50 protein-coding genes and 1 rRNA gene (1 of these 51 only partly in view) are annotated in these 56643 nt (G+C 72.6%); 25 read left to right on the forward strand and 26 right to left on the reverse strand.

Going from position 1 to position 56643, the window contains the following annotated elements; all coding sequences use genetic code 11:
• Nucleotides 1–92: ribosomal RNA gene (gene rrf, locus ACZ5ID_RS07120) — 5S ribosomal RNA — on the forward strand; the annotation flags it as partial.
• Nucleotides 93–166: 74 nt separating this feature from the next.
• On the opposite strand, the gene ACZ5ID_RS07125 is transcribed toward rrf, so the two are convergent.
• Nucleotides 167–553 (reverse strand): VOC family protein, encoded by a 387-nt coding sequence (locus ACZ5ID_RS07125; RefSeq protein ID WP_468894249.1) that lies wholly within the window; start codon nt 551–553, stop codon nt 167–169.
• 75 nt (nt 554–628) lie between these two features.
• Here ACZ5ID_RS07125 and ACZ5ID_RS07130 point away from each other — a divergent pair, with 75 nt between their 5' ends.
• The 3 genes from ACZ5ID_RS07130 to ACZ5ID_RS07140 all read left to right on the forward strand — a co-directional run bounded on the left by ACZ5ID_RS07130 (nt 629) and on the right by ACZ5ID_RS07140 (nt 3604).
• Complete coding sequence (locus ACZ5ID_RS07130; RefSeq protein ID WP_468894251.1) at nt 629–1264, forward strand: nucleoside/nucleotide kinase family protein; 636 nt, start codon at nt 629–631, stop codon at nt 1262–1264.
• A gap of 83 nt (nt 1265–1347) precedes the next feature.
• The gene (locus ACZ5ID_RS07135) at nt 1348–2307 is read left to right on the forward strand and encodes a DUF1444 domain-containing protein (RefSeq protein ID WP_468894253.1); all 960 of its coding nucleotides are present in this window, start codon (nt 1348–1350) and stop codon (nt 2305–2307) included.
• A gap of 166 nt (nt 2308–2473) precedes the next feature.
• Entirely contained in the window at nt 2474–3604 is a 1131-nt protein-coding gene (locus ACZ5ID_RS07140; protein WP_468894255.1) for a M24 family metallopeptidase, read from the forward strand.
• 24 nt (nt 3605–3628) lie between these two features.
• Here the strand turns inward: ACZ5ID_RS07140 and treZ are convergent, their stop codons facing one another.
• The gene (treZ, locus tag ACZ5ID_RS07145; RefSeq protein WP_468894257.1) at nt 3629–5380 is read right to left on the reverse strand and encodes a malto-oligosyltrehalose trehalohydrolase; all 1752 of its coding nucleotides are present in this window, start codon (nt 5378–5380) and stop codon (nt 3629–3631) included.
• A 117-nt stretch (nt 5381–5497) separates the two neighbouring features.
• Here treZ and ACZ5ID_RS07150 point away from each other — a divergent pair, with 117 nt between their 5' ends.
• Nucleotides 5498–6847 (forward strand): GH1 family beta-glucosidase, encoded by a 1350-nt coding sequence (locus ACZ5ID_RS07150; RefSeq protein ID WP_468894259.1) that lies wholly within the window; start codon nt 5498–5500, stop codon nt 6845–6847.
• 15 nt (nt 6848–6862) lie between these two features.
• Here ACZ5ID_RS07150 and ACZ5ID_RS07155 read toward each other — a convergent pair whose 3' ends face one another.
• Complete coding sequence (locus ACZ5ID_RS07155; RefSeq protein ID WP_468894260.1) at nt 6863–7825, reverse strand: GNAT family N-acetyltransferase; 963 nt, start codon at nt 7823–7825, stop codon at nt 6863–6865.
• Nucleotides 7826–7984: 159 nt separating this feature from the next.
• On the opposite strand from ACZ5ID_RS07155, the gene ACZ5ID_RS07160 reads away from it, so the two are divergent.
• The 3 genes from ACZ5ID_RS07160 (at nt 7985) to ACZ5ID_RS07170 (ending at nt 10299) form a co-directional block, all read left to right on the forward strand.
• Nucleotides 7985–8539 carry an FHA domain-containing protein gene (locus ACZ5ID_RS07160; protein WP_406552631.1) on the forward strand — a complete coding sequence of 185 codons (555 nt, stop codon included), beginning with the start codon at nt 7985–7987 and terminating at the stop codon, nt 8537–8539.
• A 62-nt stretch (nt 8540–8601) separates the two neighbouring features.
• Complete coding sequence (locus ACZ5ID_RS07165) at nt 8602–9090, forward strand: GNAT family N-acetyltransferase (protein ID WP_468894262.1); 489 nt, start codon at nt 8602–8604, stop codon at nt 9088–9090.
• A gap of 219 nt (nt 9091–9309) precedes the next feature.
• A complete protein-coding gene (locus ACZ5ID_RS07170; RefSeq protein ID WP_468894264.1) occupies nt 9310–10299 on the forward strand; it encodes a cytochrome P450 in 990 nt (329 codons plus the stop codon).
• Here the strand turns inward: ACZ5ID_RS07170 and treY are convergent.
• Complete coding sequence (gene treY, locus ACZ5ID_RS07175; protein ID WP_468894266.1) at nt 10247–12679, reverse strand: malto-oligosyltrehalose synthase; 2433 nt, start codon at nt 12677–12679, stop codon at nt 10247–10249. The genes ACZ5ID_RS07170 and treY overlap by 53 nt on opposite strands.
• Before the next feature lie 211 nt (nt 12680–12890).
• Nucleotides 12891–15011 carry a glycogen debranching protein GlgX gene (gene glgX / locus ACZ5ID_RS07180; protein WP_468894268.1) on the reverse strand — a complete coding sequence of 707 codons (2121 nt, stop codon included), beginning with the start codon at nt 15009–15011 and terminating at the stop codon, nt 12891–12893.
• A 377-nt stretch (nt 15012–15388) separates the two neighbouring features.
• Between glgX and ACZ5ID_RS07185 the strand changes: the two genes are divergently transcribed.
• Both ACZ5ID_RS07185 and ACZ5ID_RS07190 read left to right on the forward strand, forming a co-directional pair.
• Entirely contained in the window at nt 15389–16624 is a 1236-nt protein-coding gene (locus tag ACZ5ID_RS07185) for an SAV2148 family HEPN domain-containing protein (RefSeq protein ID WP_468894270.1), read from the forward strand.
• An 87-nt stretch (nt 16625–16711) separates the two neighbouring features.
• Nucleotides 16712–17434 carry an exonuclease domain-containing protein gene (locus ACZ5ID_RS07190; protein ID WP_468894272.1) on the forward strand — a complete coding sequence of 241 codons (723 nt, stop codon included), beginning with the start codon at nt 16712–16714 and terminating at the stop codon, nt 17432–17434.
• Nucleotides 17435–17556: 122 nt separating this feature from the next.
• On the opposite strand, the gene ACZ5ID_RS07195 is transcribed toward ACZ5ID_RS07190, so the two are convergent.
• Nucleotides 17557–18489 carry a phosphotransferase enzyme family protein gene (locus ACZ5ID_RS07195; protein ID WP_468894273.1) on the reverse strand — a complete coding sequence of 311 codons (933 nt, stop codon included), beginning with the start codon at nt 18487–18489 and terminating at the stop codon, nt 17557–17559.
• A gap of 147 nt (nt 18490–18636) precedes the next feature.
• On the opposite strand from ACZ5ID_RS07195, the gene ACZ5ID_RS07200 reads away from it, so the two are divergent.
• The 3 genes from ACZ5ID_RS07200 to ACZ5ID_RS07210 are packed head-to-tail and all read left to right on the forward strand — an operon-like array spanning nt 18637 to nt 21697.
• Nucleotides 18637–19569, forward strand: a complete 933-nt coding sequence (locus tag ACZ5ID_RS07200) for a carbohydrate ABC transporter permease (RefSeq protein WP_468894274.1) — start codon at nt 18637–18639, stop codon at nt 19567–19569.
• Nucleotides 19566–20405, forward strand: coding sequence for a carbohydrate ABC transporter permease (locus ACZ5ID_RS07205; RefSeq protein ID WP_468894275.1), 840 nt, complete (start codon nt 19566–19568; stop codon nt 20403–20405). Before ACZ5ID_RS07200 ends, ACZ5ID_RS07205 begins: the two co-directional genes overlap by 4 nt.
• The gene (locus ACZ5ID_RS07210; protein ID WP_468894276.1) at nt 20405–21697 is read left to right on the forward strand and encodes an ABC transporter substrate-binding protein; all 1293 of its coding nucleotides are present in this window, start codon (nt 20405–20407) and stop codon (nt 21695–21697) included. Before ACZ5ID_RS07205 ends, ACZ5ID_RS07210 begins: the two co-directional genes overlap by 1 nt.
• Before the next feature lie 198 nt (nt 21698–21895).
• Here ACZ5ID_RS07210 and ACZ5ID_RS07215 read toward each other — a convergent pair whose 3' ends face one another.
• Entirely contained in the window at nt 21896–24157 is a 2262-nt protein-coding gene (locus ACZ5ID_RS07215) for an MMPL family transporter (protein ID WP_468894278.1), read from the reverse strand.
• Nucleotides 24158–24569: 412 nt separating this feature from the next.
• On the opposite strand from ACZ5ID_RS07215, the gene ACZ5ID_RS07220 reads away from it, so the two are divergent.
• The 4 genes from ACZ5ID_RS07220 (at nt 24570) to ACZ5ID_RS07235 (ending at nt 29909) form a co-directional block, all read left to right on the forward strand.
• Entirely contained in the window at nt 24570–25778 is a 1209-nt protein-coding gene (locus tag ACZ5ID_RS07220; protein WP_468894280.1) for a S8 family peptidase, read from the forward strand.
• A 76-nt stretch (nt 25779–25854) separates the two neighbouring features.
• Nucleotides 25855–26403, forward strand: coding sequence for a DUF1697 domain-containing protein (locus ACZ5ID_RS07225; RefSeq protein ID WP_468894282.1), 549 nt, complete (start codon nt 25855–25857; stop codon nt 26401–26403).
• A gap of 100 nt (nt 26404–26503) precedes the next feature.
• Nucleotides 26504–27130 (forward strand): mycothiol-dependent nitroreductase Rv2466c family protein, encoded by a 627-nt coding sequence (locus ACZ5ID_RS07230; protein ID WP_468894283.1) that lies wholly within the window; start codon nt 26504–26506, stop codon nt 27128–27130.
• A gap of 121 nt (nt 27131–27251) precedes the next feature.
• Nucleotides 27252–29909: a fibronectin type III domain-containing protein gene (locus ACZ5ID_RS07235; RefSeq protein ID WP_468894285.1), complete on the forward strand. Its 2658-nt coding sequence runs from the start codon at nt 27252–27254 to the stop codon at nt 29907–29909.
• A 12-nt stretch (nt 29910–29921) separates the two neighbouring features.
• On the opposite strand, the gene ACZ5ID_RS07240 is transcribed toward ACZ5ID_RS07235, so the two are convergent.
• On the reverse strand, nt 29922–31205 hold the full coding sequence (locus tag ACZ5ID_RS07240; protein WP_468894286.1) for an MFS transporter: 1284 nt from the start codon (nt 31203–31205) through the stop codon (nt 29922–29924).
• An 87-nt stretch (nt 31206–31292) separates the two neighbouring features.
• On the opposite strand from ACZ5ID_RS07240, the gene ACZ5ID_RS07245 reads away from it, so the two are divergent.
• Nucleotides 31293–32276: a helix-turn-helix domain-containing protein gene (locus ACZ5ID_RS07245; protein ID WP_468894287.1), complete on the forward strand. Its 984-nt coding sequence runs from the start codon at nt 31293–31295 to the stop codon at nt 32274–32276.
• A 7-nt stretch (nt 32277–32283) separates the two neighbouring features.
• On the opposite strand, the gene ACZ5ID_RS07250 is transcribed toward ACZ5ID_RS07245, so the two are convergent.
• From ACZ5ID_RS07250 to ACZ5ID_RS07315, 14 genes are all read right to left on the reverse strand, one after another.
• Nucleotides 32284–33051 carry a sirohydrochlorin chelatase gene (locus ACZ5ID_RS07250; protein WP_468894288.1) on the reverse strand — a complete coding sequence of 256 codons (768 nt, stop codon included), beginning with the start codon at nt 33049–33051 and terminating at the stop codon, nt 32284–32286.
• Between the two features lie 6 nt (nt 33052–33057).
• The gene (locus ACZ5ID_RS07255) at nt 33058–33987 is read right to left on the reverse strand and encodes an ABC transporter permease (protein WP_468894289.1); all 930 of its coding nucleotides are present in this window, start codon (nt 33985–33987) and stop codon (nt 33058–33060) included.
• The gene (locus ACZ5ID_RS07260; protein WP_468894290.1) at nt 33974–34762 is read right to left on the reverse strand and encodes an ABC transporter ATP-binding protein; all 789 of its coding nucleotides are present in this window, start codon (nt 34760–34762) and stop codon (nt 33974–33976) included. Before ACZ5ID_RS07260 ends, ACZ5ID_RS07255 begins: the two co-directional genes overlap by 14 nt.
• 36 nt (nt 34763–34798) lie before the next feature.
• Complete coding sequence (locus ACZ5ID_RS07265; RefSeq protein WP_468894291.1) at nt 34799–35911, reverse strand: aliphatic sulfonate ABC transporter substrate-binding protein; 1113 nt, start codon at nt 35909–35911, stop codon at nt 34799–34801.
• A gap of 240 nt (nt 35912–36151) precedes the next feature.
• Entirely contained in the window at nt 36152–37492 is a 1341-nt protein-coding gene (locus ACZ5ID_RS07270; protein ID WP_468894292.1) for a sulfate adenylyltransferase subunit 1, read from the reverse strand.
• Entirely contained in the window at nt 37493–38431 is a 939-nt protein-coding gene (gene cysD, locus ACZ5ID_RS07275) for a sulfate adenylyltransferase subunit CysD (protein ID WP_468894293.1), read from the reverse strand. It abuts the gene before it with no gap.
• Nucleotides 38428–38997, reverse strand: coding sequence for an adenylyl-sulfate kinase (gene cysC, locus ACZ5ID_RS07280; RefSeq protein WP_468894294.1), 570 nt, complete (start codon nt 38995–38997; stop codon nt 38428–38430). Before cysC ends, cysD begins: the two co-directional genes overlap by 4 nt.
• On the reverse strand, nt 38997–39704 hold the full coding sequence (locus tag ACZ5ID_RS07285; protein WP_468894295.1) for a phosphoadenylyl-sulfate reductase: 708 nt from the start codon (nt 39702–39704) through the stop codon (nt 38997–38999). The genes cysC and ACZ5ID_RS07285 overlap by 1 nt, the downstream gene beginning before the upstream one ends.
• Nucleotides 39701–39880 carry a hypothetical protein gene (locus ACZ5ID_RS07290; RefSeq protein ID WP_358833622.1) on the reverse strand — a complete coding sequence of 60 codons (180 nt, stop codon included), beginning with the start codon at nt 39878–39880 and terminating at the stop codon, nt 39701–39703. The genes ACZ5ID_RS07285 and ACZ5ID_RS07290 overlap by 4 nt, the downstream gene beginning before the upstream one ends.
• A complete protein-coding gene (locus tag ACZ5ID_RS07295; protein WP_468894296.1) occupies nt 39877–41574 on the reverse strand; it encodes a nitrite/sulfite reductase in 1698 nt (565 codons plus the stop codon). Before ACZ5ID_RS07295 ends, ACZ5ID_RS07290 begins: the two co-directional genes overlap by 4 nt.
• A gap of 115 nt (nt 41575–41689) precedes the next feature.
• Entirely contained in the window at nt 41690–41773 is an 84-nt protein-coding gene (locus tag ACZ5ID_RS07300) for a putative leader peptide (RefSeq protein ID WP_351804716.1), read from the reverse strand.
• Between the two features lie 92 nt (nt 41774–41865).
• Nucleotides 41866–42444: a GNAT family N-acetyltransferase gene (locus tag ACZ5ID_RS07305; protein WP_468894297.1), complete on the reverse strand. Its 579-nt coding sequence runs from the start codon at nt 42442–42444 to the stop codon at nt 41866–41868.
• A gap of 73 nt (nt 42445–42517) precedes the next feature.
• Nucleotides 42518–43768, reverse strand: coding sequence for a GAF domain-containing protein (locus ACZ5ID_RS07310; protein ID WP_468895062.1), 1251 nt, complete (start codon nt 43766–43768; stop codon nt 42518–42520).
• A gap of 365 nt (nt 43769–44133) precedes the next feature.
• The gene (locus ACZ5ID_RS07315) at nt 44134–45789 is read right to left on the reverse strand and encodes an acyl-CoA dehydrogenase family protein (protein ID WP_468894299.1); all 1656 of its coding nucleotides are present in this window, start codon (nt 45787–45789) and stop codon (nt 44134–44136) included.
• Nucleotides 45790–45806: 17 nt separating this feature from the next.
• On the opposite strand from ACZ5ID_RS07315, the gene ACZ5ID_RS07320 reads away from it, so the two are divergent.
• Nucleotides 45807–46991, forward strand: coding sequence for a YihY/virulence factor BrkB family protein (locus ACZ5ID_RS07320; protein WP_468894301.1), 1185 nt, complete (start codon nt 45807–45809; stop codon nt 46989–46991).
• Between the two features lie 32 nt (nt 46992–47023).
• Complete coding sequence (locus ACZ5ID_RS07325; protein ID WP_468894303.1) at nt 47024–47746, forward strand: DUF6597 domain-containing transcriptional factor; 723 nt, start codon at nt 47024–47026, stop codon at nt 47744–47746.
• Here ACZ5ID_RS07325 and ACZ5ID_RS07330 read toward each other — a convergent pair.
• On the reverse strand, nt 47686–48078 hold the full coding sequence (locus tag ACZ5ID_RS07330) for a VOC family protein (RefSeq protein WP_468894305.1): 393 nt from the start codon (nt 48076–48078) through the stop codon (nt 47686–47688). The genes ACZ5ID_RS07325 and ACZ5ID_RS07330 overlap by 61 nt on opposite strands.
• A gap of 108 nt (nt 48079–48186) precedes the next feature.
• Between ACZ5ID_RS07330 and ACZ5ID_RS07335 the strand changes: the two genes are divergently transcribed.
• The 4 genes from ACZ5ID_RS07335 to ACZ5ID_RS07350 all read left to right on the forward strand — a co-directional run bounded on the left by ACZ5ID_RS07335 (nt 48187) and on the right by ACZ5ID_RS07350 (nt 53849).
• Nucleotides 48187–49722, forward strand: a complete 1536-nt coding sequence (locus ACZ5ID_RS07335; protein ID WP_468894307.1) for a hypothetical protein — start codon at nt 48187–48189, stop codon at nt 49720–49722.
• 257 nt (nt 49723–49979) lie between these two features.
• Nucleotides 49980–51059, forward strand: a complete 1080-nt coding sequence (rsgA, locus tag ACZ5ID_RS07340; protein ID WP_468895064.1) for a ribosome small subunit-dependent GTPase A — start codon at nt 49980–49982, stop codon at nt 51057–51059.
• Between the two features lie 197 nt (nt 51060–51256).
• Nucleotides 51257–52693, forward strand: coding sequence for an AlkA N-terminal domain-containing protein (locus ACZ5ID_RS07345; protein ID WP_468894309.1), 1437 nt, complete (start codon nt 51257–51259; stop codon nt 52691–52693).
• 58 nt (nt 52694–52751) lie between these two features.
• A complete protein-coding gene (locus tag ACZ5ID_RS07350) occupies nt 52752–53849 on the forward strand; it encodes a calcium:cation antiporter (RefSeq protein WP_468894310.1) in 1098 nt (365 codons plus the stop codon).
• Between the two features lie 58 nt (nt 53850–53907).
• Here the strand turns inward: ACZ5ID_RS07350 and ACZ5ID_RS07355 are convergent, their stop codons facing one another.
• From ACZ5ID_RS07355 to ACZ5ID_RS07365, 3 genes are all read right to left on the reverse strand, one after another.
• A complete protein-coding gene (locus ACZ5ID_RS07355; protein ID WP_468894312.1) occupies nt 53908–54279 on the reverse strand; it encodes a PPOX class F420-dependent oxidoreductase in 372 nt (123 codons plus the stop codon).
• An 86-nt stretch (nt 54280–54365) separates the two neighbouring features.
• Nucleotides 54366–54824: a DUF456 domain-containing protein gene (locus ACZ5ID_RS07360; protein ID WP_468895066.1), complete on the reverse strand. Its 459-nt coding sequence runs from the start codon at nt 54822–54824 to the stop codon at nt 54366–54368.
• 104 nt (nt 54825–54928) lie between these two features.
• A complete protein-coding gene (locus ACZ5ID_RS07365) occupies nt 54929–55903 on the reverse strand; it encodes a helix-turn-helix domain-containing protein (RefSeq protein WP_468894314.1) in 975 nt (324 codons plus the stop codon).
• A 429-nt stretch (nt 55904–56332) separates the two neighbouring features.
• Between ACZ5ID_RS07365 and ACZ5ID_RS07370 the strand changes: the two genes are divergently transcribed.
• Nucleotides 56333–56643, forward strand: partial view of a protein phosphatase 2C domain-containing protein gene (locus tag ACZ5ID_RS07370; RefSeq protein ID WP_468894315.1) — the 5' end (the start) only. 1372 nt of this gene lie beyond the right edge of the window; 311 of the gene's 1683 nt are visible here — the first part of the coding sequence; its start codon is at nt 56333–56335; its stop codon lies beyond the right edge, outside the window.

A 56643-nucleotide genomic window follows, 5' to 3' on the forward strand; every position in this document is an offset into this window, starting at 1 on the left:
CGCCCGGTTACATTCCGAACCCGGAAGCTAAGCCTTTCAGCGCCGATGGTACTGCAGGGGGGACCCTGTGGGAGAGTAGGACGCCGCCGAACAATTTTTGGGAAAAGCCCCGTACCGGTCTCCGGTACGGGGCTTTTCTGCGTTCCGGCGCAGACGCCGACCACGGTCACGCCGGCTGAAGCAGATCCCACCGGTTGCCGTAGAGGTCCTCGAACACCGCGACCGACCCGTACACCTCGTGGCGCGGCTCCTCCAGGAAGCGGACGCCGGCCGCGGTCATCCGGGCGTGGTCGGCGGTGAAGTCCTCGGTGTGCAGGAAGAAGCCGACCCGGCCGCCCGTCTGGGCGCCTACGCTCGCACGCTCGGTGTCGTTCTTGGCGCGGGCCAGCAGCAGCGATGCGGTGCCGGTACCGCGTGGGCGCATCACGACCCAGCGGGAGCCGTCCCCGCGGTCGGTGTCCTCGACGAGTTCGAAGCCGAGGGCGTCCGTGTAGAAGGCGATGGCCTCGTCGTAGTCGCGGACGACGAGCGTGATCAGGGCAATATGGGACATGCGACCAGGTTATACGTATGACTGGTGGCGTGCCAAGGCGCCGGAGACGGACCGCCGCCGCGAGAGAATGCCGGGATGGAGATCGCTGCGTTTGACCGTCTCGTCGATCGCGCTCGGCTGCTCGCCCTCCCCGGCCACCGGCGCGTCCTCGGCATCGCCGGCGCGCCCGGATCCGGAAAGTCGACCCTGGCGGCGCGCCTGGTCGAGCGGTTCGGCGGGGACGCCGTACTGGTCCCGATGGATGGTTTCCATCTCGCGCAGGCCGAACTCGTCCGCCTCGGCTGCGCCGATCGCAAGGGCGCCCCGGACACCTTCGACGCCGCCGGATACGCCGCCCTGCTGACCCGTCTGCGGGCTCCCGAGCCGGGCAGCGTGGTGTACGCGCCCGCCTTCGACCGTTCGCTGGAGGAGCCGGTCGCCGGGAGCATCCCGGTCCGCCCCGAGGTACCGCTCGTCGTCACCGAAGGCAACTACCTCCTGCACGACCGGGACGGGTGGGCGCCGGTCAGGGCTCTGCTCGACGAGGTCTGGTTCCTGGAGATCGACAGCGACGAGCGGGTGCGCCGACTCGTCGAGCGGCACGTGCGGTACGGGAAGGACCGCGCGTACGCCGAACGGTGGGTCAGGGAGTCCGACGAGGTCAACGCGCGCGTGGTGGCGGGTGGCCGGGAGCGTGCGGATCTTGTCGTCAGCCGGCGGGGTGCTGGGTAGGCTCGGCCTTCCCCGGGCGTGGGAACGGCGTAGGGATCTACCGCGGGGCTACCGTATGACCCGTGTGACGGAAGGCAGCTGACGTGGGGATATTCCGACGGGGGCCGAAGCGGGACCGGAGCGACACGCCCCGGGACGCGGAGTTCGGCTATTTCTCGGCCGAAGAGGGCTCGCGGTTCCGTGCCCGGGTGCGTGAGGCGTTCGCCGAGCACGGGCTCGAAGTGACCGTCTACGCGGACTCCGTGGAGGACAGCGGTGGCCGGCGGTTCGGCCTCGCCAACCTCGCGGCGGTCTGCCACAACGACCGCCGTGGGCCCCGTGTGTGGCCGGAGCTGATTCGCCGCCATGTCGGCATGGTGCTGCGCACCATGGACGGCCCGTCCGCTCTCGACACCCTGCCGCCCGAGCAGATCCGCGCCCAGCTCTACCCCCGGGTGATCAGCGAGAACGGGCTCGACCCCCAGACCTTCAGCTACGCGCGCGGTGTCGCGCCCGGGCTGTACGAGATCCTCGCCCTGGATCTGCCCGAGAGCGTCATGATGCTCACCGACGAGGCGCTGGAGCCGCTCGGCCACGTCCCCGATCTGCGCGCCCAGGCCCTGCGCAACCTCAGGGAGCTGCCGGTCGAATCGCACGAGACCGTCAAGGGTGAGGACGGTATGCGGTTCGAGGTGGTCGTGGGTGACTCGTTCTACACGGCCAGCCGGGTGCTCGCCCTGGACGCCCTGGTGCAGCGGCTCACCGGGCGCGAGCTGACACCGGACGGGGCCCTGGTCGCCATGCCGTTCCGGCACCAGCTGGCCTTCCACGCGATCCGCGACTCGGGGATGATCCCGGCACTCAACGCCATGGCGTCCTTCGCCGCGGCGGGCTTCGAGGACACGCCCGGGGCGATCAGCCCGTTCGTCTACTGGTGGCGCGACGGCACGCTCACCCAGCTCAGCGATCACGAGGTCGAGGGCGACGGCCTGCGCATCGTCGTCGGCGACGACTTCCAGGAACTGCTGGAGCGGCTGGTGGGGGACAGCCAGGAGGGCGCCTGACCAGCGGACCGCGTGACCGCAGGGACGGCGCCGGGTCTGCCCTGCGGCATCGGTTTTCCCGACTCCGTTCCCGACTCGCCGTTCCCGACTCGCTTTTCCCGGTTCGCCGTTCCCGGTTCCCGATTCCCGATCGCCTGCGCGGGCGCGTACGGGCAGGATGGGGCCCATGCCTCCCACCCCTGCTCCCGCGCCCTTCACCGCCGACGACTACCGGGCCAGGATGGCCCGCGCCGCCGAGTCCGCCGCCGACGCGGGGCTCGCGGGTGTCCTGGTCGCACCCGGGCCCGACCTGGTCTATCTGACCGGGTATCAGCCGACCGCGATCACCGAGCGGCTGACCGTGCTGGTGCTGGCGGCGGGGCGTGAGCCGGTCCTCGTCGTACCGAAGCTGGAGGCGCCGGACGCCGAGCGGGCGGCCGGGGCCGCCGCGCTCACCCTGCGGGACTGGACCGACGGCACCGACCCGTACGGCTTGACCGCGCCGCTGCTGGACGCCGGTGGCCGGTTCGGCGTCAGCGACAACGCCTGGGCGATGCATCTGCTCGGCCTCCAGCAGAGGCTTCCCGGAACGTCCTATGTGGCCCTCACACAGGCGCTCCCCATGCTCCGGGCGGTCAAGGACGTACACGAGCTGGCGCGCCTTCAGGCGGCCGGTGAGGCCGCCGACAGGGCCTACGGGGAAATCCTCAAGGTCCCCTTCGCGGGGCGCCGGGAGACGGACGTGGCGGCCGATCTGGCCGCGCTGCTCATCGAGTTCGGCCATTCGCAGGTGGACTTCACGGTCGTGGGCTCCGGTCCCAACGGGGCCAACCCGCACCACGAGGCGGGCGAGCGGACCATCGGGCACGGCGACATGGTCGTCCTGGACTTCGGCGGCCTCAAGCACGGTTACGGCTCGGACACCACCCGTACCGTCCACGTCGGCGAGCCCTCCGCCGAGGAGCGGCGCGTCCACGACGTCGTACGGGAGGCCCAGCGGGCCGGGTGCGGGGCGGTGCGGCCCGGGGCGGCCTGCCAGGACGTCGACCGGGCGGCGCGCGCGGTGATCGACGAGGCCGGGTACGGCGAGTACTTCATCCACCGCACCGGCCACGGCATCGGCGTGACCACCCATGAGCCGCCCTACATGATCGAGGGCGAGGAGCAGCCGCTGGTGCCCGGCATGTGCTTCTCCGTGGAGCCGGGGATCTATCTGCCGGGCCGGTTCGGCGTACGGATCGAGGACATCGTGACGGTCACCGAGGACGGCGCGCGCAGCTTCAACAACACCGCGCGCGAGATGGCGCTCGTCGACTAGCCGGGACGCCGGCGGCCCGGACGCTCAGGTACCGACGGGGCCGAGGACCGCGCACGCTTCGGGGGGCAGCAGGAACCGGCCGTCCGGGAGGGGCGGTTCCACCGGTTCCCACGCGGCCAGCACCCGGCAGTTGTTGCGGCCCAGCGGGATCACCGCGGCCTCCTTACCGAGGTTGACCACGGTCCGCAGGTCGCCGCGGCGGAACATGAGCCAGCGCGCCTCCTCGTCGTGGACGACCTTGACCGCGGCGATGTCCGGGTCGGTGAGGTCGGGACGGGTGCGGCGCAGCGCGATCAGCCGCCGGTGCCAGTCGAGCAGGCGCGCGTGGTGCTCCTTCGCCGGCTCGTCCCAGTTCAGGCACGAGCGCGCCCGGGTGGCGGGGTCCTGCGGGTCGGGGATGTCCTCCTCGGCCCAGCCGTGCGCCGCGAACTCCCGCCGCCGGCCCGTGCGTACGGCCTCGGCGAGCTCGGGGTCGGGGTGGTCGGTGAAGTACTGCCAGGGCGTGCGGGCGCCCCACTCCTCGCCCATGAAGAGCATCGGCGTGTACGGGCCTGTCAGCACGAGCGCGGCGGCGCAGGCGAGCAGGCCGGGGGAGAGCGTGGCGGCGAGGCGGTCGCCCAGTGCCCTGTTGCCGATCTGGTCATGGGTCTGGGCGTAGGCCAGGAAGCGGTGCGCGGGGGTCCTGGCGCGGTCGACGCGCCGGCCGTGGGTCCGGCCGCGGAAGCTCGAATAGGTCCCGTCGTGGAAGAAGACCCGGGTGAGGGTCTTGGCCAGGGCGGCGACGGGGGCGCGGGCGAAGTCGGCGTAGTAGCCCTGGGACTCGCCGGTGAGGGCGGTGTGCAGGGCGTGGTGGAAGTCGTCGTTCCACTGGGCGTGCAGCCCCAGGCCGCCCGCCGCGCGCGGGGCGGTGGTGCGCGGGTCGCACTGGTCGGACTCGGCGACCAGGAAGAGCGGCCGGCCCAGCTGTACGGAGAGCACGTCGACGGCGGTGGAGAGCTCTTCGAGGAACGGCAGCGCGCGCGTGTCGTACAGCGCGTGCACGGCGTCCAGGCGCAGCCCGTCGAGCCGGTAGTCGCTCAGCCAGGCGAGCGCGCTCTCCAGGAAGTACGCGCGTACTTCGTCCGATCCGGGGGCGTCCAGGTTGACGGCGGCGCCCCACGGCGTCTGGTGGGTGTCGGTGAAGTACGGGCCGAAGGCGGGGAGCCTGTTGCCGGAGGGGCCGAGGTGGTTGTGGACGACATCGAGGACGACGCCCAGGCCGTGGGCGTGCGCCGCGTCGACGAAGCGCTTCAGCCCTTCGGGGCCTCCGTAGGGCTCGTGCACGGCCCAGGGTGCCACGCCGTCGTACCCCCAGCCGTGCCGCCCCGGGAACGAGCACACCGGCATCAGCTCGACATGCGTCACGCCCAGTTCCGCCAGATGGGCGAGACGGCCGGCCGCGGCGTCGAAGGTGCCCTCGTCGGTGTAGGTGCCGACATGGAGCTCGTAGAGGATTCCGCCGGACAGCGGACGGCCCTCCCAGGGGTGCTGCCAGCCGAAGTCCTCGTGGACGACGACGGCGCTCAGGCCGTCCGGTCCGTCCGGGAGGCGGCGCGAGCGCGGGTCCGGCAGCGGGCGCCCGCCGTCCAGGGCGTATCCGTAACGGTCGCCGTCGCGGGCCGTGGCCTCGGTGATCCACCATCCGGTCCGCACCGGATGCGGCTCCATGTCGTGGGCCGCGCCCTCCAGCTGGAGGGCGACCCGGTCCGCCCGCGGCGCCCACACCTCGAACAACATGCCTGATACCTCCCGTTGCCCGCGTACCGTCAAACCGTGGAACAGGGCCTCCATCGTCCGCGGAAGGCGGGAGCAAGGTCTGGAGGTTGCGGTTACCCGCCATTAAGGTCCACATCCATGACCCTGCCGCCGTTCCCGCACGGCTTCCTCTGGGGAGCCTCCGCCTCAGCCTTCCAGACCGAGGGGGCCGCCGCAGCCGAGGGCAAGGGGCCCTCCGGCTGGGACGCCTTCGCCGCCGAGCCGGGACGCATCAAGGACGGCGCCGACGCCTCCCGGGGCACCGGCTTCCACGCGCGCTACCGCGAGGACGTGGCCCTGCTCGCCGGGCTCGGCGCCGGAGCCTTCCGCTTCTCGGTCAGCTGGCCGCGTGTCGTCCCGGGCGGCAGCGGCCCGGTCAACGAGGCGGGGCTCGACTTCTACGACCGGCTCGTCGACGAGCTGTGCGCCCATGGCATCACCCCCGCGCCGACCCTCTACCACTGGGACACCCCGCTGGAGCTCGATGAGGCGGGGGGCTGGCTCCGGCGCGACACCGCATACCGGTTCGCCGACTACGCGCGCGTGGTGGCCGAGAGGCTCGCGGACCGTGTCCCCATGTGGATCACCGTCAACGAGCCGGCCGAGGTGACGCTGCTCGGCTACGCGCTCGGCGAGCACGCGCCCGGCAAGAAGCTCCTCTTCGACGCCCTCCCGGCCGCCCACCACCAGCTGCTCGCCCATGGACTGGCCGTCGGGGCCCTGCGCGACGCAGGCGCCCGTTCCATAGGCCTGGCGCTCTCGCACACACCGGTGTGGCCCGCGGGCGAGGGCGAGGAGGACCGTTTCGCCGCGGACCTGTACGACACAATCGGCAACTGGCTGTTCGCGGACCCCGTCCTCACCGGCCGCTACCCCGACGAGAACTTCGCGGCCCTGATGCCGGGCCCGGTCGCGGACGACCTCGCCGTCATCTCGGCGCCGCTCGACTGGTACGGGGTGAACTACTACAACCCCACGCGCGTGGGCGCGCCCGCGCCCGAGGCCGTCGACTCCTTCGCCGGGTTCGCGATGCCCCCCGAACTGCCCTTCGGCATTCGGGAGATCGAGGGGTACGAGACCACGGCCTTCGGGTGGCCGGTGGTCCCCGACGGGCTGCGCGAGATGCTCCTCCTACTGAAGGCGCGCTACGGCGACCGGCTGCCCCCGGTGTACATCACCGAGAACGGCTGCTCCTACGACGGCATCGAGGACGCCGGACGCATCCGCTATCTGGACGGGCATCTGCGCGCCCTGCACCGCGCCATCGCCGACGGCGTGGACGTACGCGGCTACTTCGTGTGGTCCCTCACCGACAACATCGAGTGGATCGAGGGCGCCGCCCAGCGCTTCGGCCTGGTCCACGTCGACTACCCGACGCTGCGGCGCACCCCGAAGGACTCCTACCGCTGGTACCGGGACATGATCCGCGCCCAGCGCGCCACCGGCTGAGCCCGGCGAAACGTCTCAGCCGTCGCCCGGCCACACCATGTTGATCGCGCACCCGAAGGTCACGTACCCGGCGCGCGCGAAGGCGTTCGCCATCGGCACGTTGCCGAAGTCCGTGGCGGCACGGATGTGCGGGACGTCCTGCGCGGCCAGGACGCGGGTGCCCTCGGCCAGGATGTCGTCGATGTAGCCGTGACCGCGGTGGGCGGGCACAACACCGATGTACGCGATGATCGGGTGGTAGTTGTTGCGCGCCGGGACGACAAAGCCCACCGGGCCGCCCCCGTCCGGGAGTTCGGCCATCCGCCACCACTCGCGGGGCGTCCGGTACGTCTCGAACTCCTCCTCGTACATCAGCTCCGCCGACGCGCGCGGGGTCATCGTCCGCAGTTCCGTACGGCTGTGCTCGTCGAGCGTGCCCTCCAGGACCAGAGTCATCAGGGACAGCAGCTCCTCGCGGTCGGTCGCCGGGCGGAAGACGAGCCGCGTGGAGGGTGCGGGGACCGGCGTCCCCGGACGCCACTCCAGACGCAGCCGCTCCACCAGGAGCCGTGCGCCGGTCGCGGACGCGATGCCCATGCGTGTCTCGACGACCTCGCGCGCGTGAGCGTCCTCCCGCCAGTCGCCCGGTGTGAAGCGCCCGTACTCCGGACGCGGGGTGCCCGCCGGGATCACAGCCGCCGTCGCCGTCTCCAGCAGTTCCACCCCGACGGCGTGACGCTCGGCGGGCGGCAGCGAGTCGTCGACGTCGAGGAAGTCGAGGACGAACGGGGTTTCGTGGTCCGGTGGCGTCCACCAGGAGAGGCGGGCGAGCACACGGTCCCCGCGCAGCGCCACCCACATCCAGGCGGGCAGCCGGCGGCCGGTGGCGAGATCCTCCTCGACCTCGTGGTCGAGGACGTAGGAGAGCTGCTGGAAGAGCCCGAGTTCCTCGGGCCCGGCGAGCGGACGGAAGGTGATGTCCGACGCGGATGTCGTCAAGGGGTTCCCCTCGTGGGCGGTAGCGGTGGCCAGACCGTAGCAATCCCACCGGGCCGTGCGACAAGGGTTTTCCTCGCAGGTCAGAGGGCGGTGCGCGCAACAGACGCAAAGTGCGGCCCTGCTGGACACGCCGAGCCCGTCGGCCCGACAATCTCTGCTGTGACGTCGTCCTTCCAGTTCAACACGTATCCCGCTCCCGCCCGGCCGTCGGACGCCGAGCGTGACCGGGCGCTCGACCTGCTCAAAGAGGGCGCCGCACAGGGGAAGCTGTCGCACGACACGTTCCTGCGCCGGATGGAACTGGCCCTGTCCGCGCGCCGGTCCGACGAACTGGCCGCGCTCACCGCCGACCTGGACGCCAAGAGCCGCTGGTCCAAGGCGCTGTACGGGGCCGTGAGCCGGGTCTCCGGGTTCAGCGTCTCGATGCGCCGCGCTTGGCAGTCCGAAAGGCTGCCGAAACTGCTCTTCCCGGTGCCGGGCCCGTACCCGCTGCGGATCGGCCGCGACCCGCACAACGGGCTGCGGCTCAGCCACGAGACCGTCTCCCGGGTGCACGCCGAGCTGACCCACCAGTCCGGCGTGTGGGTGCTGCGCGACCTCGGGTCCACCAACGGCACGAGCGTCAACGGGCGCCGGGTGACGGGTGCGGTCGTGGTCAACGACGGCGACCATGTGAGCTTCGGGCGGATGAGCTTCCGCCTCGCCACGCACTGACCCTGACCTGGGCGAACGCCCTTGCCGGGAGCGTTGTCAGTGGTGCACCTCATGATGGCGGTATGAACGACGACCAGCAGCCGCGTGTGCGGGCCGCCCGCCCCGCCGACCTGCCGCGCCTGGCCGAACTCGCCGCGGAGCACGCCGTGTACGAGAGGGCCGAGCCGCCCGCGCCCGGCCTCGCGGACCGGCTGGCAGCGGTGCTATTCGGCCCGGAGAAGCCCCGGGCGCGCTGTTTCGTCGCCGAGATACCGGGCGGCGAGGTCGTGGGATACGCGAGCTGCGCCCCCGAGTTCTCCACCTGGCAGGCGAGCGAGTACCTGCACATGGACTGTCTCTTCCTGCGCGACGGCCACCGCGGGCTGGGCCTCGGAGCCCTGCTGGTCGAGGCGGTCGCCGCCGAGGCCCGGGCGCTCGGGATGCCCCAGGTGCAGTGGCAGACACCGGTCTGGAACGAAGGGGCGCGGCGGTTCTACGACCGCATGGGTGCGACCGGCCGCGAGAAGCTGCGGTACTCGCTGCCCGTTGCCCCGCGTGAGGCACCCGAGTAGCCGAACGCGTGGGGGTCGGCCCTGCTGAGGGCCCGTGCCCCGCGAGGATTCACCCGTACGGGCGCACGCCGATCGCGTCCGCGTGGCCGCGGTGGTCCGCTGGGTGCAGCCGCGCCCGCCCGGGCGCCGACCGGCGGAGGGCGGCGGATGCAGACCGAGAAGCGGGGCGCACCGGTGCCGACGGGTCCGCCTGAGGCCGCGCGCGGAGGCCGGGGTGCCGTGACCGGGCCCGGGACGGCAGTGCCCGTCGTGCCCGCCACCCCCTCCCTCCTCGGCCCCGAGGCCACCCGGGACCGGTACGGCTTCTACCGCACCCTGCGCGAGTCGTACCCGCTGGTGTGGGACGACCGGCTGGGCGCGTGGCTCGTCAGCCGGTACGGGGACGTCGCCTCCGCGCTGGGCGACCCGGGGCTCGTGCGGCCCCGGCGCGGGCCGTGCTGCTGGCCCGGCGAGGTGTGGTGCGAAGGGTCCCCGCAGGAGGTGGACGACGAGGCGTTCGCGGTGCTGAGGGAGGTGTCCGAGCGGACCGCCTTCGTGCTGGCGCGGCGGCTCGCGGGGCGGGAAGGTGCCGATCTGGCCGCGGAGTTCTGCCACTGGCTGCCCGTCGGGACCGCCGCCACCGCGCTCGGGCTGTCCTGCGCGGAGCTGACGCGCGGCAGCCGCGTCAAGGGCCGGCGGGCGGGCCCGGCCGCGGCCCTGGCCGTGCTCTGCGCCGACCGGTCCACTCTGATCGGCAAGGCGCTCGCCTCCCTGCTCGCCAACCTCCTCGACCGTCCGGGGGAGTGGGCGGCGGCCGTGGGCGCCGCGCCCGGCGCCCTCACCGCCGTCTGGGGTGAGTCCCTGCGCAGGAACCCTCCCGTTCATGTCGTGCTGAGGCGGGCGCGCCGGGACACCCGTACGGCCGGCGGCACGGTGCCGGCGGGTACGGCGGTCGCCCTGCTGGTCGGAGCCGCGAGCCGGGACCCGGACCGGTTCGCCGAGCCCGACCGGTTCGACCCGGGCCGCACCGCCGCGGCCCCGTCGGCCTTCGGGCCCCCGGACTGCCCGGCCGCGCGCGTGGCCGAACTCCAGGCGGAGTGCGCCGTACGCGCGCTGGGCGAGGCCATGCCGCGGCTCCGGTGGGCCGGGGGCTTCCGGCCCACCGAGACCGGGCTGCTCACACGGTCCCCGCGGACCCTTCTCGTACGCCCGGCCGGTCGACCCGCCTGAGCAGCGCGACCGGACGGTCGGCGAACAGATCGCTCAGCTTCACCGTCCCCGTGAACTCCCGGCCCGGCCGGTCGGGGCGGCCGGAGTCCTCGGAGGCGTCCGTCCGCAGGACATCGACCCACGTCCCCTCCGGCAGCGCCAGCCCCGTCGGGCCCCAGCCGCCCGACTCGGCCAGCCGCAGGGAGAGCCGGGTCACCGCCGTCACCACGTCACCGGAGCGGCAGAACGCGAGGCAGTGGTCGGCGGCCGGTCCGTCGGCGATCAGCGCCTCGTACGTACCGAACTCCCCGAAGGCCTCCGGAAGTTCCCGCCGCAGCCGCAGAGCCGCACGCGACAGCTCGCCCTTCTCGTCCGGGAGCGGGTGCGTTCCCGTCTCGGGGAAGGCGACCGGCCGGCGGTTGTCGGGGTCCACCAGCGTCAGGCACTCCGACTCCGTGCCCTGGTACACGTCCGGCACGCCCGGCATCGTCAGCTGTACGAGGGCGGCGCCCAGCACGTTCGCGCGCGCGGCCGACGCCAGACTCCGGGAGAACTCCGCGGCCTGCGCCGCGAGCGCCCCGCCGGGCCCCGACGCGGCGAAGTCGGTCAGCGCCCGCTCGTACACCGGGTCCTGCTCGGTCCACGTCGTGTGCAGGCCCGCCTCGCGCGCGGCCTTGAGCAGGGCCCCGCCCAGCCGGTCCGCGGCCGGGGCGGTGCCGCCGAGGCCGACCGCCGTCTGCCAGGCCGCCCAGGCCAGCTGGGGATCGGGCGCGGGGGCCGCGGCCAGCCGACCGAGCAGCGCCCTCCACCGCTGCGGGCACTCGGACAGCACGGCGATCCGGGCCCGTACGTCCGCACTGCGCTTGGTGTCGTGCGTGGACAGGACCGTCCCGGTGGCGGGCCAGTCGCGAGCGATCCTGGCGCAGTAGGCGTGGAATTCCTCGGGGGGCACCGCGGGCCGTCCGGGCTCGCCACCCACCTCGTTGGCGGACAGCAGGGCCACATATCGATAAAACGCCGTGTCCTCCAGGGATTTGGCGCGCAAGGCCGAGGACGTCTGGGCGAAACGGGCCTGGAAGGCGTGGAGTTCGACTCCTTCCCCGTCGTCGTCGGCCCTCCTCGCGCCGTGCCGTCCCAGCAGCAGTCCCCGTACCGCGTCGACCGCGGCGGCCTCCTCCGGGACACCGAAGGCCTGCCGCGCCTCCCGCGCCATCTCCGGGGTGAGCACCTCCTCGGCCCCGGTGCGGTACGGGCGGTACACCGGCATGCGGACCAGTAGCTCGCACAGGGCCAGCCGCAGGGCCCACGGGGCGTGGTCGCGCAGGTCCGGCGTGCGGGCGCACAGGCGCGCCGCCGCGCGCGTCAGCCGGTCCACCTCGGCGGCCAGGTCATGGGTGACCACCTCGTACGCGGCGCGCCGCGCGGTCGGCTCCCAGTGCCCGCCCCGGTCGCCGTCCTGTCCGATGAACTCCCGGTAGTGGTGCAGAAGTTCCCGGTGGCCCGCCGGATCGACGAAGAGGCCGTCGATCCGGTGCAGCGCGTCGTAGCCGGTCGTCCCGGCGACCGCCCAGTCGGAGGGCAGCGGCTCGGTACGGGCGAGGATCTTCTCCACCACGGTCCAGGCGCCACCGGTCGCCTCGTACAGCCGCCGCAGATACGTCTCGGGGTCGGCCAGGCCGTCCGGGTGGTCCACGCGCAGCCCGTCCACCACCCCGTCCCGCACCAGCTCCAGCACCTTGGCGTGGGTCGCGGCGAAGACGTCCTCGTCCTCCACCCGGACGCCGATGAGGTCCGAGATGGTGAAGAACCGGCGGTAGTTGAGCTCGGTGCGCGCCAGCCGCCACCAGCCGAGCCGGTACCACTGGGCGTCCAGCAGCTCGGGCAGGGGCAGGCCCTCCGTACCGGCGCGCAAGGGGAACGCATGCGCCTCCCCGTACGTCAGTACGCCCTTCTCCGCGTCCACCGCCAGCCGGTCCAGCTCGCCCCCGACCGGCCCGGCGAGGACCGGCAGGAGCACCTTGCCGCCGTTCGCCGTCCAGTCGATGTCGAACCAGCCGGCGTACGGCGAGTCGGGGCCCTCGCGCAGCACCTCCCAGAGCTGCCGGTTGTGGCGGGGCGCCGCCGCCATGTGGTTCGGGACGATGTCGAGGACCAGGCCGAGCCCGGCGGCCCGCGCGGTCCGGGCGAGCCGCCGCAGTCCGTCCTCGCCGCCCAGCTCCTCGCGTACGCGCGCGTGGTCGACGACGTCGTAGCCGTGCGTCGACCCCGGCACCGACTCCAGGACCGGCGACAGATGCAGATGCGACACCCCGAGCGAGGCCAGATACGGCACGGCGCGCTCGGCGGCACGGAAGGGGAAGTCCGGCTGGAGCTGCAGCCGGTAGGTCGCAGTGGGTGTCATACAAACGTACGTACCCTGTATCGCGGCTTCCGTGCCTTCGGCCCACGCGTCCGCACCCGTCTGCCGCGCGGGTTTCGCCCGATGCCCGGAGCGCTTCGGACCGGGTGCGAGGGAGTCACCCGAACGGCCCCGCGCGTCGGCGTTCCTGGGGTCCGGCCGGCCTCGTACGGCCGGAGAGCCCTCGTCCCCCCGCCGCGGCGCCCGCTCCCGCTCAGGCCGGGCGGTGCAGGACCGCCAGACTCCGCCCCACCAGGGTGACCCGCTCGCCCGCCGTCACCTTGGCGCCCTCGCCCGGCGGCACCCCCTCGCTCCGGCCCGTGTCGACCACCACCTGCCACTGCCGGCCGTGGTTGACCGGCACCAGGAAGTCGATGGTCTCCGCGCTGGCGTTGAACATCAGTAGGAAGGAGTCGTCCGCGATGCGCTCGCCCCGTGGGCCGGGCTCGGAGATGGCGTTGCCGTTGAGGAAGACGGTGAGGGCCTTGGCGCTCGACGACTGCCAGTCCTGCTGCGTCATCTCCTCGCCCTCGGGGGTGAACCAGGCGATGTCCGACAGCTCGTCGTGCGTGCCCTCCACCGGCCGGCCGTGGAAGAACCGGCGGCGCCGGAACACCGGGTGGTCGCGCCTGAGCCACACCATCGTCCGAGTGAACGCGAGCAGCGTCCCCTCCGGGTCGCTGCCCGGGTCGGGCCACTTCACCCAGCTCAGCTCGCTGTCCTGGCAGTAGGCGTTGTTGTTGCCGTGCTGGGTGCGGGCGAACTCGTCGCCGTGGCTGAGCATCGGCACGCCCTGCGACAGCATCAGGGTGGCGATGAAGTTGCGCATCTGGCGTTCGCGCAGCTCCAGTACGCCGACGTCGTCCGTCTCGCCCTCGGCGCCGCAGTTCCAGGACCGGTTGTGGCTCTCGCCGTCCCGGTTGCCCTCCTTGTTGGCCTCGTTGTGCTTGTCGTTGTACGAGACGAGGTCGTGCAGCGTGAAGCCGTCGTGGCAGGTGTGGAAGTTGATGGAGGCCAGCGGGCGCCGTCCGTCGTCCTGGTAGAGGTCGGAGGAGCCGGTGAGGCGTCCGGCGAACTCGGCGAGCGTACGCGGCTCGCCCCGCCACAGGTCCCGTACGGTGTCGCGGTACTTGCCGTTCCACTCGGTCCACAACGGCGGGAAGTTGCCCACCTGGTAGCCGCCCTCACCGACGTCCCAGGGCTCCGCGATCAGCTTCACCTGGCTGACCACCGGGTCCTGCTGCACCAGGTCGAAGAAGGACGAGAGCCGGTCCACCTCGTGGAACTGGCGGGCCAGCGTCGCCGCGAGGTCGAAGCGGAACCCGTCCACATGCATCTCGGTCACCCAGTACCGCAGCGAGTCCATGATCAGCTGGAGGACGTGCGGCGAGCGCATCAGGAGCGAGTTCCCGGTGCCGGTGGTGTCCTCGTAGTAGCGAGGATCGTCCGCGAGCCGGTAGTACTGCGCGTTGTCCAGGCCCCGGAAGGAGAGGGTGGGGCCCAGGTGGTTGCCCTCGGCCGTGTGGTTGTAGACCACATCGAGGATGACCTCGATCCCGGCCTCGTGCAGCGCCCGTACCGCCTGTTTGAACTCCAGGACCTGCTGCCCCCGGTCTCCCCAGGAGGCGTACGCGTTGTGCGGGGCGAAGAAGCCGATCGTGTTGTATCCCCAGTAGTTGGACATCCCCTCATCGGCGAGCCGGTGGTCGTTGACGAACTGGTGGACCGGCATCAGCTCCAGGGCCGTCACCCCCAGCTCCGTCAGATGGCCGATGACGGCCGGGTGCGCCAGCGCCGCGTAGGTGCCGCGCATCTCCGGGGGAAGCTCCGGATGGAGCATCGTCAGGCCCTTCACATGGGCCTCGTAGAGCACCGTGCGGTGGTACTCGGTGCGCGGCGGCCGGTCGTCGCCCCAGTCGAAGTACGGGTTGACGACCACCGACGTCATCGTGTGCGGCGCCGAGTCCATGTCGTTGCGGGAGTCGGGGCGGTCGAAGTAGTAGCCGTACACCGCCTCGCCCCATTCGATGCTCCCGCTGATGGCGCGCGCGTAGGGGTCGAGGAGCAGCTTCGCCGAGTTGCAGCGGTGCCCGTTCTGCGGCTCGTACGGGCCGTGCACACGGAACCCGTAGCGCTGCCCCGGCATCACTCCGGGCAGATACGCGTGGCGCACAAAGGCGTCACTCTCGCGCAGCTCCACCGCCGTCTCCGAACCGTCGTCGTGCAGAAGGCACAACTCGATCCGCTGGGCGGCCTCCGAGAAGACCGCGAAATTGGTCCCGGCGCCGTCGTACGTGGCGCCGAGTGGGTACGCCTGTCCCGGCCACACCTGCATGGGCAAGACTCTTCCACTTCTGTTCCGGGTACTGAGGGGCACTTGACGCAGATCCTCCCGGAAAAGAAGTCCGTCCCCTAGGACGCCGGAGTGCTCCGGAGGGTGATCCCAACAGCGGTTACCCCCGTTGGGCGACCGGTACCCCGGTCGATCCGGACGGCCTGTGCGTCCGGATCCGGCCACCTTCCGCAGCGGTGTGGGGTCCCGGCGCAGGTGGGGCCGGTATGAATCAGCTCACTCGCCCCGACGGCCCGGCGCGGAACCGATCACGGGGACAAGGGAGTTGGGAAACAGCCTCTCCATCCGGCTGCACCGCCTCCCGCTCGCGGAGTACTCTTCCTTGATCGTTGGAGGGGGACCGGAAGGCGGTGCGGCGGGTGAGCTCGGGAGGGCTGGAGCTGCCCCCTGGTGACACGGGTCACGAGGGGGAGTCCGGCGACATCCCGCCCGGCGCGGTCTCCGTGGCGCGTCCGGTGGAGATCGGGGCGGAACTGGACTGGGACGCGGACGCCTGGAGCGAGGTGCGCACGCGCGCCCAGCGGGCGGGCCGGGCCTACATCTGGCTGAATCTGGTGGAGCAGCGGCTGCGGGCCGTGGTCGCGGCCGTGCTGCAGCCCATCTACGAGCCGGTCCACGGGGACGACTGGGTGGTGGCGGCTGCGGGCCCCGCCGGGCAGGAGTGGGTGCAGCGCGCCGTCGCCGTACGGGAGGTCTCGCGCCGCAAGGGCTATCTGCTCGATCCGGCCGACGACAACGTGCTGAGCTTCCTCACCCTGCCGCAGCTGCGCGAGCTGATGGTGCAGCACTGGCCGTGCTTCGAGCCGTACGTGGACGACCGGCGCGACGTCGAGCTCGCCCTGGACGAGCTGGAGGTCGCGCGGAACGTCGTCTCGCGCAACCGCGCGCTCAACGAGGCGGTGCTCGCCCAGGCCGAGCGCGCCTCCGCCCGGCTGCTGGACGTCCTGGGCGGCGGGGCGGGCGCGCCGGCCGCGCACCGGCTGCCCATCGACGCGGTCGAGGACCTGGTGGGCGACCGGTACGCGGACGTGGTCTCGGTCCACTCCGACCGGGTGCGGCTGCAGCGCCAGCTTCCCGCCGAGGACCTGTTCAGCCACGCCAGACGGCTCGACGCGATAGGCATCGGGCTCAATCTGCTGGTCCAGAACTACTCGGGGCGCCGCCTTGTGCGCCTGGCCGAGTCGGGCTGCCGCGTCCGGCTGCTCTTCCTGAACCCGGCGAGCAGCGCGGTGAAGCGGCGCGAGCGCGAACTGGGGCTGAAGAAGGGCGAGCTGAGCCGGTCGGTGGAGATGAACATCCTGCACATGCGCCGGGTGCGGGCCCGGCTGCGCGACCCCGGGGCCTTCGAGATCCAGGTGTTCGACGAGACCCCGCGCTTCACGGCGTACCTGGTCGACGGGGACGGCACCGACGGCCTCGCGGTCGTCCAGTCGTATCTGCGCAGGGCGCGGGGGATGGAGGCGCCGGTGCTGGTGCTGCGGGGAGGCGCGCGGCGGGAGGTCGTACGCCCGGACCAGGATGTCGAACACGGACTTTTCGCGACATACCGCGAGGAGTTCGAGTCGATGTGGGTGGATTCGCGGCCTGTGTCCTGACCGTCCATCGGCTGCCCGGACCCCATTGTCAGTGGTGCGTGCGAGGCTGTTCGTCACTGGGGGAGAGCACCAAAAGGGAGGGCCAAGATGGGGTGGCACCGCGAACCGCTGGTCGGATTCGACCTGGAGACGACCGGTACGGACCCGCTGGAGGCACGGATCGTGTCGGCCGCGATCGTCGGCGTCAGGGGCGGCGAGGTGGCCCGGCAGCGGAACTGGCTGGCGGACCCGGGCATTCTGATCCCGGCACAGGCCTCGGCGATCCACGGCATCAGCAACGAGCGGGCGGCGTCCGAAGGCCGCCCGGTGCGTGAGGTCGCCGACGAGATAGCGGAGACGATCACGGGCTACTGGGCGCGGGGAGTGCCGGTCGTGGCCTACAACGCGGCGTTCGACCTGACGCTGCTGGAGGCCGAACTGCGCCGCCACGCCCTGCCCTCGCTCACCGACCGGCTCGGGGGCGCGCCCCTGGGCCCGGTCGTCGACCCGTACACGATCGACCGCGCGGTCGACCGCTACCGCAAGGGCAAGCGGACGCTGGAGGCGGTGTGCGTGGAGTACGGCGTGGTGCTCGACGGCGCCCATGAGGCGGGTGCGGACGCGCTGGCGGCGGTCCGGGTGGCCGTGGCGATAGCCGACCGCCATCCCCAGGTCGCCCGGCTGCTCCCGGCGGAGCTGCACGCCCAGCAGATCGAGTGGTACGCGGCGTGGGCGGCCGACTTCCAGCAGTTCCTGCGCCGGAAGGGCACACCGGACGCGACGGTCGACCCCGCGTGGCCGATACGGGAGCCGGCGCCGGTCCAGCGCTGACGGCGGACCGTCGACGGCCGGGGGCCCGGGGTCCGGGCCGCGCCGGCTCGACGTGGGTCGCGCCCGCTTGCCGGGGCGCGGTCATGTGCCGGGGCGCGGCTCGCCGGGCGAGGCGCGCAGGCTCAGAACGGGTACCAGCGGACCTCGGGATCCCCGTTCCGCAGGGAAGCCACCCGGCGGCGGAACTCGTCGAGCGCCTTGGGGTTGGCCGGTGCGTGCTGGGCGACCCAGGCGCAGCTGGCCGTTTCCCGCGCGCCCCGCAGCACCGCGCACCCCTCCCACTCCCGCACATCCCACCCGTAGGCCTCGGTGAACGCCTCGTACTGCTCGTCCGGCAGCCCGTACCGGTCCCGGGAAAGGGCCATGACCACCAGGTCGTGTTCCCGGAAGTCGGCGGAGAAGGTCTCCAGGTCGACCAGGACCGGGCCCTCGGGGCCGACATGGACGTTGCGGGGCAGCGCGTCGCCGTGGATGGGGCCGGGCGTCAGGTGCGGGGTGAGGGCGGAAGCCGCCTCGGCGAAACCGTCCCGGCGGGCGCGGAGATAGGCCGCGTCGGCGGGGTCGACCGCGTCCCCGGCCAGCCGCAGCCAGCGCTCGACCCCGCCGAGCAGTTCTCGGCGGGGCAGGGTGAACGCCGGGGCGGGCAGGGCATGGACGAGCCGCAGCAGCTCGGCCAGGTCGCGGGGGCCCGCGGGGCGGACGGCGGCGGGCAGCCGGTGCCAGAGCGTCACCGGGTGGCCGTCCACCAGCCGGGGCGCGGGCTCGGCGGCCCGTACCGCGGGTACGCCGCACTCGGCGAGCCAGCCGGCGATGGCCAGCTCGCCTTCGGCGCGCGCCAGCAGCTCGGGGTGCTCGGTCGCGTCGCGGCCGACCTTGACCACGAGGTCGCCGGTCGCGAAGACGGCGTTCTCGCCGAGGGCGAGCAGCTCGGCGGGGGCTCCGGACCCTGCCCCGGAGCCAGCCCCTGCCTCAGACCCTGACCGTGTCCCCGTTCCCGCCCAGCCGCCGCCGAGTCCCGCCGCGGCCAGTACCTCGCGCGCCCGTGCCTCGTCCACTGTTCACTCCCGGTGATCGTTCCGTACCGGGCAAGTCTCGCATTCACGCAGGTCGTCTCGGTGAGGAGGCAGGTCGTCTTGACGAACCCACACACCGTCAGCACGATGACGAGGGTCATTCGGCAATCCCGGCAAAGGGGTCGAAAAATGACATTGGCCACCACAACGGCGCGGCCGGGGAGACGCTTACGCGGGCGCCCCGGCAAACCCCCGGACCACGGGGCCTGGTTCCTGGTGCTGCCCGCGCTGATCCCGATCCTCGTCCTGAGCGTGGGACCGCTGCTCTACGGCATCGCCCTCTCCTTCACCGACTCGCAGGCGGGCCGCACCGCGCCCACCGAGTGGACCGGGCTGCTCAACTTCCAGGACCTGCTCCACGACACCCTGTTCTGGGAGTCCTTCCGGATCGGTCTGCTGTGGGCGGTGGGGGTCACCGTGCCGCAGTTCCTGCTCGCGCTCGGACTCGCCCTGCTGCTCGACCAGAACCTCCGCTTCCGCTGGCTGGCGCGGGCTCTGGCCATCATCCCGTGGGCGATGCCGGAGGTCGTCGTCGGCATCATGTGGCGGCTGGTGTACAACCCGGACGCCGGGATCCTCAACGAGACGCTCGGCGACCTCGGACTCGGTGACGGCCGGGACTGGCTGACCGGTCTCGGCACCGCACTGCCCGCCGTGATCGTCGTCGGGGTCTGGGCGGGCCTGCCGCAGACGACGGTGGCCCTGCTCGCCGGACTCCAGAACACCCCGCAGGAACTGCACGAGGCCGCCGCGATGGACGGCGCCGGCGCCTGGCGCCGCTTCTCCACGGTGACCTGGCCGGCCCTCCGCCCCGTGGCACTGGCGATCACCGCGCTCAACTTCATCTGGAACTTCAACGCGTTCGCCCTGGTCTATGTCCTCACCAACGGCGGCCCGGGCGGCAAGACCCGGCTGCCCATGCTCTTCGCCTACGAAGAGGCCTTCCGGTACGGGCAGTTCGGGTACGCGGCGGCGATGGGCTGTGTGATGGTCGCGGTGATCTCGGTGTTCCTCGCGTTCCATCTGGCGGCGCGGCTCGGCACAGGGGGTGAGGACCGATGACGTCCCGTACGCGGCCGTGGGGGCGCGCCGGGCAGTATCTGGCGCTCCTGGGCTATCTGGTCTTCCTGGCGTTCCCGTTCCTGTGGCTGCTCTCCACGGCGTTCAAGCCCGCGCGAGAGCTCGGCTCGCTGCACCCGACCTGGATTCCGCGCCACCCCACCCTCGAGAACTTCCGGCAGGCCTTCGACGAACAGCCGCTGCTGCGCGCGGGGTTCAACAGCCTGCTCGCGGCGGTCTCGGCGGCGCTGCTCGCGGTCGTGGTGGCGACCCCGATGGCGTATGTGATGGCGCGTCGGCGCGGCAGGATGGCGACGGCGGCGACCGGCTGGGTGGTGGTCAGCCAGGCGTTCCCGTTCGTCCTGCTGATCATTCCGCTCTTCCTGGTCCTGAAGCGACTCCATCTCGTCAACTCGGTGGGCGGCCTGGTCATGGTGTACGTCGTGTGGTCGCTGCCCTTCGCGCTGTGGATGCTGGTCGGGTACGTCCGGGCGGTGCCCCGGGAGCTGGAGGAGGCGGCGGCCGTCGACGGGGCGGGGCGGCTGCGCACGCTGGTCTCGGTCACCGCGCCGCTGCTCGCCCCCGGCATCGTCGCCACCGGCCTCTTCGCCTTCATCACCGCGTGGAACGAATTCTTCTTCGCGCTCGTTCTGCTGAAGACACCGGAGAAGCAGACCCTGCCGGTCGTCCTCACGCACTTCCTCGGCGCGGAGGGAGCCGCCGATCTCGGTCCGCTCGCGGCAGCCGCCTTCCTCGCCACGCTGCCCTCGCTGGCCGTCTTCGCCGTCATCCAGCGGCGGATCACCGCCGGGATGTTCGCCGGGGCGGTGAAGAGCTGATGCGCACACGACCGCTGACGCTCACCGCCGTGGTGCTCGCCCTGCTCCTCTCCACCCTCAGCGGCTGCTCGGGCGACGGCTCGCGCGATGACGGCCGGATCAGGCTCCGCTTCCAGTCGCTGGCCTGGCAGAAGGAGTCGGTGGCCGCCACCAAGGAGCTGGTGAAGGAGTGGAACCGGGCGCACCCGCTGATCCAGGTCCAGTACGTGCAGGGCAGTTGGGACACCGTCCACGACCAGCTGCTGACCTCGTTCGAGGGCGGCGAGGCACCGGACGTCATCCATGACGCCTCCGACGACCTCGCGGACTTCGCCTACGGCGGCTATCTCACCGATCTGCGCACCCTGCTGCCCGCCGGGCTCAGACAGGACATCCCCGACCGGAGCTGGGAGTCCGCGACCTTCGGAAAGGGGGTGTACGGAGTCCCGTTCCTCCAGGAGCCGCGCGTGCTGATGGCCAACACCCGGATCCTCAGGGCGTCGGGGGTACGGATACCCACTCCCCGGCAGCCGTGGACCTGGCAGGAGTTCCGGCAGGTGACGAAGAGGCTGAGCGCCCGGGGGCGGTACGGGATCGCCTGGCCGCTCAAGGAGCCCGTGTCGCTCACCCTGAACCTGGGCCTGTCCGCCCGCGGTCGGCTGTTCCACCGGGCGGCGGACGGGAAGGTGCGGGTGGCGTTCGAGGAGGGCGACGCGACCGTGCCCTCGGTCATCCACGACCAGGTGAACATCGACGGGAGCGCCGCGCGGACCACGCTCGGCATGGGCGGCTCCGACACCCTGCCGGGTTTCTTCGGCGGCCGATACGCGATGGCCGCGCTGGGCTTCTCGTACCGCCAGCAGATCGTGCAGCAGGCGCCCGAGGGGTTCGAGTGGACCGTGCTGCCCACCCCGGCGGGAAGCGAGGGGCTCGCCCAGGGGGTCAGCCCGCAGACCCTTTCGGTCGCCCAGGACAGCCCGCACAAGAAGGAGGCGGCCGAGTTCATCGGTTTCCTGCTCCAGCCGCGCAACATGGTCCGGCTCGCGCAGGGCGACTGGATGCTGCCGACGGGAACCGCCGCGCTGAAGGACCCGGCCCTGCACACCGAGCGCTACGGCTGGGCCACCGGAGCCGAGTTGGCGGCAGCGCTGCGCTCGGCCCCGGCGCAGTCGGTGCGGGGCTACCCGGAGTGGAAGGACAAGGTCGCCACCCCCGCCCTCCAGCAGTACTACAGCGGTGCCATCGACAGAGGGGAGCTGCGAAAACGGCTGGTCGAGGACGGCAACCGGGTGCTGGCCCGCTATCAGCGCTGAACGGGCAGGAGGCGGGCGGACGACCGTAGACGCATGGCGCGGACGCCTCGTCCCGCTTGGCCGGTCTTCGCCGCGCGGCCCGCACGGCCCCGTACACGTACTCGCCTCACCCCACACGTTCTCGCCCCACCCCAACAGGCGGGGCCCGGGGAGTGATTGCTCCCCGGGCCCCGCCCGTACCCGCTCACACCAGCGGGGTCAGACCCGGACGATGCGGTCGCGGTCCTCGTCGCCGTGGTGGGCGGTGGGCGCCGGGGCGACGGCCGACTCGTCGTGGGTGAGGTCGGGCAGCCAGCGCAGCCACTTCGGCATGTACCAGTTGCGCTCGCCGAGCAGGACCATGACCGCCGGGAGCAGCACGCCCCGGATGACCGTGGCGTCGATCAGGACGGCCGTGGCGAGCCCCACGCCCATCTGTTTCATCGACTGCATCGAGAGCGTTCCGAAGATCGCGAAGACCGCCACCATGATGATCGCCGCGCTGGTGACCACACCGGCCGTGGTCACCACGCCGTGCTGGATGGCGTCGCGGGTCGAGCGTCCCTGGAGCCGGGCCTCGCGGATCCGGGACACCACGAACACGTGGTAGTCCATCGACAGACCGAAGAGGATCACGAAGAGGAACAGCGGCAGCCAGGAGACGATCGCGCCGACGCCCTCGGCGCCCACCAGCGAGGCGCCCCAGCCGTGCTGGAAGACGGCGGTCAGGATGCCGTAGGCCGCGCCCACCGACAGGAGGTTGAGGACGATCGAGGTGATCGCGATCGTCAGCGAGCGGAAGCAAAGCAACATCAGGAGGAAGGCGAAGACCACCACGAAGGCGAAGACCGGGGTGACCGCGCCGACGATCCGGGCGTTGAAGTCCTTGGACCCGGCGACCTGACCGGTGATCGGCGCGTCCAGGCCGCGCACCTTGCCCAGGGTGTCGGGGCGGACGTGGTCGCGGAGCAGGTCGAGGCTCTTCTCCGCCTTCTTCTGGTCGGAGCCGCCGATCAGCGGGACGTCGACGACCGCCACGTTCTCCGCGCTGTGCAGGGTGATCTTGATGGGGCCGTCCGATGCGCCCCGGCTGATCGACTGCGTACGGAAGTCGGCGAGGGCCTGCTTGACCTCCGGGGCGTTGATGTCGACGGCCTTGATCACGACGTTGGCCGGGCTGGCGCCGCCGGGGAAGGTCTGGTTGACGCGGTCGTAGGTGCCGACGATGGGCAGCGAGTCGCCGAACTCCTGGTCCAGCGTGAGGTTCTGGGTGTGCATGCCGACCGCCGGCAGGGCTATCGCGATCAGCGCGCCCGCAGCCAGCGCCAGCGCGGCCTTCGGACGGCGCAGCACCGCGCCGAGGACGGCGCGCCACACGCGGCTCTCGCCGCCGCTGTTGCGCTTCCCGCGCTTGAGGCGGTTCAGGAACGGCAGCCGGCCCTTCTCGACGCGCTCGCCGAGCAGCGACAGAAGCGCGGGCAGCACGGTAACCGAGCCGACCATGGCCACCGCGACCACCATCAGCGAGGCCAGGCCCATCGCCTCGAACTCGGCGAGCCCGGTGAAGAGCATGCCGGCCATGGCGACGCAGACGGTGACACCGGAGACGATGATGGCCCGGCCGCTGGTCGCGGCGGCGATGCGCAGGGCCGTCTGGGCGTCGCGCCCGGCCTCGCGCTCCTCGCGTTCGCGGCGCAGATAGAAGAGGCAGTAGTCGACGCCGACGGCCAGACCGACCAGCAGCATCACGGAGTTGGCGGTGTCGCTCATCGCCTGGAGGTGGCTGACGATGGCCATCAGGCCCATCGTGGCGATGATCGCCGTGAGTGCGAGGGCCACCGGCAGCAGCGCCGCGACCAGCGCGCCGAACGCGATGAGCAGGATGCCGAGTGCGACGGGCACCGCCGAGTACTCGGCCTTCTTGAAGTCGTCGCCGAAGGCGTCCTTGAAGGTCTTGCCCATGCTGGCGCTGCCGATCTCCTCGATCCGCAGCCCCTTGTGCTCGCCCTGCACCTTCTTCACCGCGTCCAGCACCGGCGTGATGCGGTCGGGCGCGGTGTCGGCGTCGCCGCGCACCTCGAACTGGATCAGCGCGCTCCGGCCGTCCTTGGAGAGGGTCTTCGCGGTGTACGGAGACATCACCTTGGTGACCTCGCCGGTGCCGTCGACCGCCTTCATCACCTCGTCCACGGCGGCGCGGAAGGCGGGGTCGGTGGCTTTGGTCGAGCCGTCCACCGCCTGGATGAAGACGGTCTCGCCGGCCGGCTCCTTGAGGCCCGCGTCATCGATGATCTTCTGTGCCTGGCCGACCTCGCCGGGCAGCTGGTTGTCCTTGACGTCGATGCGCCCGGCCGCCGAGCCGATGCCCATGGCCAGGAAGACGAAGAGCACCCAGATCACCACCGCCGCCCAGCGATGGCGGGCGCTCCACCCACCGGCCCGCGCGGCCACGCCGCGCACTCTTGTGACTCCGTCGACCATGGTGAGACGCCCCCCTGACAGCGATGGCAGCCCGGCGCCGCCATCCGGTTACGACGCTAGGGGCTGGATCCGGCCGTCTCCTCGTGCTCTTTGCTGAACCGGGTCCCCTGTATCTACTCCCTGCGAAGTGGGGGCATCCCCTACGCGGGGGATGCAAGCCCCTTACACGTAAAGCCGACGCAGAGGGAAGATCCACGCCCGGGTCGCCACGGGGCGTCCACCAAGCCTGCACAACAACCGAGTTGACCTGCGGTGGCCTGTTTTTTATTACGAAACCTTGTTGCGTAAGTCACAGCTTTCTGGATCTCTTGATCTGCGCTCGTCCATCGGCCAGGGTTTCGAACCAGCCCCCGGAAGGTTTACATCCGGTAGGCCAACCCCCCACAAAAACTGGCGAGGAGATCCCCTCTTCATGGCAACTCACAAGCGCAAAAGCCGCCTCAAGCTCACGGCCGGCATAACCGCCGTGGCGGCGGCGGCCGGTGTCACCCTCATGACCACCCAGATGGCGGGCGCCGCCGCGCCGGCCGAGGGCACGGTGTACGGCCTGGACGCCAAGGGCGCCATCGACGGCAGCTATATCGTCCTGCTGGACGAGAAGGCCTCGGCGGACGCCAAGCGCAAGCTCGCCGACGAGTACGGCGGCACCCTCCGGCGCGACTACGCCTCGGCCGTCAACGGCTTCTCCGCGAGCGGGCTCTCGCAGACCGAGGCCAAGCGGCTGGCCGCCGACCCGGCCGTCGGCAAGGTCGTCCAGAACAAGAAGTTCCACATCACCGCCGAGCAGCCCGCCCCGCCGTCGTGGGGGCTCGACCGGATCGACCAGGCCGAGACGGCCGGGGACGGCAAGTACACCTACCCGGACAGCGCGGGCGAGGGCGTCACCGCGTACGTCATCGACACCGGTGTGCGCACCACCCACAAGGACTTCGGTGGCCGGGCCTCCTCGGGCTTCGACGCCATCGACAACGACACCACCGCCGACGACGGCAACGGCCACGGCACGCACGTCGCCGGCACCATCGCCGGAACCGCGCACGGCGTCGCCAAGAAGGCGAAGATCGTCGCCGTCCGTGTCCTGGACGACCAGGGTTCGGGCTCGACCGAGCAGGTCGTCGCGGGCATCGACTGGGTCACCAAGAACCACAAGGGCCCCTCGGTCGCCAATATGAGCCTCGGCGGCGGCGCCGACCCCGCGCTCGACACGGCCGTGCAGAAGGCCATCGCCTCGGGTGTGACCTTCGCCGTGGCGGCGGGCAACGAGTCCGCCGACGCCGGCCAGGGCTCCCCCTCCCGGGTCAAGGAGGCGATCACCGTTGCCTCCTCCACCAAGGACGACAAGCAGTCGGACTTCTCCAACTTCGGCTCCGTGGTGGACCTCTACGCCCCCGGATCGGACATCACCTCCGACTGGAACACCGACGACAGTGCCACCAAGACGATCTCGGGCACGTCGATGGCGACCCCGCACGTGGTGGGCGCCGCCGCCGTCTACCTCGCCGCCCACAAGGACGCCACCCCCGCCCAGGTCTCGGACGCGCTGACCGGCGGAGCCACCGCCGGCAAGATCTCCAACCCGAGCGCCGGCACCCCGAACAAGCTGCTCAAGGTCGTCGAGTAACCACCCCCACGCGGTCGTGAACGACGGCTCCCGTGCCATCCCCCACGAGGCACGGGGGCCGTCCTATTGTGTGGACATGACGACGATGTACGCCGCCCTGCTGCGCGGGATCAACGTGGGCGGCAACAAGAAGGTCCCGATGGCCGAGCTCAGAGCACTGCTCACCGAGCTCGGCCACGGTTCCGTACGCACCTATCTGAACAGCGGCAACGCCGTCTTCAGCAGCGACTCCCACGATCCGGACGCGCTCGCCGCCGCTCTGGAGGGGGCCATCGAGAAGCGCTTCGGCTTCCCCGTCGCCTGTCTGGTGCGCACCGGCGCCTATCTGAAGGCCGTCGTGGACGCCTGCCCCTTCCCGGCGGACGAACTGGAGGGCAGGCAACTGCACGCCACGTTCTTCTCCGGCCCCGTCGACCCCGAGCGCTTCGCGGGCCTCGACACCAAGGCCTTCCTGCCCGACACCTTCCGTCTCGGTGACCGGGTCCTCTATCTGTACGCGCCCGACGGCATCGGCCGCTCCAGGCTCGCCGAGGCGCTGGCGAAGCCCGCCCTGCTCAAGGGCGTCGAGGCGACGGCCCGCAACTGGAACACGGTCAAGGCGCTCGTGGAGATGACCGGCGACTGAGCGGCGCTCCGGCCGGCCGCGCCGAACGTGCCAAGTGGCCCACTCCGCCGATGCATGAATGGCCCGCACCCCGGTGCCAATCCCTCGCTACCTTCGTCCTATGGACACCACCGAGAACACCGGCCCCACGACCGTCGACTTCTACTTCGACCCCGCCTGTCCGTTCGCCTGGATCACCTCACGCTGGATGCTGGAGGTCGAGCGCCACCGGGACATCGACCTCCGGTTCCGTGTGATGAGCCTGTACCTGCACAACGTCGGCAACGAACTCCCCGGCTGGTACCGCGAGTTGGTCGACAAGTCGATCCGTCCGGTACGGGTGGCGGTGGCGGCGGCGCAGGACCACGGCGAGGAGGTGCTGCGCGACCTGTACACCGCGTACGGCACCCGGATACACGAGCAGAAGAACGAGGACTTCGACGAGGTCATCGAGCAGGCGCTGGCCGAGCTCGGCCTTCCGGCGGCGCTCGCGCGGGCCGCGCACGACCCCGCGTACGACGAGGCGGTGCGGCGCCGCCACGACGAGGGCAAGGACCCGGCGGCGGACGCCTACGTCGGTACGCCGACCATGCACCTCGACGGGACCGTCTACTTCGGGCCGGTGCTCAGCTCCATCCCGCGCGGCGAGGAGGCGGCGCGGCTCTTCGACAGCGTCCGGGTGATCGCCGCCCACCCGGACTTCTTCGAGCTGAAGCGGACACGGACGGGGGGTCTCCGCTTCGACTGACGGCGGGCCAGTGATCCGATGAATACAGGCGGGCGATGGGCAGTTGGCAGAATATTTGCCGCACGCGTTGACCGTGCCGCACAAGTGCTCCTATGTTTCCCTGGACCCCCGAGGAGGCAGGATGCCCGCGCTCCGGAGCACGCCCGCACGAGCCGTACTGACCGCCGTGCTCGCCGCCCTGGTCCTGGCGGGCCCGGGCCTGGTGCCCTCGGCCGGAGCCGGATCCCGCGCGGCGCCGCGCACCGCCGAGGTCCATGTCTCACCCTCGGGCCGGGACGCCGCCGACGGCACGGCGGCCCACCCCGTGCGCACCCTGACCCGCGCCCGCGACCTGGCGCGCGAGAAGGCCGCGCACTACGGCTCGGCCCACTATTCCGGCGACATCACCGTGCGCCTGGCCGCCGGTACGTACCGGACGACCGGGCCGCTCGTCCTCGACGGGCGCGACTCCGGCCCGGCCGGGCACCGGATCGTCTGGCAGGGCGCGGGCGCCGGCTCGACCCTGATCAGCGGCGGACGCAGGGTCGTCGAGGGCTGGCGCCCGGTGTCCGGGCGCCCCGGCCTCTGGTCCGCCCCGGCGCCCCAAGGGCTCACCGACACCCGGCAGTTGTACGTGGACGGGGTGCGTGCCCAGCGCGCCCGGGGCGAGGTCCCGGTCGGTCTGACCGCGACGGCGACCGGCTACACCGCCACCGCCGACACCATGGCGCGCTGGCGCCACCCCTCGGACGCCGAGTTCGTCTACACCGGCGGTGAGGCCCTCTGGAACGTCGAGCGCAACGGCCTGGGGCAGTGGACCGAGCCGCGCTGCCGGATCGCCTCGGCGCGGGATACGGCGATCACCATGGCCCAGCCGTGCTGGGACAACTCCACCAAGCGTGTGGAGTTCCCCGACCGGCCCGGCCGGACCGTGAGCATGGTCGGCCCGGGACGTCTCACCAACGGCGGCCGGGCCTCGTACGTGGAGAACGCCTACGAACTCCTCGACCAGCCGGGCGAGTGGTACCTCGACCGGTCCGCGCACACCGTGTACTACCTGCCGCGCGAGGGCGAGGACGTGCGCCGCGCCGATGTCGAGGCCGCCGCCGCCGAGAAACTCGTCGACGGACGCGGCACCCCGGCCGCGCCGCTGCACGATGTCGCCTTCCAGGGCGTCCAGTTCGGCTACGCCACCTGGCTGACACCGTCCGGACCCGAGGGGTTCTCGGAGATCCAGGCCGGTTACACCGTCACCGGGGCGAAGGGCTGGGCGACGCAGGGCCTGTGCGGCTTCGTGGAGGGCGGCACCTGCCCGTTCGCCTCCTGGACGAAGATGCCGGGCAATGTGTCGTTCGCGTACGGACAGCGCATCGGCATCAGCGACTGCGTGTTCGCGCACCTGGGGGCGGCCGGGCTGGACCTCGGCGCCGGGACGACGGACTCCGCCGTGCGGGGCAGCGTCTTCACCGACATCTCCGGCAACGGGCTGGAGATCGGCGGCGTGGACGGCCAACCGGCCGCGTCGGGCGTGGAGGTGACGAACAACCACGTGTACGCGCTGCCGCGTGAGTACCACGGCGGTGTCGGCGTCCTCAACGGGTACACCCGGCACACCACCATCGCCCACAACCAGCTCGACCACCTCGGCTACAGCGCGATCTCCCTCGGCTGGGGCGGCTGGCCCGACAAGATCGGCTCGCCCGCCACCCCCAACCCCAGTCACGACAACGCCGTGCGGGACAACCTCATCCATGACTACATGCAGTTGCTCGACGACGGGGGAGGCGTCTACACCCAGGGTCTGACCGGCACCTCGATGGCCGACGGCGAGCAGGTCACCGGCAATGTCATCCACGACCAGTGGGGCCTGGGCAAGAGCGTGTACACCGACAACGGGTGCACCTACGAGACCGTGAGCGGGAACGTCCTCTACGGCGCGTCGTACGCGAACGTCGGCAGCCGCCACACCGACTACCGCGACACGCTCGGCAACAACGATCCGACCCTGATCGCGGGGAACTGGTGGGAGGAGGGCGCCCCCGACAGCTCCAACAAGGGGCTGGTGACCAGCGGGAACCACATCATGGCCGGGCTGTCCGACGTACCCGGGGAGGTGATCGTCCGTGCCGGGATCGAGCCCGCCCACCGGGATGTGCTCACCCGTACGACCGGCGCGGTGTCCGTGCCGGAGGCGCCGGCGCGGGTGGGGACGAGCCCGGGGGGCGGGGACGGGCTGTACGTGACGTTCAACCCCAGCTTCGTGGACGGGGGTTCACCGGTCACCGGCTATACCGTGTACGCCCTGCGGCCCGACGGCACGGAGGCCGGGCGGGGAAACGTCGGCGTGGCGGAGTTCGAGCGCCTCGCGGTCGTGCGGATCGCGGGGCTCCGGGCACAGGAGGGGCCGTTCCGGGTGGTGGCGACCGCGCGGAACGCGCACGGGGAGAGTGCGGCCTCCCTCGCGTCGGCGCCGGTCGCGGTGACGGCCGCGTCCGTGCTGCCCGGGGCGCCCACGGGGGCGAAGGCGCGCGTGGCCGCGCGGGCGGTCACCGTGGCCTGGACGCCGCCCGCCGCCACGGGTGACGCCGAGGTGACCGGCTACCGGATCACCGTGTCGGACGGGCGGACCGTCCCGGTCGGCGGCCGGGACGTGCTGGTCACGCGGCCGTCCGGCAAGGGGATGTTCCGGGTGGTGGGCTCGTTGCTGCCCGCGACCTCGTACACCTTCACGGTCGCCGCCGTCACGGCGGCGGGTACCGGGCCGACGGCCACGGTGACCGCCACCACCACGGCGGAGTAGGGCGGGGGCGGCTCACGCCGCCTTCTCGCCCCGCCACGCCCCGTCCCGCTGGGCCCATCGCACCGCCGGGCCCACCGCCAGGCCCGCCGTGGTGAAGAGCGCCGCCAGGAACGCCCAGCCCGCGAAGCCGTGGTTCACCGCCGTGATCGTCACCAGCGCCGGTCCCGCCATCATCGCCGCGGCCGAACCCGAGCTGAACACGCCCTGGTAGACGCCGTGGGCGCGGGAGTCGGCCAGTTCGTAGCCGAGGGTCCAGCCGCCGGCCGAGGACAGGACCTCACCGAAGACCTGCACCACCGCGCCCGCCACGAGCACCGCCACCGCCCACATCGGGGAGAGCCCGGCGGACAGGGCGAAGACCACGCACGCCGCGCCGAGCAGCAGCCCCGCCCGGCCCATCGCCCGTACCGCTCCCGCCACGTCCGCGACGCCACGGGTCGCGCGCACCTGGAACAGGGCCACCAGCACACAGTTGACGATCATCACCAGCGCCACCGACCAGCGCGGCGCCTCGGTGTTCTTGGCGATCCACAGCGGCATACCGACCTCCAGCAGGCTGAACTGCAGCATCGTCACGGCGTTGAGCACGGTCACCGCCAGGTACGGCAGGTCGCGGACCGCCCGCCAGCGGCTCTCGGCGGGAGTGTCCGCCGTGCCGTCCGCCCGGCGCGCGGCCAGCGCGGCCTCGTTGAGCGGCAGGGTCAGTACGAGGAGGGCGGGGACCACGTACGTGGCCGCGTCGAAAAGAATCAGGGCGACATAGGCGCCCCGGGTGTCGATCTGGAGGGCCACCGCGCCGATCGCACCGCCGAGCCCCATCGCCACGTTGGTGACCATCCGCAAATGACCGCGGGCCGCGACCCGGGTCGCGGCGGGCAGCACGTCCGCGAAGAGCGCGCCCTTGACGCCCCAGCTCGCCTGGTTGAGCGAGCCGAAGCAGACCGCCGCCACCAGGAAGCCCGCATACCCGTGGACCAGGGAGTACCCGGCCATCGCCACCCCGCAGCCCAGCCACAGCACCGCGGTCATCCGGCGGCTGCCCCAGCGGTCCGAGGCGCGCCCGGCCGGAATGCCCGCCGCGACGCCGAACAGCCCGGCGAGGGTGAGCCCGAAGCCCACCTGGGTCGTCCCGAGGCCGCAGACGCGGGTGAAGTAGAGCACGCTGACCGGGAAGAAGAGGCCGTTGCCGAAGGAGTTGAGGCCGGTCATCAGGGCGAGTCGGCGGAGCACCGGCTCGTCCGGGATGACGGCGGAGGCGGCCGAGGAGCGGGGGCGGCGCTGGGTGCGGGTGGTCATACGGTCAGCCAACCGCTGTGTACACGCCAAGGACATTGATTTAGTCTCCGGCTAAAGGGACCGGATCGACAGGCGTGGGGACCGGGAGTGATCGAGTTCAGGTTCGGTGTGGGGGACCTGGCCAGTACGTCCTTCGCGTACTCGCCCTTCCAGGAGGCAGTCTTCTCGCTGTGGGGCTGGTCGGACGTCTCCCGCTTCCCGCACCAGCGGCCCTGGCTGCGCCGGCTGCGGCCGGTGTTCGAGCGTCAGGACACCGAGCTGTTCGCCGCGCTCGTCGCCCCGCACGGCTTCATCCCGGACTTCCTCACGCCCCGTCCGGAGCGCGTCCGGCCCTCGTTCGCCGAGCAGTCGGCGCAGTTGCGGCGTACGCCCCCGGAGCGGATCGAGCCGGACTTCCGGCGCACGTTCGGGCCCGGCGCGGAGCTCCCGCCGGTGATCGGCAGGGGACTCGCCGACCCCGCCGCCCTGCTGGAGCGGATCGCGTCGGCCTTCGACCGCTACTGGGCGCAGTGCCTCGCCCCCGACTGGTGGCCCAGGGCCCGGGCGGTCCTGGAGGCCGATCTCGCGCACCGGTCACGGGTGCTGGCCGAGCAGGGGGCGGCCGGGCTCTTCCGGGACCTCGACAAGCGGCTGTCCTGGCGGGCGGGGGTGCTGCGGCTCAGACACCCGGTCCCGGACACCTGGCCCGCGGCCGACATCCAGGTGGCGGGCCGGGGCATGGTGCTGATACCGACGACGTTCGCGCGCGGCGCCATCACCACCGTGGACGCCACCCTGCCGCCGGTGCTCAACTACCCCGCGCACGGCCGGGGAACGCTCGGTGAGACACCGCCGCCGGTCAGCGACCGCGCCCTGGTCCGCCTGCTCGGCCCCGCGCGGGCGCGGCTGCTGGCCCTGCTCGCCGAACCGGCCACCACCACCGAGCTCGCCCGGCGCCTGGAGGTCACCCCGGGCGCGGTGAGCCAGCATCTGTCGGTGCTCTACGACGCGGGGCTGCTGCACCGGACCCGGCGCGGCCGGGGCGTGGAGTACGCCCGCACGGCCCTCGGCGAGGGACTTCTCCGGGGCTGAGCTTCCGTCAGGCGCTGAGCGCCTGCGGGAGCCGTGCCCGCAGGCACGCCGCGTCGTACCGCACGAGCAGCAGCCGGGCCAGTTCCGGGGCCGCGCCCAGCACCCCGGCCAGGACGTCCGCGTCCTCGGCGCCCCGGGCGATCCGGTCCGGCAGGAAACCGGGGGCGATGACGTACGGGGCGACGGCGACCCGCCGCACACCGGACGCCCGCAACTCCCGTACCGCGTCTTCCGTACGAGGATTGCCCCCGGGAGAAACAGCGGAGGCGAACGCAGGCCGCACGGCGCACCAACCGGTGTGCCGCAGCTCCCGCGCTACATCTGCGATCACTGCGATCGCCTCCGGGTCCGTGGAGCCCGCCGAGGCCAGGACGACCCCGGTCGAGCGCTTGTCGGCGGGCGCGAGTCCCGCCTCGTACAGGGCCTCCTGGAGCCGCCGCTCCACCGTGGCCAGCAGCAGCGGGGAGGGCCCGAGGACGTCCGCGAGACGGATGTCGAGACACGCCGGCGCCCGGCCGAGCACCGCGGGGATGTCGGACTTGGCGTGGAAGGCCCGGGTCAGCAGCAGCGGCAGCGCCACCACCTGTCGTACGCCCTCGAAGGCCAGCCGCTCCAGGACGCGTGGCACCGACGGCGCGTTGAAGTCCAGGAAACCGGTCTCCACACGCAGCCCGGGCCGCAGCGCCCGGACGCGCCGCACCAGGGCGTGCACGGTCGCCGCGTGCCGGGGGTCGCGGCTGCCGTGGGCGATGACGAGGAGGACGGGTGCGCGCATCGTGGCTCAGCTCTTCACCAGCAGACCGCGGCTGCGCAGTACATAGCGCTCCAACGGGCTGAAGATGAGCAGGTCGATCGCGATGCCCACGATCAGGATCAGGAAGATGGCGAGGAAGACGCCCGGCATGTCGGAGTTGTTGCGGCCGTTCTCCAGCAACTGCCCCAGGCCCAGGCCGAGATCGGGCGAGGACGCGATGATCTCCGCGGCCATCAGGGAGCGCCAGGAGAACGCCCAGCCCTGCTTGAGACCCGCCAGATAGCCCGGCAGGGCGGCGGGCATCACGATGTGCCAGGTGCCGCGCAGCCCGGTGGCGCCCAGGGTGCGGCCCGCGCGCAGGAACAGCGGCGGGACCTGGTCGACGCCGGAGACGAGGCCGTTGGCGATCGAGGGCACCGCGCCCAGCAGGATCACCGCGTACATCATCGAGTTGTTCAGACCGAGCCAGATCACCGCCGGGGGCACCCAGGCCACCGAGGGCAGCGACTGCAGACCCGACAGGATCGGCCCGATCGCCGCGCGGATGAACCTCACCCGCGCCACGATCAGCCCCAACGGGGTGCCGATCGCCAGCGCCAGCAGGAAGCCGAGCAGTCCGCGCGAGACGCTGGTCCACACGATGTCGACCAGGGTGCCCTGGAGCCACAGCTCGTGCAGGCCCGACCAGACCGAGGACGGCGAGGGCAGCTTGGTGCTGTCGGCCACCTCCGCCCACACCAGGCCCTGCCAGACCACCAGGACCAGTGCGATAGCCGAGAGGGGCGGCAGGACCTTCTGCACCAGGGTCTCGCGCAGCGGGGTGCGCCCGCTCTGCACCGTCTCCAGCGCGTCGAGCCCCGCCTCCAGACCCGCCAGGTCGTGGGTGTCCCGGCCGGTACCTTCGGCCCCGACGGCCTCGCCGGCCTCGTCGGCCGTGGACGTCTCAGTGCTGGCCATGGCGGCGGATCTCCCCACGCAGTTGTTCGGTGATCTCTACGGAGAGCTCCGCGACGGCGGAGTCCTCGATGCGGCGCGGATGCGGGATGTCCACGGTCCACTGGTGCGCCACCCGGCCCGGCCGGGACGACAGGAGCACCACCCGCTGGGCGAGGCGGACGGCCTCGCGCACGTTGTGCGTGACGAACAGGACGGACAGGTTCGTCTCGCGCCAGATCCGGGTCAGCTCGTCGTGCAGGACGTCACGGGTGATCGCGTCGAGCGCCGCGAACGGCTCGTCCATCAGCAGCAGTCGGCTGTCCTGCGCGATCGCGCGGGCCATCGCCACACGCTGGCGCATCCCGCCGGACAGCTCGTGCACCCGCTTGCCGTAGGCGCCGTTGAGCCGCACCAGTTCGAGCAGCTCCTCCGCGCGCTCGCGGCGCTCGGCCTTGGGCACCCCGCGCAGCCGCAGGGCGAGCTCGACGTTCTTGCCCGCGGTCAGCCACGGGAACAGCGCGTGCTCCTGGAACATCAGGGCGGGCCGCCCGCCGGGCGTCAGGATCGTCCCGGCGGTCGGCCGGTCGAGCCCCGCCACCAGGTTCAGCAGCGTCGATTTGCCGCACCCGGAGGCTCCCAGGAGGGTGACGAACTCGCCCGGCGCGACGTCGAGGGTAATGTCGTCGAGCACGAGCTGGGGGCCGGCGGGACCGGCGAACGACTTCGACACGTGCCCGATACGGGCGGCGTACTCCGTCGTGGCACGCTCCTCGGCCGCGGCGACTGCGGTGGCCATGGTCGTCACCTCCTGGGAACTGGTGCGGATGCGGGGTTACTTGACGCCGAAGCCGGCGTCGGCGACCGCGGGCCGGCCCAGGCCCTTGAGGACCTTGTTGAGCGGGGCCAGGTCGTAGATGCCGTCCAGGTCGGGCTTCTTCAGCAGACCGGCCTTGACCGCGTGGTCGGCCTCGATGCCGAGGGTGGCGGCCAGCGGGTCGTCGGTCGTCTTGATCGACTTCCACGCCGGGTCCAGGACGTTCGCGGGCAGCGCCTTGCCGCTGAGCTTCTTCAGCGCGGCGTTCGCGGAGGCCTTGGCCCGGCCCGGGTCGGCCTTGATCCAGTCATTGGTCTTCACCGAGCCGCGCAGCACCGCCTCGACGACGTCGGGGTGAGCCTTGAGGAACTTCTGCGACACGATGATGTTCGTGATCACGAACTCCTTGTCGGCCCACAGGTCGGCCTCGTCGAGGAGGACCTTCGCGCCCTGCGAGACGAGCTTGGACGCGGTCGGCTCCGGCACCCAGGCACCGTCGATGGAGCCGGACTTGTAGGCGTCCGGAGTGATCTTGTTGTCGGTGCGGACCACCGAGACGTCGCCCTTGCCGCTCTGGGCGTCGACCTTCCAGCCCTTCTCGGCGATCCAGTTGAGGAAGGCCACGTCCTGGGTGTTGCCGAGCTGCGGGGTGGCGATCTTGTGGCCCTTGACGTCGTCCAGGGACTTGATCTTGTCCGGGTTCACCACCAGTTTCACGCCGCCCGACGCGGAGCCGCCGATGATGCGCAGGCTCTGGCCCTTGGACTTGGTGTAGCCGTTGATCGAGGGGGAGGGGCCGATCCAGCCGATGTCGATCGCGCCGGCGTTGAGCGCCTCGATCTCGGAGGGACCCGCGTTGAAGGTGGAGGTCTTCACCTCGGTGCCGCCCAGCTCCTTCTGGAACAGCCCCTCCTGGACCCCGATGAGCGCGGTGGCGTGGGTGAGGTTCGGGAAGTACCCGATCTTCACCGAGTCCGCCGACAGCTTCTTGGCGTCGGCGGCGACCCCCGCTTTCTGGGGGCTGTCGGCCTTGTCCTTCTCCGACCCGTAGCTGCAGGCCGCCAGGGTCAGCAGGGGAAGGGCCGCGGCGGTGGCGAGACCGGCGCGAAGGGCGGTGCGGATGGCAGGCACGGGAGGGGTTCCTCTCGGTGGCCCGGCGGTCAACTCCCCCTGGGAAGGGGAGGGATGGCCGGGAAGTCGGCGTGTTTTCGTCCTGAGCGGTGGAGCGGGTGGAGCCGCTGGGCGCGCGAGCGGTGCGCGTACGTCATCGCGCACATCGGCCCACCCCGCCCTGCCCGCTGCCGAGGGCGCCGCTGCCGACGCGACCGCCCTCCTTGGCGAACGTGGAGTAGAAGTCCCGGCTCGTCATGGTCAGAAGTCCCACCCGTCCGGCTCGCCGTCCGCCCTGACGGGCTCGGGCGCGGCGAAGGACTCGCCGACCATGCCCGCGGTGAGCGTGGTGCCGTCGGCCGGGTCGATCAGGATGAAGGCCCCGGTACGGCGGGAGTCGGCGTACGCGTCGAGCGGCAGGGGCTCGGCGGTACGGATCTTGACGCGGCCGATGTCGTTGGCGGCCAGCCGTCCCGGATGCGGGTGGAGCGACAGGTCGTCCAGGGTCAGCCGGGAGGGGATGTCCTTGACGATCGCCTTGACCGTGCGGGTGCCGTGCTTGAGCAGCACCCGGTGGCCCACGGTGAGCGGCTGGTCGGCCACATGGCAGACCGTCGCCTCCACGTCCTGGGTGGTGGGCGGCGCGTCCCCGCTCGGCACGATCAGGTCGCCGCGTGAGATGTCCACGTCGTCGTCGAGGAGCAGCGTCACGGACTGCGGGGTCCAGGCCACGTCCACCGACTCGCCGAGCAGGTCGATTCCGGAGATCGTCGAGGTGCGGCCCGAGGGAAGCACGGTCACGCTCTCGCCGACGCGGAAGGTGCCCGCCGCGATCTGGCCCGCGTAGCCCCGGTAGTCGGGGTGCTCGGCGGTCTGCGGACGGATCACGTACTGCACGGGCAGCCGGGCGTGGCAGCCGGTGAGGTCATGGCTGACCGGGACCGTCTCCAGGTGCTCCAGGACGGTCGGGCCGCCGTACCAGTCCATGTGGGCGGACGGCTCCACCACGTTGTCGCCGGCCAGCGCCGAGATGGGGATCGCGGTGATCTCCGGTACGCCCAGCTCCCCGGCGTACGCGGTGAACTCCTCGGCGATCGCCGCGAAGACCTTCTCCTCGTACCCGACCAGGTCCATCTTGTTGACCGCGAGCACCACGTGCGGCACCCGCAGCAGGGCGGCCACCGCGGCGTGGCGGCGGGTCTGCTCGACCACCCCGTTGCGGGCGTCGACCAGGACCAGGGCGAGGTCGGCGGTGGAGGCGCCGGTCACCATGTTGCGGGTGTACTGCACGTGCCCGGGGGTGTCGGCCAGGATGAACCGGCGCCGGGGCGTGGCGAAGTAGCGGTAGGCGACGTCGATGGTGATGCCCTGCTCCCGCTCGGCCCGCAGGCCGTCGGTGAGCAGCGCCAGGTCGGGGGCGTCCTGGCCGCGCTTGGCGGAGGCGGCCTCGACGGCCTCCAGCTGGTCGGTGAGGACCGACTTGGAGTCGTGCAGGAGCCGGCCCACCAGGGTGGACTTGCCGTCGTCGACGGACCCGGCGGTCGCGAAGCGCAGCAGGGTGGTCGCGGACAGGTCCGCCAACTGCTCGGTCGTGGTGGTCATTTAGAAGTACCCCTCGCGCTTGCGGTCTTCCATCGCGGCCTCGGACATCTTGTCGTCGGCGCGCGTCGCGCCCCGCTCGGTGAGCCGGGAGGCGGCGATCTCGGCGATCACGGCGTCCAGCGTGGTGGCGTCGGAGTCGACGGCGCCGGTGCAGGACATGTCACCGACCGTGCGGTAGCGCACCAGCCGCTTCTGTACGGTCTCGTCCTTCTTCGGGCCGCCCCAGTCGCCCGCGGTCAGCCACATGCCGGCCCGCTGGAACACCTCGCGCTCGTGCGCGAAGTAGATCTGCGGCAGCTCGATGCCCTCGCGGGCGATGTACTGCCACACGTCCAGCTCGGTCCAGTTGGAGAGCGGGAAGACCCGGACGTGCTCGCCCGGCGCGTGACGCCCGTTGTAGAGCTGCCACAGCTCGGGGCGCTGGCGGCGCGGGTCCCACTGCGAGAACTCGTCGCGCAGCGAGAACACCCGCTCCTTGGCGCGGGCCTTCTCCTCGTCGCGGCGCCCGCCGCCGAACACGGCGTCGAAGCGGTGCCGCTGGATGGCCTCGGTCAGCGGCACGGTCTGGAGCGGATTGCGCGTCCCGTCGGGCCGCTCGCGCAGCTTCCCCGCGTCGATGTACTCCTGTACGGAGGCGACGTGCAGCCGCAGCCCGTGCTCGGCGACCACCCGGTCGCGGTATTCCAGGACCTCGGGGAAGTTGTGCCCGGTGTCGACGTGCAGCAGCGTGAAGGGGACCGCCGCGGGGGCGAACGCCTTCAGCGCCAGGTGCAGCATGACGATCGAGTCCTTGCCGCCGGAGAAGAGGATCACCGGCCGCTCGAACTCCCCCGCCACCTCGCGGAAGATGTGCACCGCCTCGGACTCCAGGGCGTCGAGGTGGGTGAGGGCGTACGGGGTGTCCGTGCCCTCGGCCTGGGCGGCGGCGGTCGTCGTCATGCGAGACCCCTCTCGGTGAGCAGAGCGTGGAGCGCGGACGCGGACTCGCCTACGGTCTGGCGGTGCGACTCGATCCGCAGATCGGGCGACTCGGGCGCCTCGTAGGGGTCGTCGACCCCGGTGAGCCCGCTGATCTCACCGGCCGCCTGCTTGGCGTACAGGCCCTTCACATCGCGCTCGGAGCAGACCTCCACGGGAGTGGCGACGTGCACCTCCAAGTAGGCGGTGCCCTCGGACTGGTGGCGCTTGCGTACGGCGTCACGGCTGTCGGCGTACGGCGCGATCACCGGCACCAGCGCCTTGACGCCGTGGGAGGCGAGCAGTTCGGCGACGAAGCCGATCCGCTGCACATTGGTGTGCCGGTCCTCGCGGCTGAAGCCGAGGCCGGCCGAGAGGAACTCGCGGATCTCGTCGCCGTCGAGCACCTCGGTCCGGTGTCCCCCCGCGCGCAGCCGGCCAGCCAGCTCGTACGCGATGGTGGTCTTGCCCGCGCTGGGCAGCCCGGTGAGCCAGATGGTGGCTCCGGTGGTGGCCCCGCTCACTTGGTTCTCCTGGTGGTTCGTCATCAGCCGTGCAGCCCGCACTCGGTCTTGTTGCGCCCGGCCCAGCGGCCGGCCCGCGCGTCCTCGCCCTCCGCCACGCGGCGGGTGCAGGGCGCGCAGCCGATGGACGGGTAACCGTCCATGAGCAGCAGGTTGGTGATCACGCCGTGCTCCGCCACGTAACGGTCCACGTCGTCCTGCGTCCAGCGCGCGATGGGGGAGACCTTCACCTTTTGCCGCTTCTCGTCCCAGCCGACTACCGGGGTGTTCGCCCGGGTCGGGGACTCGTCGCGGCGCAGGCCGGTGGCCCACGCGGAGTAGCCGCTCAGCCCCTCCTGGAGCGGCTTGACCTTGCGCAGCGCGCAGCACAGGTCCGGGTCGCGGTCGTGCAGCTTCGGCCCGTACTCGGCGTCCTGTTCGGCCACCGTCTGACGCGGCGTCAGCGTGATGACGTTGACGTCCATCACCTCCGCCACCGCGTCCCGGGTGCCGATGGTCTCCGGGAAGTGGTAGCCGGTGTCGAGGAAGACCACGTCCACGCCGGGCATCGCGCGCGAGGCGAGATGGGCGACCACCGCGTCCTCCATCGAGGACGTCACGCAGAACCGCTTGCCGAAGGTGTCCGCCGCCCAGCGCAGGATGTCCAGCGGCCCGGCCTCCTCCAGCTCGCGCCCGGCGGCCTCCGCCAGCGCCCTGAGCTCGTCGGCCGAATGTGCCTGAAGGGTCGTCATGAGGTCTCTCCCCGTGGGTGGGTGGACCGCGGCCCACGGGCCAGCAGTCCGAGGAACGAGAGCCGGAACGCGCGGTTGCACGCCGCGCATTCCCACGCGCCGTGGCCCTCCTCCGAAGGCCGCAGGTCCTCGTCCCCGCAGTACGGGCAGTAGAACGGCGCCGCCCGCTCGCTCACGACAGGGCCTCCTCGCTCGCGCGCGTGGCCCAGGCGGCGAACCGCTCACCACTCTCGCGCTCGGCCTCGAAGCGCTTGAGGAGCCGCTCGATGTAGTCCGGCAGCTCGGCCGAGGTGACCTTCAGACCGCGGACCTTGCGGCCGAAGCCCGCCTCCAGGCCGAGCGCCCCGCCCAGGTGCACCTGGTAGCCCTCGACCTGCTCGCCCTCGTCGTTCAGGACCAGCTGGCCCTTGAGACCGATGTCCGCGACCTGGATACGGGCGCAGGCGTTGGGGCAGCCGTTGAGGTTGATGGTGATCGGCTCGTCGAAGTCCGGGATGCGGCGCTCCAGTTCGTCGATGAGCGCGGAGCCGCGCGCCTTGGTCTCGACGATCGCCAGCTTGCAGTACTCGATACCGGTGCAGGCCATGGTGCCGCGCCGGAACGGCGACGGCCTGGCGGTCAGGTCGAGCGCCTCCAGCGCCTCGACCAGCGACTCGACCTGCGCCTCCTCGACGTCGAGGACGATCATCTTCTGCTCGACCGTGGTACGGACCCGGCCCGAGCCATGGGCCTCCGCGACCTCGGCGATCTTCGTCAGGGTGGCGCCGTCGACACGGCCGACCCGGGGGGCGAAACCGACGTAGAAGCGGCCGTCCCGCTGGCGGTGCACCCCGACGTGGTCGCGCCAGCGCTGGGAGGGTTCGGCGGGCGCGGGGCCGTCGACCAGCTCGCGCCGCAGGTACTCCTCCTCCAGGACCCGGCGGAACTTCTCCGGGCCCCAGTCCGCCACCAGGAACTTCAGCCGGGCGCGGTTGCGCAGGCGCCGGTAGCCGTAGTCGCGGAAGATGCCGACCACGCCCGCCCAGACGTCCGGGACCTCCTCCAGCGGCACCCAGGCGCCGAGCCGGACGCCGAGCTTGGGGTTGGTGGACAGACCGCCGCCGACCCACAGGTCGAAGCCCGGGCCGTGTTCGGGGTGTTCGACGCCGACGAAGGCCACGTCGTTGATCTCGTGCACCACGTCGAGCAGCGGGGAGCCGGAGATCGCCGTCTTGAACTTGCGGGGCAGGTTGGAGAACTCCTTGCTGCCGATGTAGCGCTCGTGGATCTCGTCGACCGCCCAGGTGCCGTCGACGATCTCGTCCTCGGCGATCCCGGCGACCGGCGAGCCGATGACGACCCGCGGGCAGTCGCCGCAGGCCTCCGTCGTGGACAGCCCGACGGCCTCCAGCCGGTTCCAGATCTCCGGTACGTCCTCGATGCGGATCCAGTGCAGCTGGATGTTCTGCCGGTCGGTGATGTCCGCGCTGCCGCGCGCGAACTCCTGCGAGATCTCGCCGATCACGCGCAGCTGCCGGGTCGTCAGCCGGCCGCCGTCGATCCGGACCCGCAGCATGAAGTACTTGTCGTCCAGCTCCTCCGGCTCCAGGATCGCGGTCTTGCCGCCGTCGATCCCGGGCTTGCGCTGGGTGTAGAGGCCCCACCAGCGCATACGTCCGCGCAGATCGTTGGGGTCGATGGAGTCGAAGCCGCGCTTGGAGTAAATCGTCTCAATACGTGTCCGCACATTGAGACCGTCGTCGTCCTTCTTGAACTGCTCGTTCCCGTTGAGCGGCGTGAAGTGGCCGACGGCCCACTGGCCTTCACCACGGTGGCGCCCCGGCTTGCGGCGGGGTGCGGTGGAGGCGGGCTTGTCTGGGCTGGCGGCCATGGGGATACGTCCTTCGGGACTGCAGGAGGGCGGCTCTGACCTGCACACTCGCGCTGAGGCGCGGCGGTGCGCAAGGGCGTGGGAGAAGCTGGAGGGCGGCGGTGCTGGGGTTCTCTCAGCGGGCCGGACAGATGGCGCTGGACATACGGCCCAGGTCGACGTGTCGTCGACTCACCAAGGCAATTCCAGTTCCGAACATGACGGAAGCGTGTCACGGGCCTCTTGGGCCAGTCCACCACTATCCAAAGTGTGGACAACAATGTCCCGAGTGGTGAGACGGTGTGTCCGGCGTCACGCCGTGGCCGACGGATACGCCCCCGGCCAGGGCCCCGGCGCCGCCGTCTCCGGCTGCTGCTCCACCTTCGTGTCGAACAACCGGAAGCCGCGCCGCAGATAGTTGTCCATCGCGTGCTCCCCGTCCAGCGAGCACGTGTGCAGCCACACCCGCTTGGTGGCGTCGCGGCCGGGCCAGCGGGCGGCCAGGTCCCAGGCCCTGGCGATGCCGCAGGAGAGGAGGTGGCCGCCGATGCGGCGGCCCCGGAACGCGGGGACCAGGCCGAAGTAGACGATCTCCACCGCGCCCTCGTCCTGCGCCTCCAGCTCGACGTACCCCGCCGGGGTGCCGTTCTCGTACGCCACCCATGTCTCCACGCCCGGCCGGGAGAGGAACTCCTGCCACGCCGCGTACGTCCACGACAGGCGGTCGGTCCAGCGGATGTCGCCGCCGACCGCCGTGTAGAGGAAGCGGCTGAACTCCGGCGAGGGCACCTCGGCGCGGACGATCCGTACGCCCGCGGCGGGCTCGGCGGCGGGGCGCAGGTCGGCCGGGGACGTCTGCTCCAGGGACCAGGTGGTGACGGGGATGTGCATACCGCCACCGAACCATGGCCATGGCTTCACCATCAAGCGCGGGCCAGCGCGGGCCATTGCGGGTCAGTACGGGTCAGTGCGGGTGGTGGCGGGCCCCGCGCACCGCCGGGGCCGTGGAGTGCGGGAGCAGGTCGGCGGGGCGGGCGGGCCGCACCACCTCCACCTCCACGTCCTCCGCGAACCGGTACGGCCGGTGCGCGAGCACCTCCGCGAGATGGCGCCGGAGCCGGGACATCTCCGCCCGTACCGTCACCGTACGCGTCGGGTCCTCGAAGATGTCCTGGGCCAGCTGCGCGGCCGTACGCCCGGAGCGGTGCAGGGCCAGCACGTACAGGAGCTCGGCGTGGCGCGGGCTCAGCTCCTGCGCCCAGCTGCCCGCGTCCCCCGAGACCGTCACCGACGCGCGCCGCCGGCTCACATCCAGCACCACCCGGCGCGGCTGGGCCTCCGCACGCCCCGCGCCGTCGCCCACCACCCGCACCAGCCAGCCCCCCGGCAGCGGCTCCACCGCGCACATGCCGAGCGACGGCAGCCAGACCCGGCCCGCCCGGAACGACTTCGGCAGCGGCAGCCGGTCCACCGGTGGCATCCCCGTCACCGCGGCCGTCCAGCCATTGGTGTCCACGGCGAGCGCCCGGCCCCCGATCCGGCACAGCACGGGCGCGGCCACCGTCCGCAGCCGCTCCACGGCCGCCAGATGGCGGGTGCGCAGCTCGGCCTCGGCCAGCCGGGACACGGAGGTGACGAACGCCAGGGTCGCCGGGTGCATCGTCGACAGCGGGCCGCTGACATCCACCACGCCCAGCAGTCGCCCGTCGCGCGGATCGACGACCGGTGCACCCGCGCACGTCCAGGTGTGGTGGGCGGAGAGGAAGTGCTCGGCGGAGTGCACCAGCATGGGACGGCCGGTGATCAGCGGGGTGCCCACCCCGTTGGTCCCCACCGCTTCCTCGCTCCAGTCGGCCCCGACCTGGAAGCCGAGCGCGTCGGCGTTCCTGAGCACGCAGGCGTGGCCCTCGCGCCACAGCAGCATGCCGTCGGCGTCCGAGACGACCATGATGTGCTGGGCCGCGTCCGCGACCGACACCAGCGCCTCCCGCAGCACCGGCAGCACCTCCCGCAGCGGTGAGGACTGCCGGCGCCGCTCCACCTCCGCCAGCGGCAGCAGCCGGGCGTGCCCCGCGCCGTCCGGGTCCAGGCCGCGGCGGAGCAGCCGGCGCCAGGACGCGTGGATCTCCGCGCGCGGGGCGGGTCTGGAGGGCAGTCCGGCGAGTGTGGCGGCCCGCATGCCCTGGAGCAGCCGGGTCGCCTCCCGCACATCCATCGCGGCCAGCCGGGCCGGGTCGAGGGTGGTGGTGTCCTGCACTGGGTCCTCCTGTCGGCACCCGCGTTCCGAGGGGGAGTTGAACACGGCCGCCACGCATTCATCGTGCCCGCCCGCGCCCCCGCGCGCGGCGATATGCCGCACATCGTTGCAACCCTTTGCAACTCTCGCGAACGGCCGCGCGTGTGTACGAAGGTGGTGGAACACCGGACGTCCGGTCGTCATGGCCCGTCAGGGCGCATGAGAGTGCGGGGGTGGTGCCGTGTCGGCGCAGCACCACCCCCGACGCACGTCCGGTCAGGACGCCCCGGGGCCCTGAGGCCCCGGGCGCCCGCTCCTCGTATGCCCCGGTCGGATCTGCGCGGTCAGACCTCCGCGCGCGCCCGCTGGACGATCGCGCCCAGGTCGAGCGTGTGCGGCAGCGTCCCGAAGGCCGAGCCCCAGTCGCCGCCGAGGCGGGACGCGCAGAACGCGTCCGCGACCTGCGGCGGCGCCCAGCGCACCAGCAGCGACCCCTGGAGCACCAGCGTCATCCGCTCCACCAGCCGGCGCGCCCGGGCCTCGACGCCCTCCAGGTCCGCCAGCTCCGTCAGCAGGTCCTTGATCGCCCCGTCCAGCCGGTGGTCCGCGCCGCGCGCGCGGCCGACCTCCTGGAGGAAGGCGTCCAGAGCGTGCGGCTCGCGCTGGAGCGCCCGCAGCACGTCCAGCGCCTGGACGTTGCCCGAGCCCTCCCAGATCGAGTTGAGCGGCGACTCGCGCAGCAGCCGGGGCAGCCCGGACTCCTCCACGTAGCCGTTGCCGCCCAGGCACTCCAGCGCCTCCGCGACGAGCGGCGTGCAGCGCTTGGTCACCCAGTACTTGGCGGCCGGCACCGCGAGCCGCAGCAGCGCCTGCTCCTCCGGCGAACCCGTGCTCTGGACCGCGTCCTGCGCCGCCGCGAGCCGCAGCGCCAGCGTGGTCGCCGCCTCCGACTCCAGCGCCAGGTCCGCCAGCACGTTCTTCATCAGCGGCTTCTCGATCAGCACCCCGCCGAACGCGCTGCGGTGCCCGGCGTGGTGGATCGCCTGCGCCACGCCCTGGCGCATCAGCGCCGCCGAGCCGACCACGCAGTCCAGCCGGGTCGCCGCCACCATCTCGATGATGGTGCGCACCCCGCGCCCCTCCTCGCCGACCCGGCGCGCCCACGTCTCGTCGAACTCGACCTCGCTGGAGGCGTTGGACCGGTTGCCCAGCTTGTCCTTGAGCCGCTGGATGCGGAACGTGTTGCGGGTGTCGTCGTCCAGCACCCGGGGCACCAGGAAGCAGGTCAGCCCGCCGGGCGCCTGCGCGAGCACCAGGAAGGCGTCGGACATCGGCGCGGAGCAGAACCACTTGTGCCCGGTCAGCAGATACTCGCCGCCGTCCCCCAGCGGCCTCGCCCGGGTGGTGTTGGCCCGGACATCGCTGCCGCCCTGCTTCTCCGTCATGCCCATCCCGAAGAGCACCCCGGCCTTGTCGGCGGGCGGGCGCAGCCCCTCCTCGTACACATGGGAGGTGAGCCGGGGCTCCCACTCGGCGGCCAGCGCCGGGTCGGCCCGCAGCGCGGGCACCGCCGCGTGCGTCATCGACAGCGGGCACCCGTGGCCCGCCTCGGCCTGCGTCCACACCAGGAACCCGGCGGCGCGCCGCACATGGCCCCCGGGCCGTCCCCAGGCGTCGGTGAGGCCCGCCCCGACGGCGTGGCCGAGCAGCCGGTGCCAGCTCGGGTGGAAGTCGACCTCGTCGATCCGGTTGCCGTAGCGGTCGTGGGTGCGCAGTTTCGGCGGGTTCTCGTTCGCCAGCACACCCCACCCCTGCGCCTGGGAGGAACCGGCGGTGCGCCCGAGGCCGCTGAGCTCGTCGCGCGCCTCCTCGGCGAGACCGGGGGCCAGAGGCGCCAGATGGCGTTCCACCCCCTCGGCAAGGGCACGGTCGGACAGGAAGACGTCGTATCCCACCAGGGGCGGAGCCTGGTTGGTCACTGTGTGGGTGGTGGCTGCCATGCCGATACGGTAAGGAGGTGCAGCCAGCAAATGAAACACCCGAGCGGCCATCGGGCCGACTCCACCGGGCCCCGAGCCGACTCCACCGGGCCCGTGTCCTCTACCGCAATGTGTCCAAGCGGAAGATGGGCTGGCTGCTGCTGAAGGACACCGTCAACTCGTGCATCGAGTACCGCATCCTGGGACTCGCGGCCGAGGCGGCGTTCTTCACCCTGCTCTCGCTGCCTCCGCTGCTGCTCAGCCTGATCGCGCTGCTCGGCTACGTCGACGGCTGGACCAACACGCACACCGTCGACACCATCAGCAAGAACATCCTCACCGCCGCCCAGTCGGTCCTCTCCGACCGGGGCGTGCACGATTTCGCCGAGCCCCTCCTGGCCGACGTCACCAAGGGGAAAAGGCCGGAAATCGTCTCCCTCGGCTTCGCCTTCGCCCTCTGGTCGGGCTCCCGGGCCGTCAACGTCTTCATCGACACCATCACCGTGATGTACGGGCTCGACGGCCGCCGGGGCATCGTGCGCACCCGGCTGCTCTCCCTGCTGCTCTACGTCGTGGCCCTGCTCATCGGAGCGGTGGTGCTGCCGCTGGCGGTGGTCGGCCCGGACCGGGTGGTCGAGCTGATCCCGTGGGGAACGGACCTCATCAGCGTTCTGTACTGGCCGGTGATGATCCTCCTTTCGGTGGCATTTCTGACCACCCTCTTCCACGTCTCGGTGCCGGTCCGCTCGCCGTGGATCGAGGACGTGCCGGGCGCGCTGGTGGCCCTGGCGATGTGGGTGCTCGGCTCCTTCCTGCTGCGGATCTACCTCACCAGCACGGTCGAGGGCCCGACGATCTACGGGTCGCTGGCCGCACCGGTCGCGGTACTGCTCTGGATCGGCGTGTCGGCCTTCGCGGTCCTGGTGGGCGCGGCCGTGAACGCGGCGATCGACCGGGTCTGGCCGTCGGTCGCCACCGCCGCGGCCCGCGCCGCCAACGAGCGGGTCAAGGCCGCCCAGGCCGCCGAGATCGTGGCCCGCGCGGCCCAGGCCCGGGCCGCCTACCAGGGCGACCCGGAGGACTACGACCCCGCGGACCACGACCCGGCCGACACCGGGATGCCCGCGGAGTACCCGGAGCGGTGGTCGCGCTTCCTGCCGCCGGACCATGTGAAGGCCCGGCTGCACGGGACGCGCGACGGGCACGGCAAGGACAGGACCTGAGCCCGTCCCCGGTGCGGGCCTGCCTCGAAGGCATGTACCGAGAGCGGGCCGCGCGGCTGCCCGGCGCGGTGGTCTGGGCGCGCACCATCGGGGCGGGAGCCGTCCGTCCCGTCCTGCCGGACGGCTGCATGGACCTGCTGTGGTGCGAGGGGAGGCTGTTCGTCGCCGGTCCCGACACGCACGCGTACGTACCGGACGCGCCCGCCGGGACCCGGTTCGCGGGGGTGCGGTTCGCGCCGGGCGCGGGGCCCGCCGCCCTCGGCGTACCGGCGCACGAACTGCGCGACCGGCGCGTGGACCTCGGCGCGCTCTGGCCGGGCGATGAGGTGCGCCGCCTCGCGGAGCGGATCGCCCGGGCCCCGCACCCGGCCACCGCCCTGGAGGCCGCGGCGCTGGCCCGGGCGGGGGAGCCGGATCCGCTGATGCGCGCGGTGGCCGAGCGGCTCGCAGCGGGCGACACGGTCGCCGCGACGGCCGAGGCGGTCGGGCTGGGCGCCCGCCGGCTGCACCGCCGCTCGCTGGCCGCCTTCGGCTACGGCCCCAAGACCCTCGCGCGCGTCCTGCGCCTGCAACGGGCCCTCGGCCTGGTCCTGGACGGCGTGCCGTACGCACAGGCGGCGCTCGCCGTCGGCTGCGCCGACCAGGCCCACCTCGCGCGCGAGACGCGCGCTCTGGCCGGGACCACCCTGACCGGCTACGCCGAGGCGGCGAAGAGCGAGACGCCGACCCCGTCCGGGTCGTGGAGCGTCGCGTAGCGCTGCCCCCAGAAGGCGTCGAAGGGCTCGAGATGACCGGAGTACCCGGCCGCCACCAGCTCCCCGTACAGCCGGTCCACCTCGTCCGGCCCGTCGCAGACGAAGGCCAGGTCGGCCCGGCCGCCGCCCTGCGGACGCGTCCACCCCGGGTCGAAGGAGCGCATCACCTCCTCGGTGTCCCACAGGATGCGGGTGCCACCCGCGAGCGTGTGCTCCACATGCGGTTCGGTGTCGGCCTCGGCCGGAATGTCCAGGCCCAGACGGCGGTAGAAGGCGAGCGAGGCGGCCATGTCGGAGACGACCAGGCCGATGGAGTCGAATCGTGCGTTCATGACGCCACCGTAGGGCGGCGCCGGGCCGCCGGTCTTGGAGGAAACGGACACCCGCCCGCTGGCGCCCTCCGGCTGCCGGTGCCGCCCCGGGCCGCGTAGGTTGGGCGCATGGCTGCCGCCGATCAAGTGACCCGGTCCCTGCCGAGCCGACCGGCCGTGCGTCCCCCACGGCCGGACACCGTCCGCCTGGCGCTGGTGGGGGCGGTGCTCGCGCTCGCCTGCGCCGCGGTCCAACTGGCCACCGGCGCCTGGCGGCTGCCGCTGGGCTGGGACGAGACGGTGTATGTCAGCCAGGTCGACCCCCGGGTCCCCGACGCCTTCTTCAGCGAGCCCCGCGCCCGGGGGGTCAGCTGGCTGGCCGCGCCCGCCGCCCAGCTCACCGGGTCGGTGCCGGTGCTGCGCGCCTGGATGCTGCTGCTCGCGGCCACCGGTCTCACCCTCGCCTTCCGCCCCTGGCTGACCCTGGTGGGCCGCCGGGTCGTGCTGCTCGCCGCCGTGCTCTTCAGCGGTCTGTGGGTGGTGCAGTTCTACGCGGGCGAGGTCATGCCCAACCTGTACGTGGCCTACGGCGCGCTCGCCGGGGCGGGCTGGTTCCTGCACGCCGCCCAGGACCGGGAGCGGCGGCGCGGCCCCCTGGTCGCGGTGGCGCTGAGCGTGGCGTTCACGGCGCTGGTGCGGCCCTACGACGGCGGTTATCTGGCGCTCGCCCTGCTCGCTGCGGTCCTCGCGGTACCGGCCCGGCGGCGGACACGGCCCGCTCTGGCGGTCCTGGCCGGTCTGGCCGCCGGTGTGCTGCCCTGGGTCGTCGAGGCGTATCTGCGCTTCGGCGGCCTCCTGGAACGGGTGCACGGGGCGGGTGAGGCGCAGGGCGGTCTGAGCCTGCACAACGCGCTCGGCATGAACCTGATGACCCTCAACGGTCCGCTGCTCTGCCGCCCCTGCACCTCCGGCTGGCCCAACCCCCAGCAGAGCGCGGTGTGGTGGCTGGCGCTGCCCCTGCTCACCGCCCTCGGGGTGCTCTGCGCGAGCAGGGCCGGGCGGGGGCGCCCGGCCCTGCTGGCGGTGTGGTGCGCGGCGGCGCTCGGCGTGCCCTACCTCTTCGGCATCGGCTACGCGGCCCCCCGCTTCCTGATCCCCGCGTACGCGCTGCTCGCGCTGGTCGTCGCCGAGTGCGCGGCCGGGGCGGTGGCGGCGGCGCGCGGGCGGTGGCGCATCGTCGCGGGGGCGGCCGTCGTGGTGTGCCTGGGGCTCCAGCTCTGGGGCCAGTACGGGATCCTGGACCGGCGCACCGCCCGGCAGCAGGCGCTGCGCTCGGACGACGAGTGGCTGGTGGCCCGGCTCGCGGAGTACGGCATCCGCCCGCCCTGCACCATCGTCGGCGACCAGTCCCAGCCGCAGGCCTTCTACGGAGGCTGCTCCTCGCACGCCAGCGACCGCCGCGACCGGACGGCGACGGTGCCGGGCATCGTGGCGGCGGCCCGGCGCACCCCGCTCGCCCTCGTCCAGTCGGCCCCCAACCCGCCCGCGTACGCCCGTTCCTGGCCCGGGCGCAAGGTGGTCACGCCCCGGACCGGGACGGTCTGGTACGTCTTCCTGGCGCCCGCCCCACTGGCCGCCTCACAACCGGCCGGCGGGCGCGGATAAATGAGTTGGCCGGGTCCGGGGCCCGGCGTTATGGTGACTGCGTTCCGTGCGGCGGCCGTTGGCCGACGCGTACGACCCTGCGACTGAACCGGGAGGTGTGACCGATGGCTGTCATGGCGATGGGCGCTGCCCTCATCCAGAAGTGCGTCAATTCCACTCCCGTGGCCGCCGGCTGAACCCAACGCACCGCCGGGGCCGCCCTTGTGAAGGGTCCCCCCTTGTCCTCCTCTTCTGCTTCGCAGCAGTCGCACACCTCCATGTCCTCGCACCCCCTGGCCCCCTACGGCTGGGACGACGCCTGGGCCGCCGAGTTCGCCTCCTACGCCGACCAGGGCCTGCTGCCCGGCCGGGTCGTCCGGGTCGACCGGGGTCAGTGCGACCTCGTCACCGCCGACGGCCCGCTCCGCGCCGACACCGCCTTCGTCACCCCGCACGACCCGATGCGGGTCATCTGCACCGGTGACTGGGCCGTCGTCGACCCCGGCGGCGACCCCCGGTTCGTGCGCGCCTACCTGCCGCGCCGTACCGCCTTCGTACGCAACACCTCCTCCAACCGGTCCGAGGGGCAGATCCTCGCGGCCAACGTGGACCACGCCATCATCGCGGTCTCGCTCGCCGCGGAGCTGGACCTCGGGCGGATCGAGCGGTTCCTGGCCCTGGCGTGGGAGTCGGGCGCGCAGCCGCTCGTCGTCCTCACCAAGGCCGACCTGGTGCCCGACCCGGTCGGGCTCTCCTATCTGGTGCGGGACGTGGAGACCGCCGCGCCCGGCGTCCAGGTCCTGGCCGTCAGCTCCACGGCCGGCGAGGGCGTCGAGGTGCTGCGGGCGGTCGTCTCGGACGGCACCAGCGTGCTGCTCGGCCAGTCCGGCGCGGGCAAGTCCACGCTGGCCAACGCGCTGCTCGGCGCGGACGTGATGGAGGTGCAGGCCACCCGGGACGTCGACGGCAAGGGCCGGCACACCACCACGACCCGCAATCTGCTCGCCCTGCCCGGCGGCGGTGTCCTCATCGACACCCCGGGGCTGCGCGGGGTCGGCCTGTGGGACGCCGAGACCGGTGTCGCACAGGTCTTCGCGGAGATCGAGGAGCTGTCCCGGGAGTGCCGCTTCCACGACTGCGCCCACGAGGCGGAGCCGGGGTGCGCGGTGATGGCGGCGATCGAGGACGGCTCGCTGCCCGAACGGCGTCTGGAGAGCTACCGCAAGCTGATCCGCGAGAACCAGCGGATCGTCGCCAAGACGGACGCGCGGCTGCGCAACGAGATCCGCCGCGACTGGCGGCTGAGGTCGGCCGAGGGCCGGGCGAACTACGCGGCCAAGCGGGGCCGCGCCCGCTGACGGCCCCGAAGGCGGAAGGCGGACACGGCGCCGCCGTCCGCCGACCGTGCCGGGTCGCCCGCGCGGATCCCCGCGCCCCGAGGCAGTCAGGGGCGCGGGGACCCGCGCGCTCAGCCACCCACGACCCGCGAAGGGCGCCCCAGCGCCGTGTCCGATTCCCGCCAGTACCGGCACCGCCGCGCGCGCACACTGGACAGGTGACGACGTACGTGGAGAGCGACACGAGGACGCCCGCCGAGGCCGCCGAGGCCGACGAGACCCGGTACGAGGCCGTCAGCAGCCGGGACGCCCGCTTCGACGGCGTGTTCTTCTTCGCCGTGGTGACGACCGGCATCTACTGCCGCCCCAGTTGTCCGGCGGTCACCCCCAAACGCGAGAACGTCCGCTTCTTCCCGACGGCCGCCGCCGCCCAGGGCCACGGCTTCCGCGCCTGCCGCCGCTGCCGCCCCGACGCGGTGCCCGGCTCGGCGGAGTGGAACGTCCGCGCCGACGTGGTGGGCCGCGCCGTCCGCCTCATCGGGGACGGCGTGGTGGACCGCGAGGGCGTCCCCGGCCTCGCGGCGCGCCTCGGCTACAGCACCCGGCAGGTCCAGCGCCAGCTCACCGCCGAACTCGGCGCGGGCCCGGTCGCCCTCGCCCGCGCCCAGCGCGCCCACACCGCCCGGATACTGCTCCAGACCACCGGGCTGCCGGTCACCGACATCGCCTTCGCGGCCGGGTTCGCCAGCGTGCGGCAGTTCAACGACACCATCCGGCAGATCTACGCCCGCACCCCCAGCGCCCTGCGGGCGGAGTCCGGCACCCGGGCCGGGGCGGGCCGGGCCGCCTTCGCCGCCGGCATCCCGCTGCGCCTCGCCCACCGGGGCCCGTACGCCGCGGGCCCGGTCTTCGACCTGCTCGCCCGGGAGGCGGTGGCCGGTGCCGAGGAGATGACCGGCGAGCCGGGCGCGCGCACCTACCGCCGCACCCTGCGGCTGCCCTACGGCACGGGCATCGTGGCCGTCGACGAGGCGCGCCCGCGCCGGGGCGGCTGGCTCCAGGCCCGCCTCCACCTCACCGATCTGCGCGACCTCACCACCGCCGTGCAGCGTCTGCGCCGCCTCTTCGACCTCGACGCCGACCCGTACGCGGTGGACGAGCGGCTCGCCGCCGGCCCCCGCCTCGCCCCCCTGGTCGCGGCCCGGCCCGGGACGCGCTCGCCGGGGGCCGCCGACCCGGACGAGTACGCGGTACGGGCGCTGGTCGGCCGGGACCTGGCCGGCGAGCTGACCGAGACGTACGGGAAGCGGCTCGACGTGCCGTGCGGCCCGCTCACCCACCTCTTCCCCGAGCCCGCCACCCTCGCCGCACACCCCGATCCGGTCCTGGCCGGGCTGGCCGCCGCGCTCGCGGACGGCAGGCTGCGCCTGGACGCGGGCGCCGACCGGGAGGAGGCGGTACGGGTCCTGCGCACGCTGCCCGGCCTCGACGCCCGAACCGTGGCGCTGATCCGTATGCGGGCGCTCGGCGAGCCCGACGTGGACCTCGACGACGGGACGGGGGGCGGCCTCGGCGCCACCGAACCGTGGCGGCCCTGGCGCTCGTACGCCCATCACCACCTGCTCGCGGCCGGTGTGTCCGGCGCCTTCACCTAGGGCGCGCGGACGGCCCGGCCGACGGGCGCCGGGCGGCCCCGTCTGGGAACGTCGGAACATGATCCGCCTCGCCCGCCTCCCACGGGACCGGTGGTCGGCGTTCGTGCCGGCGCTCGCCGTGCTGCTGCTCGCGTTCACCTGGGGACGCTCGCTCCCCTCGGCCCTGGTCGCACTGGTGGCCTGCTTCCTCGCGGGCGCGGTCCTGGCGGCGGTGCACCACGCCGAGGTCGTGGCGCACCGGGTGGGGGAGCCCTTCGGATCGCTGGTGCTCGCGGTCGCCGTGACGGTCATCGAGGTCGCGCTGATCGTCACCCTCATGACGGACGGCGGCGGCAAGAGCGCCACGCTCGCCCGGGACACCGTCTTCGCCGCCGTGATGATCACTTGCAACGGTATCGTCGGCGTCTGCCTCCTCGTCGGGGCCCTGCGCCGCAGACTGGCCGTCTTCAACCCCGAGGGCACCGGCGCCGCCTTCGCCACGGTGACCACGCTCGCCGGGCTCAGCCTGGTGCTGCCGACCTTCACCACCAGCAAGCCGGGCCCGCAGTTCTCCCCCGCCCAGCTCGTCTTCGCCGCCCTCGCCTCGGTGGCGCTGTACGGACTGTTCGTCGCCACCCAGACCGTGCGCCACCGCGACTACTTCCTGCCCGTCACCCAGCAGGGCGAGGTCCTTGAGGAGGAGCACGCCGATCCGCCGGCCGCCCGTACCGCGCGGGTCAGCGTCGGGCTGCTCGCGGTGGCCCTGGTCGCGGTGGTGGGCCTGGCCAAGGGCGTCTCGCCGACCATCGAGCGCGGGGTGGCCGCCGCGGGGCTGCCCGCCTCCGTCGTCGGCGTGGTCATCGCCCTGCTCGTGCTGCTCCCCGAGACCATCGCCGCCTCCCGGGCCGCCGCCCGCGACCGCGTGCAGACCAGCCTCAACCTGGCGCTCGGCTCGGCCATGGCAAGCATCGGACTGACCATTCCGGCGGTCGCCCTCGCCTCGGTCTGGCTCTCGGGACCCCTCGTCCTCGGCCTCGGCGCCAGCCATATGGTGCTGCTCGCGCTCACCGTCGGCGTCGGCATCCTCACCGTCGTCCCGGGCCGTGCGACCCCGATGCAGGCCGGTGTCCACCTGGCCCTCTTCGCCGCGTACCTGGTGCTCGCGGTCAGCCCCTGAGCCGAGCGGCGCGGGACGACGGCTCCGTCCCGGCGGGCCGTCCGACCGACCTCGTCCGCTACTCCTCGTCCAGACCCCAACTGTGGATCTTGTCGGGGTGGATACGGATCAGCTCCTCGCTGAAGTGCGGGCCCAACGCGTGGGGCCCGGTGAGCAGTTCGGCCGTCCCCCGGATCTCCACGCCCCGCACCCGCCACGGCCGTACGCTCACCACGTCGTCCACGACCAGCGCGAGCAGGGGGTTCACCAGCAGGTTGCGCCACTTCTTGGTGGTGCCGAGCGCGTGACCGCCGATCAGGATCGTGCCGTCGTCCTGCGGGAAGAACCCGACGGGGTTCGCCTGGGGCCGGCCCTTGGGGTCGACGGTCGCCAGCCGGCCCAGCCGCTGGGTCCTGAGGTACGCGCGCTCGGCCGCGCTGAATTCGGTCATGCCCCAGCGTCACACGCGCACCCGGTCGAGGTCATCGGCTCGGGGGACCAGCGCGTCCGGGGCGCGGGACCTGCGTCCCCGGCCGGTCAGGCCCAGATCACCACACCCGCCCACACCCCCACCACCAGCAGACACGCCAGGAGCTCCACCAGCACCGAGTACCCGCCGGACCGCAGCACCGTGCGGGCCGACGACCAGCCCGCCCCATGGCTGCCCAGCCGCATCCGCTCCGCCCCGTACAGCCCCGCCAGGAAACCCGCCACCGCGCCGACGACCGGCAGCAGGAAGAACCCGGCGATCGCCGCGAGACCGGCGGCGAGCAGCGAGCGGCGGGGCACCCCGGCCGCCTTCAGACGGCGGGGCGGCAGCGACAGTTCGAGCGCCTGGGTGAGCAGCAGCAGGCCCGTCGCCCCGGCGAGCACCGCCCAGGCCGTGCCGGTGGTGTCGGTGAGGGCCCACCACGCGACGGCGGCCCACACGATCGCCGGGCCGGGCGCCCCCGGCACCAGCACGCCGAACAGCCCGAGGAGCATCACCAGGCCCATCACCAGGAGCAGCCATATGCCCACCTGCCCAGCGTGCAGCAATGCCGACGTCCGTGCAGGGCGGGGGAGGGGCTGCGCGGCCCGCGCCGCGCCCGTGTCGGCCGCTACCGGGCCACCCAGCCGCGCTCGTACGCGTGCCAGCCCAGCTGGAGCCGGGTGGTGACGCCGGTCAGCTCCATCAGCCCCTTCACCCGGCGCTGTACGGTCCGCAGACCCAGGCCGAGCTGTTTGGCCACGCTGGCGTCGGTCATCCCGGCCAGCAGCAGCGAGAGGATCTCCAGGTCCGTGGCGTCGGGGCCGGACGGCTCCTCCTGGACCCCCGTGCCCGCCAGGCGCAGCGGCAGCGCCTCCCGCCACACCGCCTCGAAGAGGCCCATCAGCGACTCCAGCAGGCCGCTGGCGTGCACCACCAGGGCGGCGGGTTCGGCGTCCCGGCCGGTCAGCGGCACCATCGCCAGGCTGCGGTCGGCCACCACCAGCTTGGTGGGGACCCGCTCCACCGTGCGCACCCGCTCCCCGCGCCCGAGCGCCGTGGTGACCTCGATGATCCCGGCGGGCAGCGCGAGCATCTCGCGCTCGATGACCACCCGGTAGGCGACGCCCCGGGTCACCGCCCGCTCCTCGGACTCGTTGTCGACCCCGGTCACCGCGACCGGGTCGCCCGTGACCAGCGCGCACACCTCGTCGGCCGCGCCCAGCTGGAGCTGGTGGAAGCGGTGGGCGACGGCGGAGGCGCCGGTCACCACCTCCACCAGATCGTGCACGGCCGGCTCGGCGGCCTCGGCCCGGTACTCCTCGGCCAGCAGCGCCGCCGCCAGCTCCGCCTGGTCCAGCTCGTGGCGCTGCTGGGTGAGCAGCGCGCCGAGCGCGACTCCGGGCGGCGCCGCCACCCACCGCCCGGTCCGGGCCGAGGACTGGGCGGCCAGGCCCTGGCGCTCCAGGCGCCGCAACGCCCGTTCGGTGTCCGGCTCGGGCAGCGCGAGCCGGTGCGCCAGGTCCGCGACCTCGGCCGCGCCCAGCGCCACCAGCGTTCGGTACGCCGACTCCTGCGTCTCGTCCAGGCCTATCGCTCCGAGCACCCTCGTCCGCCCCTCTCCGCGGCTGTTCGCGCCGTGGCGGAAAACGGCCACGGCGCGAACCCGCCTCACAACATCGTCCCCGCACCTTCCGTCGCTCTGCCAAGCTGGCGCAACCGCAGTATCAACAGCCGTCGGCAACACGGCATTTGCGCGCTTTGGGCGCGGAGTGCTTTGTTCCGGATTCAGCTGCGGAGAGCGATGCGCCCGATATGGCGTACGGCTCCGGGAGCAGCGACCGCAGCCGTCCCGTGGAGGGCGAGCGGTGAGCGGACTCCTCGAAGGCTTCGCCGGGCGGCCCTCTCGTGGGGGGAAGGGCCGCCCGGCGGGGGTGAGTCGGCTCGTTCCCGCGTACGGGCCACGGATTTGTGTGCTGACCACTTTTACCCGTTCCACCGTTTTCGTACGGCCCGTGCGGTGGACAATAGGGGCATGAGTCAGCAGGGGGAGAGGCGCACCTCGGACGACGACTGGTGGGCTCGCCTGTACGACGAGCCCACCCCGGACAGCGCGCCCGCCACCGCGGGCGACACCCTCGACGACCGCTTCAAGTCCGTTGCCCGGGCGGTGAGTCCGCCCGTACCGGACCCCCGGTCGCCGCAAGCGGGACCGCCGCCGTACGCACCGGGTGGCGCGAAGCGGCCCACGGCGCGGGACGGAGTCACCCCGGCGGACCCGGCCGACCTGGGGGACCCGGCGTACTCGACCGATCTGGGGGACTCGGCGGACTCGGCCGCCGCGAC

Source organism: Streptomyces sp. NPDC031670 (assembly GCF_055580545.1).

Excerpts from the sequence above, each read along its gene's own strand:
- ACZ5ID_RS07125 (WP_468894249.1), bottom strand. The coding sequence starts at position 553 with ATGTCCCATATTGCCCTGATCACGCTCGTCGTCCGCGACTACGACGAG.
- ACZ5ID_RS07130 (WP_468894251.1), top strand. The coding sequence starts at position 629 with ATGGAGATCGCTGCGTTTGACCGTCTCGTCGATCGCGCTCGGCTGCTC.
- ACZ5ID_RS07140 (WP_468894255.1), top strand. The coding sequence starts at position 2,474 with ATGCCTCCCACCCCTGCTCCCGCGCCCTTCACCGCCGACGACTACCGG.
- treZ (WP_468894257.1), bottom strand. The coding sequence starts at position 5,380 with ATGTTGTTCGAGGTGTGGGCGCCGCGGGCGGACCGGGTCGCCCTCCAG.
- ACZ5ID_RS07150 (WP_468894259.1), top strand. The coding sequence starts at position 5,498 with ATGACCCTGCCGCCGTTCCCGCACGGCTTCCTCTGGGGAGCCTCCGCC.
- ACZ5ID_RS07165 (WP_468894262.1), top strand. The coding sequence starts at position 8,602 with ATGAACGACGACCAGCAGCCGCGTGTGCGGGCCGCCCGCCCCGCCGAC.
- treY (WP_468894266.1), bottom strand. The coding sequence starts at position 12,679 with ATGACACCCACTGCGACCTACCGGCTGCAGCTCCAGCCGGACTTCCCC.
- glgX (WP_468894268.1), bottom strand. The coding sequence starts at position 15,011 with ATGCAGGTGTGGCCGGGACAGGCGTACCCACTCGGCGCCACGTACGAC.
- ACZ5ID_RS07190 (WP_468894272.1), top strand. The coding sequence starts at position 16,712 with ATGGGGTGGCACCGCGAACCGCTGGTCGGATTCGACCTGGAGACGACC.
- ACZ5ID_RS07200 (WP_468894274.1), top strand. The coding sequence starts at position 18,637 with ATGACATTGGCCACCACAACGGCGCGGCCGGGGAGACGCTTACGCGGG.
- ACZ5ID_RS07205 (WP_468894275.1), top strand. The coding sequence starts at position 19,566 with ATGACGTCCCGTACGCGGCCGTGGGGGCGCGCCGGGCAGTATCTGGCG.
- ACZ5ID_RS07210 (WP_468894276.1), top strand. The coding sequence starts at position 20,405 with ATGCGCACACGACCGCTGACGCTCACCGCCGTGGTGCTCGCCCTGCTC.
- ACZ5ID_RS07215 (WP_468894278.1), bottom strand. The coding sequence starts at position 24,157 with ATGGTCGACGGAGTCACAAGAGTGCGCGGCGTGGCCGCGCGGGCCGGT.
- ACZ5ID_RS07220 (WP_468894280.1), top strand. The coding sequence starts at position 24,570 with ATGGCAACTCACAAGCGCAAAAGCCGCCTCAAGCTCACGGCCGGCATA.
- ACZ5ID_RS07225 (WP_468894282.1), top strand. The coding sequence starts at position 25,855 with ATGACGACGATGTACGCCGCCCTGCTGCGCGGGATCAACGTGGGCGGC.
- ACZ5ID_RS07230 (WP_468894283.1), top strand. The coding sequence starts at position 26,504 with ATGGACACCACCGAGAACACCGGCCCCACGACCGTCGACTTCTACTTC.
- ACZ5ID_RS07235 (WP_468894285.1), top strand. The coding sequence starts at position 27,252 with ATGCCCGCGCTCCGGAGCACGCCCGCACGAGCCGTACTGACCGCCGTG.
- ACZ5ID_RS07240 (WP_468894286.1), bottom strand. The coding sequence starts at position 31,205 with ATGACCACCCGCACCCAGCGCCGCCCCCGCTCCTCGGCCGCCTCCGCC.
- ACZ5ID_RS07250 (WP_468894288.1), bottom strand. The coding sequence starts at position 33,051 with ATGCGCGCACCCGTCCTCCTCGTCATCGCCCACGGCAGCCGCGACCCC.
- ACZ5ID_RS07255 (WP_468894289.1), bottom strand. The coding sequence starts at position 33,987 with ATGGCCAGCACTGAGACGTCCACGGCCGACGAGGCCGGCGAGGCCGTC.
- ACZ5ID_RS07260 (WP_468894290.1), bottom strand. The coding sequence starts at position 34,762 with ATGGCCACCGCAGTCGCCGCGGCCGAGGAGCGTGCCACGACGGAGTAC.
- ACZ5ID_RS07270 (WP_468894292.1), bottom strand. The coding sequence starts at position 37,492 with ATGACCACCACGACCGAGCAGTTGGCGGACCTGTCCGCGACCACCCTG.
- cysD (WP_468894293.1), bottom strand. The coding sequence starts at position 38,431 with ATGACGACGACCGCCGCCGCCCAGGCCGAGGGCACGGACACCCCGTAC.
- cysC (WP_468894294.1), bottom strand. The coding sequence starts at position 38,997 with ATGACGAACCACCAGGAGAACCAAGTGAGCGGGGCCACCACCGGAGCC.
- ACZ5ID_RS07285 (WP_468894295.1), bottom strand. The coding sequence starts at position 39,704 with ATGACGACCCTTCAGGCACATTCGGCCGACGAGCTCAGGGCGCTGGCG.
- ACZ5ID_RS07295 (WP_468894296.1), bottom strand. The coding sequence starts at position 41,574 with ATGGCCGCCAGCCCAGACAAGCCCGCCTCCACCGCACCCCGCCGCAAG.
- ACZ5ID_RS07300 (WP_351804716.1), bottom strand. The coding sequence starts at position 41,773 with ATGTTCGGAACTGGAATTGCCTTGGTGAGTCGACGACACGTCGACCTG.
- ACZ5ID_RS07305 (WP_468894297.1), bottom strand. The coding sequence starts at position 42,444 with ATGCACATCCCCGTCACCACCTGGTCCCTGGAGCAGACGTCCCCGGCC.
- ACZ5ID_RS07310 (WP_468895062.1), bottom strand. The coding sequence starts at position 43,768 with ATGGATGTGCGGGAGGCGACCCGGCTGCTCCAGGGCATGCGGGCCGCC.
- ACZ5ID_RS07315 (WP_468894299.1), bottom strand. The coding sequence starts at position 45,789 with ATGGCAGCCACCACCCACACAGTGACCAACCAGGCTCCGCCCCTGGTG.
- ACZ5ID_RS07325 (WP_468894303.1), top strand. The coding sequence starts at position 47,024 with ATGTACCGAGAGCGGGCCGCGCGGCTGCCCGGCGCGGTGGTCTGGGCG.
- ACZ5ID_RS07330 (WP_468894305.1), bottom strand. The coding sequence starts at position 48,078 with ATGAACGCACGATTCGACTCCATCGGCCTGGTCGTCTCCGACATGGCC.
- ACZ5ID_RS07335 (WP_468894307.1), top strand. The coding sequence starts at position 48,187 with ATGGCTGCCGCCGATCAAGTGACCCGGTCCCTGCCGAGCCGACCGGCC.
- rsgA (WP_468895064.1), top strand. The coding sequence starts at position 49,980 with ATGTCCTCGCACCCCCTGGCCCCCTACGGCTGGGACGACGCCTGGGCC.
- ACZ5ID_RS07350 (WP_468894310.1), top strand. The coding sequence starts at position 52,752 with ATGATCCGCCTCGCCCGCCTCCCACGGGACCGGTGGTCGGCGTTCGTG.
- ACZ5ID_RS07355 (WP_468894312.1), bottom strand. The coding sequence starts at position 54,279 with ATGACCGAATTCAGCGCGGCCGAGCGCGCGTACCTCAGGACCCAGCGG.
- ACZ5ID_RS07360 (WP_468895066.1), bottom strand. The coding sequence starts at position 54,824 with ATGGGCCTGGTGATGCTCCTCGGGCTGTTCGGCGTGCTGGTGCCGGGG.